The following is a 56131-nucleotide window of genomic DNA, read 5'->3' as shown; positions in this document are numbered from 1 at the left end:
CGATCCCCCGGCATTGGGGATCACCGCCGGCTTCTTGCCGGTGGTCGCGGCGATGGAGGCCGCCGCCCATTTCACCCAGGGGTGGTCGGGATCGGTGCGCGTCGCCTTGAAGGCGGCGTCACGGCCGGAGGAGACCTCGACATCGGGGAAGCCGTGGCGGACGAGATGGCGCCTGATGGCCGGGATGAAGCCGTCGGGATCGGAGCCGACCACGGTGCGGATCTGGCAGGTGGCCCTGGCCGAGGGAGGCACGGCGTTCTGCGGATTGCCGATGTCGCCGGCGCCGAAGGCCAGCACCTCGAAGGTGTTCCAGCCATAGACCTTCTCGGCGGCGGAGAAGCCCGGCTCGCCCCACCAGGCGTCGATCTGCGGGCCGCCGGGAATGCTCGCCGGCGCGATGTCGGCGAGGGCGCGCTTGACCGAATCCGGCATGTCCTTCGGCAGCAGCTCGTGGACGCGGATCTGGCCGGTCGGCCCGATGATGGTGGCAATGGCATGGGCGAGGCGGATGGCCGGGTTCGACAGCAGGCCGCCCCAGTTGCCGGAATGATGGCCGCCCTCGCGGGCGTTGATCGCGAGGTCGATGCGGTAGCCGCCGCGGGCGCCGAGGCACAGGGTCGGGCGGTCGGCGGTCATACGCGGACCGTCGGAGCCGATGAGGATGTCGGCGAGAAAGAGTTCGCGGTTGTCGCGGGCGAGGTCATGCAGGCCGGCGGAGCCGACCTCCTCGCCCATCTCGATGAGGTAGCGGACGTTGAAGCCGAGCTTGCCGCGGGTCTTCAGCACGCAGCGCAGTGCCTCGATGTTGATGGCGTGCTGGCCCTTGTTGTCGACGACGCCGCGGCCGTACCAGGTGTCGCCGGTGTCATCGAGGGTCCAGGGGTCGCGGCCGTCCTTCCACTGGCCCTCGAGGCCGGCGATGACATCGCCATGGCCATAGCCGAGCACGGTGACGAGGGCCGGGTCCTCGATGCGCTCGGCGAGGAGGAAGGGGCCCTTGGCATTGGGGTGGGTCAGGATGCGGCAGGCAAAGCCCATCGATTCGAGCGAAGGCTGCATTTCCTCGGTGAGGTAGCGCGCCAGGTCCGCGGCGCGGGCCGGGTTCTGGCTCTCGGTCGGAATGGCGATGCGGCGGGCGAAGATCGCCTTCAGGCTGCCGTCGTCGAACATCTGGTGGGCGGCGGCGATGGCGGAGGCGCGGGTCATGTCAGTCTCTTCGCAGGAGGTATCGGCGGCAGATTAGCGCGGGTGGAGGCTTTGGCCATGGCGCATGCGGACAGGGTGGCATGCGCCGGCGGAACGCAGCCTCGCCGGCCGGGCCACGGAATGTCCCCTGGACTCTCCCCGCCCGGGGGAGAGGGGGAGAGGGAAGCGGGGCGGGACCAGAACCCGGCCCGCCGCGATTCACGAGCGGCTGTCGGGCGCGGTGACGTCGCGCAGGCCGTCGCCCATCATGTTGATGGCGAGGACCAGCATGGCGAGGGCGGCGCCGGGGATGGCGATGAGCCAGAAGGAGAAGAACATGAAGTTCTTCGCCTCCGAGATCATCAGGCCCCAGGAGGGCAGCGGTGGCTGGACCCCGAGGCCGAGGAAGGAGAGCGCCGCCTCCAGCAGGATGGCGCTCGCCGCCTCCACCGTGCCGACGACGATCAGGTGCGGCATGACGTTGGGCAGCACCTCGCGCAGGATGATGCGCAGCTGGCTGGCGCCGCTGGCCCGCGCCGCCTCGACGAAGTCGAGCGACCGGACCTGCTGTGTCGCCGAGCGCATGACCACGGCGAAACGGTCCCATTTCAGCAGACCGAGCACGGCGATGACGATGAAGAGCGTGCCGCCGACCATGGCGACCACGGCGAGCGCCACCAGCACCACCGGCAGGGCGAGGCGCGTGGTGATGATGAAGGTGACAACGAGGTCGATGCGCCCGCCGAAATAGCCGGCGGCGAGGCCGAGCGCCGTGCCGATCGTGCCCGAGATCAGCATGACGGAGATGCCGATCAGCAGCGAGATCTGCGCGCCGTAGAGGGTGCGCGAGAGATAGTCGCGGCCGAGATTGTCGGTGCCGAGAGGATGCAGCCAGGAGCCGCGCTCGTACCAGACCGGCGGCACCAGGCGGTTGTTGAGGTCCTGGGCATAGGGATCGTGCGGCGAGATGAAGGGCGCCAGCAGGGCCATCAGCACGATGACCGCGAAGATGAAGGTGCCGATCATCAGGCCCTTGTGCTTGAGCACGCGCCGCTTGAACCGCGAGGGCGGGACGACGGCGACGGCGACGGAGCCGGTCTGGACGATATCGCTCATGTCAGCCCACCCTGATCCTGGGGTCGAGCCAGGCGTTGACGAGATCGGCCAGCAGCGTCAGCAGGACATAGCCGACCGACAGCAGCATGAGCACCGCCTGGATGACCGGGAAGTCCTTCTGCGAGATGGCCTGGTAGGCGAGGTAGCCGAGGCCGTCGAGGGCGAAGACCGTCTCGATGACGATGGAGCCGCCGAGCAGGAAGCCGAGCTGGACGGCGGTGAGCGCCACCACCGGCACCAGGGCGTTGCGCAGGCCGTGGCGCAGGATCACCGTCGAGGCAGGCAGGCCCTTGGCGCGGGCGGTGCGGATATAGTCGGCGCCGAGCACCTCGATCATGCCGGCGCGCACCAGGCGCATGAAGGGCGGCGTCACGTAATAGCCGAGTGCCACGGTCGGCATGATGAAATGCTCCCAGCTGTCGGCCCCGGAGACCGGCAGCCAGCCGAGGCCGATGGAGAAGACCATCACAAGGCAGAGCGCGAAGAAGAAGTTCGGGAGCGCCTGGCCGGCCACGGCGATCCACAGGCAGAGCCGGTCGATCCAGGAATTCTGCCAGACCGCCGCCATCACCCCGAGCGGGACGGACAGGGCGAGGGCGAAGCCGATCGCCAGAACGGCGAGAATGAGGGTCGTCTGGATCTTGGTGACGATGAGATCGAAGACCGGCGTGCGGAAATAGAGCGACTGGCCGAAATCGCCCTGCAGGGTGCGGCCGAGCCAGTCGAAATACTGGACGAGGAGGGGGCGGTCGAGGCCATATTGCTGGCGGACCGCGGCAATGTCCTCGGCGCGGGCGCCCTCACCGGCAATGGCGATGGCGACGTCGCCGGACAGGCGCAGCAGCACGAAGGCGAGCGCTGAGACCGCCAATGCAACGAGAGCGGCCAGTGCCAGCCGCTTGAGCGTGTAATTGAACATGCAATCAGGCGCCTTGAAGCTGCCGTGGCCGGCCGCGGCACATCATGCCCCGCGGCCGGACCATAGCATCACTTCCAGCGCATCTCCCAGAAACGCGGCAGCTCGTCCGGATAGGCGTTGAACTCCAGATCCCGCGATGCGGCGTAGAAGGTGACGAGATTGTAGAGCGGGATCGAATAGGCCTGTTCGGTGATGATCTTGTGGGCCTCGCGATAGGCGGCGATGCGCTGCTGCGGGTCGGTGACGGAATCGCCGCGCTCGAGCAGTTCGATCACCTTGGGATCGCGCGAGATGTCGTCATCGAGGCCCTTGTAATAGACCGGCGTCGAGGCCGACACGTCGTTGATCGAGAACGAGCCCCAGGTCTGGTGGGCCATGCTCGCGCGGTGCGAGCGGATCTGGTCGCGCATGGCGGCATACTGGCCGAAGCGCAGCGTGGCGCGGATGCCGATGGCCCGCAGGTAGTTGATCATGGCCTCGGACTGGTTCCGCTCGCGATAGGCATGGAACTCGATGTCGAAGCCGTTCGGGAAGCCCGCTTCCGCCAGAAGCGCCTTCGCCTTGGCCGGATCATAGTCATAGACCATGGCCTGCGAGGCATCGCAGCCGAACTGGGTCGGGAAGCAGATCGCATTGATGAGCTGCGAGCCCTCGCCGACGAGCTGGCGGGCCATCGTCTGCCGGTCGATGGCATGGGCGATGGCGCGGCGCACCCGGAGGTCGCGCAATTGCGGCGCCGGCGAGCGCTCGGTGGTGGCGAGGTTGAGGAAGACGATGCGCATGGTGCCGCCGGAGACAATCTGCAGCGTCGGCACGGCCCGCATCTGCTGGGCCTGGTCGGGGGCGATGTTCATGACGAAGTCGAGGCCGCCCGACAGCATCTCGGCGACCTGGGTCTGCCGGTCGGGGATGAAGCGGATGACGATGCGCTCGATCTGCGGCTGCGGCTTCGGCCCGTCACGGAAATAGTCGGGGTTGCGCTGCAGGGTGATGGAGCGGCCGATCTGGTGCTCGACGACGCGGTAGGGACCGGAACCGACCGGCTTCTCGTTCATGCCCTTGGGGCCGACCTGCTCGTAATAGGCGGCGGGATGGATGACGATCGGACCGGCGAGATATTCGATCGCCGCCGGGAAGGCGCGCTTGGTGATGATGCGCACCTTGTGGGCGTCGATCTTCTCGACCCGGTCGATCCAGTTGACATTGGACTGGGTGGTCGAGCGGTTGGCCGGGTTGGCCACGAAGTTCAGCGTGTAGACCACATCGTCGGCGCTGAACTCGGCACCGTTGTGGAACTTGACGCCGCGGCGCAGGTCGAGCTCCAGGGTCTTGTCGTCGATCCAGCGCCAGGCGGTGGCGAGCTGGCCCTTGTACTCATTGGTCTTCGGGTCGCGGTAAATCAGCGTGTCCCAGACCTGATGGGCGATGATGACGCCGATACGGACATTGTTGAAATAGGGGTCGACGTTCTCCGGCACCTGGTCATAGGCAAAGCGGATGGTGTTCTGCCGCTTCTGCGCCTCGGCCGGCGCTGCCAGCCCGGCAGCGAGCGCCACACCCAGAATCATCCCGAAGACACGCCGCGTGGACGAAAAAATCATCGCCCCCTCCCCTGTTACCGAAAAAGATTTCCAATGCTGGCTTGCCCGCGTCGGTCGAGTCAAGGCGACCGGACCGCAGGGGCGGCATGTCACGCCTGACGGAAGGCGATGAAGCGGGCCGCCTCGACCAGTGTTCCGGCCCGGCCACCGAAGGGAGCGAGCTGCGTCGCCGCATCGGCTACCAGGCGTTTCAGTTCGTCACGCGCCCATTGCGGCCCGCGCAGCGATACGAGCGTGCCCTTGCCGCGGGCGGCGTCCTTGCCGGTGGCCTTGCCGGCGAGGGCCGCGTCGCCCTCGTGGTCGATGAGGTCGTCGGCCACCTGGAAGGCGAGCCCGATGATCTCGCCATAGGCGGCCAGCGCCTGCCGCTCGGGCTCCGACGCCTGGCCGAGCACGGCACCGGCCAGACAGGCGAAGCGGATCAGCGCGCCGGTCTTCATCGCCTGAAGGCGGCGGATCTCGGCCTCCGGCAGGTCGAGCGGCGCACCGGCGGCGAAACGGCCTTCGGCGGCAAGATCGAGCATCTGCCCGCCCACCATGCCGCCGAGACCGGAGGCGCGGGCGAGCAGCAGGGTGAGTTCGGCGCGCACGGCCGCGTCGGGATGGGTCCGCGGCGCGGCCATGGTTTCGAAGGCGAGGGTCTGAAGACCGTCGCCGACGAGGATGGCGGTCGCTTCGTCATAGGCCTTGTGGACGGTCGGGCGGCCGCGCCGGATGTCGTCGTCATCCATGGCCGGCAGGTCGTCATGGACGAGCGAATAGCAATGGACGAGTTCGAGCGCCGCGGCAGCCGGCACGGCCTCCGCGGCGGCGATGCCGAAGAGGGCGGCGCTCTCGATGACGAGAAACGGCCGCAGCCGCTTGCCGCCGGCCAGCACGCCATGGCGCATGGCCGCCATCAGGCGTTCCGGCCGCGCCGTCTCGCCGGGCCGCACGGCCGCGCCGAGGAGGGATTCGAGTTCGGCCTCCACCTGCCGGGCCGCGGCGGCGAGACGCTGGTCGAGGATGGAGGCATCGGACATTGCGGAGAACCGGACGGTCATCGGAGCATGGCCTGCGAGCGGTGGCCGAGGTGATGGCCCGCGTCAAGGGCCGCAGCACCTTGTCGAGGCCGGGACATCGGCTACAGTGATGCCTCCTTCGCCGTCCCCCGACCGTCCATGCGCCTCGCCCGTCCCGCCCTCGCCGCGCTTTTCGCCATGCTGCTGTCCAGCGCCCCGGTCAGCCCGGCGCAGGCCGAGGGACGCCCCTCCGGCGGCGGCTTCGGCCTGGCGCTTCTGTCTCCCGGCCAGCATGCCGACGTGATGAAGCGGGTGGAATCCTATGCGCAGTTGGAGACCTTCCTCAAGGCCTGCGGCCGGCCGCCGGCGCTGGAATCCCGGTTTCGCCGCCTGGTCCGCGGCTGCATCGAGCCGGCCACCGTCAACACCCTGGCGCAGCATTTTCGCCGCGCGCTCGCCGTCCGCGCCCACTACCGCTGGGATTGCGTCTCCGCCAGCGGCCGGCAGATGATCGCCCGCTCGGAAGAGGCGATCCGGACGACGGTCGCCGACGTCACCCGCCTCTGCCAGATCGCCCGCTAGGACGCAGGCCTGCGTGGCTCCCGCGGCGGATTGCCCCCCGGCGGATGGGATGTCCCGATGCCGGCAAGCCGGACATGCGATCCGGCGCCCGGGGAGAGAGAGCCTATCCAGACGCGTGCTGACACGGGGTCTCGTGGCCCGCGGGCGCGGCTACGGCGCCCGCCGCGGCGCAGGTGCCGCCCTCCGCCGACGACATTGCCGGCTATGGCGGGCTGCATGCGGCGGCCCATCGCGGCGATGTCGCCGCCATCCGGCGGCTGGCGGCCGCCGGCCAGGATCTCAACGCCCGCGACGGACGCGGCCGCACGCCCCTGCATGTCGCCGCCTTCGCCCGCCACCACGACGCCATGCGCGCCCTGGTGCAGGCCGGCGCCGACCCCCGCGCGCTGGAACACCAGCGCTACGACGCCATCACCATCGCGGCCGTGGCCGACGACCTCGAGACGATGAAGGTGGCGATCGCCATCGGCGGCAATCCCAAGGCCGTCACCAGCCTCTATGACGGCACGGCGCTGATCGCCGCGGCCCATCTCGGCCACGACACCGTGGTGGGCGAACTGATCCGCGCCGGCGCGCCGCTCGACCATGTGAACAATCTCGGCTGGACGGCGCTGATCGAGGCGGTGATCCTCGGCCGTGGCGGGCCGCGCCATGTCGAGACGGTGCGGCTGCTGACGGCGGCCGGCGCCAGACGCGATCTCGCCGACCGGCAGGGCCAGACGCCGCTCATGCTGGCGCGCGGGCGCGGCTACGGCGCCATGGTCAGGCTGCTGGAGTGACGGCCGGCAGGTGATCCTTCCAGGTGACCAGCGCAGCCTGCCCGGCCTCCGACAGGACATAGACGCCGCGCCCGGTCTTCTCGAACCAGCCATAGACATTGCGCTGGAGGATGGCCGGGGCATCGGTAGCGAGAGGCGTGAGATCGCGTGGGCGGAGCGGGCCGGCGGCGAGCGCCTGCGCCATGGCGAGGGTGCGCTGGCGGTAGGCGGTCATGATGGGGCGGCGCGTCGAGCCGCCGAGGGCCGGATCGCCCCGGCGGCGGCGGTGCTCGGCGACGAGGCGAGACTGGCGCTTGCCGTCATGGCGCGGCTTCCACGGGACGGGCTCGACGACGACCTCGACGCCGCCCATGGGCAGCACCGAGAGAAGCCCGAAACCGCAGAGCCGGCAGAGTTTTTTCACGCGAGAATCGTGCTCGCGGCCCCGGCCCTTGGCGGAGGCCTTCACCGCCAGCCAGACCTCGTCGGCAGCGGCGGAACGGTCGACCGCCTGGAGGACGAGTTCCAGCGTGAAGGACTGTTTCAGCTCGCCAATGACGACGGCGGCGGGTTCGCCGTCCCTCAGCGCGACGAGGTCGCAGCCCATGATCTCGCCCTTCACGTCGAAGCCGAGGCCTTCGAGGAAGGTTTTGACGGGGAGGTAGAGGGTGGTTTCCAAGGGCTTGGGTCCGCTTTGGGATGATCAGCGGGTAGAGCGGATTCGGAGGCGTGTCGAGGCGGGGCTTTCAGGGCGTGGGCCGCTGCGTCATGCGCCACGCCGCCCAGTCCACTGGCTGGCTCTCCCGCAGATCCAGCGCGCCACCTTCGGCACGATCGGTGAAAACCACGAGATTGAGGCAAGCATAGCGGGCGCTCGGCACCAGCAGCCCGTCGAATTCGAGGAAATGGGCGGCTGCGGCGATCGCCTGGGTGGCGGCATAGTCGAGGCTCGCATAGCGCGCCGGGTCGACGCCGAGCGGGCTCAAAGACGCGACGTCGGCGAAGCGCAGATTGCGCGCGGTCGCGGCCGCGATCCGGTGGATCTCATGCTCGGCCCGGCTCGGCCAGACAGGCTCCATCGCCAGGCGATAGCCGATCTCGGCAAAGGCGCCATCGCGGTCCAGGCTGGTATAGAGCACCTCGAAGCCGCCGCTGAGGCTCCACCGGCCATTCGCCGCCGCGCCGCGCAGCGGATCGCGGCCCTTGCGGGTGATGCGCCAGACATCGCCGGCGAAAGGCTCGGGATCGCATGCGTCGAGCGCATCGAGCAGAGCCCTGTCGTGGACACGCGAGGCAGGCGTCATTCAGGTGTAGGTCCCGGCATCGAGGCTCTCGATGACGGCGAGAACCCTGTCGGCTGCGCCCTCGGGAATGAGATCGATGGCGCGCGCCCCATCCAGCAGCCGGTGCCGGGAATAGAGCCAGATGCGCGTCTCCTCCGGCGTGTAGAACTCCGCCAGCCGGTCGACGACATAGCGCAGGTCGGAGATCAGCAATTGCATCCGGGGATGGGGAAAGGATGTGCCGGCGGTCCAGCGCGAGACGGTCGCCGGCGACACCGCCGCGATGTTGGCGACATCGGAGCCCTTCAGGCCGCCGCGCTCCTTCAGATCATTGATCATGCGGGCCACGGCACCGGACACTGCCGTCGGTCCATCCATCGGAGCCTCCTCGGATGAAAACAGCAGTCTAGCATTCAGGTTTCATATCTTCAATTTGTGAAACACAAATGCAATCCCGATCTGGGGGTCCGGAAGCCGCCCGCGACCGACCCCCTGGTCGCGGCCCTCCCCCTTTCCTTGACTTTCCGCCCCGTTCCCTCTATCCGCAGCCCACTCTCGCTCATCCGAGACCTGCCTTCGCCGACCGGGACCCGATCCCGGAGGTTCCCGCCCGACAGCGCAGCATGCGCCCTCGGGCGCGAAACGCGTTGCGGTTCCGGGGGACCGAGACCACCTTGGGGGCATCCCCAGGGTGAACTCCGGAGTGACCATGTTCGAAGGCCTGTCGACACGACTGTCCGGCATCCTCGATCGCCTCAAGGGCCGCGGCGCGCTGAGCGAAGCCGATGTCCAGGAGGCGATGCGCGAGGTGCGCCGCGCCCTGCTCGAGGCGGATGTCGCCCTCGAGGTCGTCCGCTCCTTCACCGACAAGGTCCGCGACCGCGCTGTCGGCGCCGAGGTCATCAAGTCGGTGACGCCCGGCCAGATGGTCGTCAAGATCGTCCACGACACGCTGGTCGAGACGCTGGGCACCGAGGGCGTCGCCATCGATCTCCAGGCCGTGCCGCCGGTGCCGATCATGATGGTCGGCCTGCAGGGCTCGGGCAAGACGACCACCACCGCCAAGCTCGCCAAGCGCCTCTTCGAGAAACAGAAGAAGAAGGTGCTGATGGCCTCGCTCGACACGCGGCGCCCGGCCGCGATGGAGCAGCTCGCCATTCTCGGCAAGCAGATCGGCGTCGACACGCTGCCGATCGTCGCGGGCCAGTCGCCGGTGCAGATCGCCCGGCGCGCCATCGAGGCCGGCCGCCTCGGCGGCTACGACGTGGTGATGCTGGACACGGCCGGCCGCACCCATGTCGACGAGGCCCTCATGATCGAGGTGGCCGAGGTCGAGAAGGCCGCCGGCCCGCACGAGACGCTGCTCGTCGTCGACAGCCTCACCGGCCAGGACGCGGTCAATGTGGCGCGCTCCTTCACCGGCCGGGTCAAGGTCACCGGCGTGGTGCTGACCCGCGTCGACGGCGACGGCCGCGGCGGCGCCGCCCTGTCCATGCGCGCCGTCACCGGCAAGCCGATCAAGCTGCTCGGCACGTCCGAGAAGATGGACGGGCTGGAGGATTTCCACCCCTCGCGCATCGCCAACCGCATCCTCGGCATGGGCGACATCGTCTCGCTGGTCGAGAAGGCGGCGGAATCGATCGATGCCGAGAAGGGCATGGCGATCGCCAAGCGCATGCAGGCGGGCCAGTTCAACCTGAGCGACATGGGCGACCAGCTCGACCAGATGATGAAGCTCGGCGGCATGCAGGGCCTGATGGGCATGCTGCCCGGCGTCAAGAACATGCAGAAGCAGCTGGCCGGCGCCGTCGACGACAAGGCGCTGAAGCGCCAGCGCGCCATCATCCACGCCATGACCCCCTGGGAGCGGCGCAACCCCAAGGAGATCGACGGCAAGCGGCGCCGTCGCATCGCCCGCGGTTCCGGCACGAGCCCTGAGGATGTCAACAAGCTCCTCAAGATGCATCGCGGCATGGCCGACATGATGAAAGCCATGGGCGGGGCTCAAGGCAAGCGCGGCCCCATGGCGGGCCTCGCCAACATGTTCGGTCTCGGCGGTGGTGGCGGCATGCCGCAGCCAACGCCTGAGATGCTCGCCGAACTGCAGCAGAAGATGCCCGGCGGGCTTCCCGACAAGATGCCGTCGCTGCCGCCCGGCGGGCTGCCCCCGGGTTTCCCCGGCCTCGGCGGCCTTGGCGGGGGCAAGCTTCCCGGCCTTCCCGGCTTTCCCTTCGGCAAGAAGAAATAGCCGGCGCGTTTTTCTCACCCCATCCCGACCCTCACGAACGACCCAACGGAGTATCCCATGTCGCTCAAGATCCGCCTCGCCCGCCGCGGCACCAAGAAGCGCCCCTTCTACCAGATCGTCGTCGCCGACTCGCGCTCGCCGCGCGACGGCCGCTTCATCGAGAAGATCGGCACCTACAACCCGATGCTGTCGAAGGACCAGAAGCGCTTCGAACTCGACACCGAGGCCGCCAAGGCCTGGCTCGCCAAGGGCGCGCTGCCGACGGACCGCGTCGCCCGCTTCTTCGATTCCGAGGGCCTGATGAAGCGCACCCCGTCGAACAACCCGGAAAAGGCCGTGCCCGGCAAGAAGGCCGAGGAGCGCGCCGCCTCGAAGGCCGCCAAGGCTGCCAAATCAGCCGAAGCCGCCGCCGAGTGACATGCGACCGCCGCCGTGCAGGCGACCTGCACGGCGGCCGGTGCGTCCTCCGGAAGGCTGGCTGCGGCCGCGGCGAGCCTTCCGGAGGACGCCCTCCCCTCGTGCCAGGCGCATCATCCATGTCCACCGACCTCGTCCTCGTCGCCAAGTTCGGCGCCCCGCACGGGGTGCGCGGCGAGGTGCGCGTCAAGTCCTATACCCAGGACCCCGCGGCGATCCTCGCCTACTCCCCCCTGCAGTCGCGCGACGGCCGGCTCTACACGGTGACCAGCGTGCGCCCGGCCGGCGAGGTGCTGGTCGCCCGCATCGCCGAGCTGACGGACCGCAACGCCGCCGAGGCGGTCACCAACATGCAGCTCTTCGTGCCGCGGGACCGCATTCCCCCCGCCGATGACGAGGACGAGTTCCTCCATGCCGACCTGATCGGCCTGACAGTCGAGACGCTCGCCGGCGAGCCCGTCGGCACGGTCACCGCCGTCTATGATTTCGGCGCCGGCGACGTCATCGACGTGGCGCGCAAGGGGCAGAGGGCGGTGATGATCCCCTTCACCAAGGCCGTCGTCCCCACCGTCGACATTGCCGGCGGCCGCATCGTCGTCGACCCGCCGGAGGGCCTCTTGGAAGACACGCCGCGCGACCCGCAAGACCGCGACTGAGGCCGATGTTCCGCGCCTCGGTCCTCACCCTCTTCCCCGAGATGTTCCCCGGCCCGCTCGGCCTGTCGCTGGCCGGCCGGGCGCTGGGCGAGGTGTGGCACCTCGACACCCATGCCATCCGCGATTTCGCCACCGACCGCCACCGCACCGTGGACGACACCCCAGCGGGCGGCGGGCCGGGCATGGTGATGAAGGCGGATGTGCTCGCCCGCGCCATCGACCACGCCTCCCCGGCGGACGATCCCCGCCCCCGCCTCTACATGTCGCCGCGCGGCCGGCCGCTGACCCAGGGCTTCGTCCGCGAGCTCGCCGCCGGCCCCGGCGCGGTGATCCTCTGCGGCCGCTTCGAGGGCGTCGACGAGCGGCTGATCGCGGCGCGCGGCCTCACCGAGATCTCCATCGGCGACTATGTGCTCTCCGGCGGCGAACTCGCCGCCCTGGTCCTCCTCGACGCGGTGGTGCGGCTCCTCCCCGGCGTCATGGGCCATGCCGCAAGCGGCACCGAGGAGAGTTTCGAGACCGGCCTGCTGGAATATCCGCACTACACGCGGCCGCAGGTCTTCGAGGGCCTGACCATCCCCGAGATCCTCGTCTCCGGCGACCATGCCAGGATCGCCCGCTGGCGCCGCGCCGAGGCCGAGCGGCTGACGCGCGAGCGCCGGCCCGACCTCTGGGCGAAGCGCGGGGGCTGATCCGGCAAGACGAGCCCTTGCCGTCATGGCCGGGCTTGTCCCGGCCATCCACGACTTGACCACCGCCCTTCGAGGAATTCGTGGATGCCCGGGACAAGCCCGGGCATGACGGGTGAGCCAACGGCAGGGACCACGTCCTCGCTCAAACCCCTCCCCCCGCCCCAGAATCCGCGTGACAATCCCTGCCGTTTCGACTATCGAGCCGCCTTCCGGCGGGCCATCTGCCCATCCTCGGAACCAAGACCAACAAGATGCCGGCCAAGCCCGGCCACAAGGACCAAACCGATGAACCTGATCCAGACCCTCGAGGCCGAAGAGGCCGCCCGCGTCCTCGGCGACAAGAAGCTGCCGAATTTCGCCCCCGGCGACACCGTCATCGTCAATGTGAAGGTGCGCGAAGGCGAGCGCTCCCGCGTCCAGGCCTATGAGGGCGTCTGCATCGCCCGCTCCGGCGGCGGCCTGATGGAGAGCTTCACCGTCCGCAAGATCTCCTATGGCGAGGGCGTCGAGCGCGTCTTCCCGGTCCATTCCCCGATCATCGACTCCATCAAGCTGGTGCGCCGCGGCAAGGTCCGTCGCGCGAAGCTCTATTACCTGCGCGATCGCCGCGGCAAGTCGGCCCGCATCGCCGAGCGCGTCGAGCGCTCCGACAAGGCCTGAGGCTTCCCGCCAGGGTCGGACTTCCGGAACGGGGCCTTCGGGCCCCGTTTTGCGTTCGGAGGGGGGGGCGGAGAATCCGACCTTCGCGGGGCTCATCTGGCGATGCCTGCCTCACCCTCATATCCAAACCTATTTTTTCCTATATAGGATTCTTTTGCTTGATTGCGCATGGCGGCGGTGCTATAGTGTTTCCAGTTCAATGGAGACTTGCCGATGAGTGTCTGCATCACCCTTGACTGGCTTCGACGGGAGGCACGCGCGGCGGCTCTCGACCGAGAGTGGGGTCTGGTGCTGCAGCTCGCACGCGGCAGCCTGCTCGCGCGGAAGCGATATGTGAGTGCGGCACGTCAACTCGCCTGTCACCGGCGACTCATAGGACCGACGTCGATCCTTGCTTTCGATCCGAACCAACCACGCGTGCCGGCGGGAGCCCCGGACGGTGGCCAATGGACCGTCGGCGGGGGCGTCTCCTTGTCGCCGGACCCGGACATCGACGGCCCTGAGCGCGTCGAGATCGCTGCAGACGGACACCATTATGTACCAGGCGAACTCTACCGAAACGAGCCCCTCCAACCCGACACGCGGCGGGTTTTCGAGAAGGCGAAAACCGGCGCGCTCTTGTCCGAACGGCACCGCAACTCCGTGGCCCACATGGAGTACAACAGAGCGGTCATCACGGAGTTCAAAGCATTTCTGAACGCCCGTGGCATAGAACCTGAGCAGATGACGCCCGATCAGGCCCGGACCTTTACGCAGCAGATTCTTTCTTCGCGCGATCCGCGCATCTTCGATTTCAATCTCAGGATATGGCGTCAGGAACTGCGCTACCGGCTCCGCCTGTTTCGCGGCCCCCGTGGCGACTAGGAGGCGGGCATGAACGACGACCCTGAACAAGATGCGACCTGGCTTTCCCTCTACACTGGCGCGCGGGACATCCTGTCCCCGCTCGGCCGCGAGAACGGCTGCGGCGAAGGCGACTTCTGGGTGCTCGACGACGACTGGGGCAACCGCGAGCACCTGATCTACATCACCAACCTCGCGCTCCTGCAGCCCGCCGTCATCCTGGCGCTCCAGGCCTTGCTGAAACAGGCGCCGGGCTGGAGCATCTATGTCAGGCTCGACATGACGCAGAAGGGCCACGACTGGCCGCCCATGGGGCTGACGCTGATGCCGCATGAGATCATCGACGAGCTGAAGCGGGAGCATCTGCCGCCAGAGCTGCGGTCGATCAGCTATCCGGGCCTGCGCCCCTGGGATCCCGAGCGCGATTTCGACCGGGACGCGGACTGAGCGGCCGGCGCGGTCGCGGGACGCTTCGGGAGACCTGGGCTCACGGCGCCTGGCCGTTTGGACGGCGAGGCGCGCGCCTGGCGTCATCATACCCGGCCTCGTGCCGGGCATCCACGACTTGCTTTGAAGGGGCGGTGGTCAAGTCGTGGATACCCGCCACAAGGGCGGGCATGACGGTCGAGGAAACTCAGTCGGCACCACCCCAACGGATGACCCCTCTCCCCTTGTGGGAGAGGGTGCCCGCGTCAGCGGGCGGGTGAGGGGGGCCGACCTGCCCCTCATCCGGCGCCTGACGGCGCCACCTTCTCCCACGAGGGGAGAAGGAGCGCGGGTGCGCCGTTTCGTCATGCCCGGTTCTGTGGGGGCATCCACGACTTCTCTTATGACGGCGGCGTTGCATGCCGTTTGCAACGATTCGCAGGGCTCATAGTCGCTAGACACTCGACGATCGCCCCTAGTGCCCGACAGCGCCGGTTTTTCCGAAGTTGCTGATCACCGCGGATCGGATGTCCGCCATTAGCCTCGCCGACCGCAGCATATCACGGTCGAAAGGACCGAATGAACGAAATACTTCAGCGATGGTCTTCCATATTTCCGCGGAGGGAGCATCGTTCTTCGACATGAAATCGACGATTCTTGCACATACAGTTTCAATTTTATGGCTCCCTACGTTTGGCACCGCGCCACCAACGAGCGCGTATTTAACCGCCATCAGAGCGTGCCATTTCATTTGATTAAACATAGGATCTATTCTTTGATTTGATAGAGCCACTCGTAATCTATAGTACGAATATGCGCTTGTATAATATATTTCTTCTTTATTCATTGTGTTAAAAACAGTGTTTCTCATTTCGCCGATAAGTTGATTTGGGTATCTCGCCGAAAGATCTGGGCGATCAAAAAACATCGCGCCACAGCAACGAGCCAATTCCTTTATATTAAATATTCTTATATTTGGCACTCCATCGGAGTCGTACTGATTGGGCCTTCTCTCAAAGTACATTTTCTGCTCTTGGTCATCAGACCTCGCTGCAAAATACCTTTCAATGTTCTTAATGCAATCCATTGTCGCCATAAACTGGTGATCTTCGATTTTATTCTGACTGTTTGTCGATTTTACGATGTCATCGACAATTACTTGATCTTTTGTTTCGATTATTTTTACCATCAACGTAGTATTTTCGTCGATATCATCCCTCGAATCGAACAGAACATTGGACGTTTGGCAGCCATTTACGATCTGATAATTCGATATATATATCTCATTGCTCTGCAACCTAACATCTGGCGATACGATAGTTACGCCATTGTTCAAAATTCCAAACCTCTTTCTCGAGTCAATATTCGAAAGTGACGCTTTCATTCCAGTATTAACTTCACTATCATCGAAATCAATAAAATCCCTGACGTTTTCATCGAAAATTGATTTCCTGAGATTTCCATTCCCATCATCGAGGACTTTTCCGATAAAGTCTTTTGCTAGAAGCGTAACAGCGTAGCTCTCTTCAATGCCTGGACTCTTAGGAAACGAGGCCGAACCGATTATACGGAATGTGGCGTCATAACCGCCTTTCGTAGCGACAAATGCGTCTATTAGTCCATCGCGGTCCATCAACTCAACAACCACGTCTCTTGCCAAACCTGTTTCTGAAACTCTTGCCTCGAAAACGCTACGAGCGTTCAGGATCTCGTCAGCAACTGGTGCATGAGCGGAAGTGACGAAGAAGCAATGGAAATTCGGCTTTCCGCCCTTTATTTTACCTACATTTGATAAGGCGAGATCAAATATGTTCCTTTTCTCCTGGAGCGCCTCAGCCATTTTATGTTGAGGCTTCTCCGACAGAAAGTCCAATACAGCCGACTCAAATGTATTTATCTCACTTTTAACCCAGCTCTCTGATGTTTTCGCTTGCACAAACACAAACGTCAGATCGTTATCGTTCTTTTTTCCACCAAATATAGTGTCCATTTCTTCGGGCGTGGTAATATGCTTATCATTAATGAAGATCATAATCGCATCGATACCGGGGTCATCCCCATCGTAAATCAACGATTCTGGTTCAACTGCGTCAAAACTATATTTCCTAAAAAGCGAATAAGAGCAGAACGCTTCAAACGCTTTTGATTCCTCCAAACAAATGCCAAATGCGTCGTTGAATGCACTGAGGTGTCCTTTAACGACGCGATGCATGCCCAGCCTCCACCCAGTTACTCTCGCAATTGGTATAAGGATTCGGTCGATGCTCGCAATAGCTGCGCCTACCCCCTCCACCCCTTCCCCGGCTTCCCCCCACCCTTCTTCCTGACCGCCCCACCCGCCGGCACCTCGCGATCCGTGCCCGGCCCCATGCTGTCCAATCCCGGCTTCGCCGCCCGTGACGGCGGCAGGTTCGCCGACCGCCCATATTTCTTCGGGCCCCTGAAGCCGCCGGTGCGGTCGTCCACCGCCTCCTGCCGCGCCAGGGGATCGTCGGAAATGGCGAGTTCGGTCTCGCGCAGGCGCTTGAGCTCGTCGCGCAGGCGCGCGGCCTCCTCGAAGCGCAGGTCGGCGGCGGCCTCGCGCATGCGCTTTTCGAGATCGCCGATGACCGCCTGGAGATTGTGGCCGACGGCGGCGCCCTGTTTGGCGAGGCCGGCATCGACGGTGACGTGGTCCTTCTCGTAGACCGAGTCGAGGATCTGGGCGATCTCGCGCCGGATGGTCTGCGGCGTGATGCCATGGGCCTCGTTCCAGGCCGTCTGCTTCTCGCGGCGGCGGTTGGTCTCGGCGATGGCGCGCTCCATGGAGCCGGTCATGCGGTCGGCATAGAGCAGCACGCGGCCGTCAATGTTGCGGGCGGCGCGGCCGATGGTCTGGATGAGCGAGGTTTCCGAGCGCAGGAAGCCCTCCTTGTCGGCATCGAGGATGGCGACGAGGGCGCATTCGGGAATGTCGAGGCCCTCGCGCAAGAGGTTGATGCCGACGAGGCAGTCGAAGGCGCCGAGCCTGAGGTCGCGCAGGATCTCGATGCGCTCGATCGTGTCGATGTCGGAATGCATGTAGCGCACGCGGACGCCCTGCTCGTGCAGATATTCGGTGAGGTCCTCGGCCATGCGCTTGGTCAGCACGGTGACGAGGGAGCGGTAGCCGGCGGCGGAGGTGGCCTTGACCTCGCCGATGAGGTCGTCGACCTGGGTGCGCGCGGGCCTAATGATGCAGGGCGGGTCGATGAGGCCGGTGGGGCGGATGACCTGTTCGGCGAAGGTGCCGCCGGTCTGGTTCAGCTCCCAGGGGCCGGGGGTGGCCGAGACATGGACGGTCTGCGGCCGCATCGCCTCCCATTCCTCGAAGCGCAGCGGGCGGTTGTCCATGCAGGAGGGCAGGCGGAAGCCATATTCGGCGAGCGTCGCCTTGCGCCGGAAGTCGCCGCGGTACATGGCGCCGATCTGCGGGATGGTGACGTGGCTCTCGTCGACGAAGACCAGGGCGTCGTCGGGGACATATTCGAACAGGGTCGGCGGCGGCTCGCCGGGGCGGCGTCCCGTGAGCCAGCGCGAATAGTTCTCGATGCCGGCGCAGGAGCCGGTGGCCTCCATCATCTCGAGGTCGAAGCGGGTGCGCTGCTCCAGCCGCTGCGCCTCCAGGAGGCGGCCGGCCTTGTTGAGCTCGTCGAGGCGCCAGTTCAGCTCCTCCTTGATGCCGGCAATGGCCTGGACGAGGGTCGGGCGCGGCGTGACATAGTGGGAATTGGCATAGACCTTGACGAAGCCGAGGTCGGCATTCTTCTGGCCGGTGAGCGGGTCGAATTCGGCGATGGACTCCACCTCGTCGCCGAAGAGGTTGATGCGCCAGGCGCGGTCCTCGAGATGGGCGGGGAAGAGCTCGATCGTGTCGCCGCGCACCCGGAACGTGCCGCGGGAGAAGTCCATCTGCGTGCGCTTGTACTGGAGCGCGATGAGGTCGGCGATGAGCTGGCGCTGGTCGAGGCGCTCGCCGACCTTCACGCCGAAGGTCATGGCCGTATAGGTCTCGACCGAGCCGATGCCGTAGATGCAGGAGACGGAGGCGACGATGATGACGTCGTCGCGTTCGAGCAGGGCGCGCGTCGCCGCGTGGCGCATGCGGTCGATCTGCTCGTTGATGGAGGATTCCTTCTCGATATAGGTGTCCGAGCGGGGAACGTAGGCCTCCGGCTGGTAATAGTCGTAGTAGGAGACGAAATATTCCACCGCATTGTGGGGGAAGAAGCTCCGGAACTCGCCATAGAGCTGGGCGGCGAGCGTCTTGTTCGGCGCCAGGACGATGGCCGGGCGCTGGGTCTCGGCGATGATCTGGGCGGCGGTGAAGGTCTTGCCGGAACCGGTGACGCCGAGCAGGACCTGGTCGCGCTCGCCTGAGCGGATGCCGCCGACCAGTTCGGCAATGGCCTGGGGCTGGTCGCCGGCCGGCTCGAAGCCGGAGACGATCTCGAAGCGCTTGCCGCCCTCCCATTTCTCCGGGCGCGCCGGCTTGTGCGGCACCCAGGTGCGGCCGTCGACCTCGGGCCGGCCCTCCTGGATCAGCCGCTCCAGCGCCTTGACCGTGGCGGTGACGCCGGAGGCGCCGATCTCCGATTCGATGTCGAGGGCCTGGGCCTGGTCGACGCCGATGCCGAGGCGGTGGGCGAGCGCCTTGTCGGCGAGGGTCGCCTCCGCCTTGAAGGCCGCCTGCGGCGCCTCGGCGAAGCCGCCGGTCGGGCCGGTGCCGGAGCCGAGGCCGGCGGTGCCGCGGTTGATGGCGGGGTTGAGCAGGTCGGCCAGCGCCGGCCCGAGCGGCTGCAGCTCCGGCTTGGCGGCTTTCGACTTCGGCGCGCGGGCGGGCTTCGGCGCGGAGGCTTTGGGGCTTTTCGGCATGGCGACACTATGGGCCTGCCGGGACGCGCGGGAAAGGGCGGCATCGGCCTTGCCGCCATGCTGCTGCCAGGGGCTGGCAGCGGCGCGGCAAAAAAAGCGGGCGGAGCCGGGGGGCTCCGCCCGAGTCGTGGGAGAGGCTCGGCGCGGCTCAGGCGCGTCTGGCGGAGAGCCGTTCGACGGTGACGAAGAGGGCGAGGGCGACCACGGCCAGCGCCGCGAAGATCAGCCAGGGGCTGATGCCGAGCAGCGTGTGGAGCTGCACCCGGCCGAGGGCGCCGACGGGCAGGATCATGGCCTTCACCCCATCGAAGGTCAGGGCATAGAGGATGCCGCCGAGCAGCATGCCGCCAGCGCCGACCAGGGCATGGAGGCTGCCGCCGCCGATGGCGGCCAGCGCCGTGCCGGGGCAATAGCCGTAGAGCACCATGCCGACGCCGAAGAGCGCGGCGCCGAGGGTCAGGGCGAGCAGGTCGGTCGGCTTGATGTGGAACTTCGCATAGCCGAACTGCACCATGAGGAAGACCCCGACGCCGCCGACGATGATGGCGGTCATCATGATCTTGAGGACGGTGAAGTCCTGGAACAGGAACTGGCGGACGATGGTGTTGTAGTCGGCGACGCGGCCGCGATGCAGCAGGAAGCCGAAGGCGAAACCGAAGACGAGGGCGAGAGCGAGGGCGGCGGTGCCGGTGACGGGAAGGGTCATGGTGATGGCCTCGGATCAGCGGGCGGTGCGGAACATGGCGAAGGCGGTGGCGGTGCCGGTGGCGAACATCACGGCGAGGAAGATCCAGCCGCTGAGCGCCAGCTGCAGGCCGCCGGAAATGCCGTTGCCGCTGGTGCAGCCATTGGCGAGGCGGGCGCCGTACATGGCGATGATGCCGCCGAGGAAGGCCGCGGCGTAGCGCTTCAGCGGCGAGGGGCCGAAGCGCTCCGCCCAGACGGTGGGCACCTGTTCGAAGCGGAAGGAGCCGGCCAGCACGGCCGAGCCGAAACCGCCGGCCAGCGTGCCGACGAGGAACAGCGTGCCGTAATCGAGGCTGAAGAGGTTCCGCGCCCAGTAGCTGTTGCTGGCCACGGCCTCGGCGCCGAGGACCGGCGTGGCGACGGCACCCGAGACCTGGGACAGGGCGGTGGTGATGCCGAGCGGGTTGTTGACGACGAGGAAGACGACCCAGCTGAGCACGCCGATGCCGATGCCGACGAGATAGGGGGTCCAGTCGATGATGAGCCCCGCACGGGCGGCGGGCCGGTAGTCGAGCGTGGTCTGGAGCGACATGGCGGTCTCACGATGGCGTGGGCGGGTGCCGGGAAAAGACCCGACTTCCCATCGAGTTCTTCTTATACATATGAATGTCTGAATGTGTCAAGGAGCCGGGCACCTTGGGCAGTTGATCCAGAACATGGCGGGGCCTGCGGTTCCGGCGTTTCCTTGCGGCACTGACGCTGGGGAATGACGGCCATGGCCCTCGACGACATCATCCATTCCGAGATCGACAAGCCCGCACCGGCGGCGGCCGGGCAGCCCGCTGCGGCCCCGCCACCCGCCGCGCCTCCGGACAGGGACGACGGTGGGGCCGCGGGACCCGCAGGCGCAGCGGCCATTGCCCAGGCGGCGGGCGATGCCGGGGAAGAGGCCCTGTCCGACACGGGCGGCCCCCGACCGGGACGGGCGGCGCGCGGGCGCCACCAGATCGCCCAGATGAAGCGCGACCCGGCCACCATCCGCCGGCTCTTCGAAAGCGGCGAATATCCTTACGTGACGCGCATGGCGGCCAAGCCCTACGAGGCCCACATGCTGGAGCTGCAACGCGAGCTCCTGAAGGCGCAGCGCTGGATCGAGGAGAGCGGCGAGCGCATCGTCGTGCTGTTCGAGGGCCGCGACGCCGCCGGCAAGGGCGGCACGATCAAGCGCTACATGGAACATCTCAACCCGCGCACCGCCCGCGTCGTGGCGCTCGCCAAGCCGAGCGAGCGGGAGCGGACGCAATGGTATTTCCAGCGCTACATCGCCCATCTGCCGTCAGCCGGCGAACTCGCCCTGTTCGACCGCTCCTGGTACAACCGCGCCGGCGTCGAGCGGGTGATGGGGTTCTGCTCGCCCACCGACTATCTCGAATTCATGCGCCAGTGCCCGGATCTGGAGCGCATGCTGACGCGGGCGGGGATCCGGCTGTTCAAATACTGGTTCTCGGTGTCGCGCGAGGAGCAGCGCAGCCGTTTCGCGGCGCGCGAGACCGATCCGCTGAAACAGTGGAAGCTCTCGCCCATCGACCGCGCCTCGCTCGACAAATGGGACGCCTATACGGAGGCCAAGGAGGCGATGTTCTTCTACACCGACACCGCCGACGCTCCCTGGACCATCGTCAAGTCGGACGACAAGAAGCGGGCGCGGCTGGCCTGCATGCAGCATTTCCTGTCGTCCCTGCCCTATCCGAACAAGGATCTCGCCGTGGCGGTGCAGCCCGACCCGCTGATCGTCGGCGCGACCAGCCATGTCATCGGCCGCGACGGCGGCATTCTCGGCAAGACCGTGCATCCCGAGTTGCGCCGCGGCAGCTAGGCGTTCCGGGCCGGATGAAACGTTTCGCCCCGCCGCGCCGTATGCCGAAGGCAGCGAGGGACGATGACGACGCGACACGACCGAACCGAAAAGCCTGACACCATGACCTATCTCCCTGCCATCACCCGCCGCCTCGCGGTCGCCGGGCTCCTGGCCTCGACCGCCGCGGCCGGCGCCCAGGCGCCGCGCCGCAGGCTGCCCGACACCGAGACCACGCGGGCCGCCGGTCTGTCGGCCTGGCTGACCGATCCGACCAGCCGCTATGCCCATGCCGTGCTCGGCGATGCCATCGAGGCCGGCGGCTTCGCCGTGGAACAGGCGGGGCGGCAGTTCCATGTCACCCTGCCGGAGGAGGCGGTGTTCGAGGATCGCCGCGTCCGGCTGGCGGATATCGATGGCGACGGCCGGCCCGAGGCGATCGTCGTCAAGTCCTACCTGCGGCGCGGCGCGGCGCTGGCCGTCTACCGCATCGGTCCGGACGGCATCACGCCGCTGGCGGAAAGCGCGCCGATCGGCATCCCCAACCGCTGGCTCAATCCGGTCGGGGTCGCCGATTTCACCGGGGACGGGCGGCCGCTGATCGCCGCGGTGATCACGCCGCATATTGCCGGGTCGCTGCGCCTCTACCGGCTGGAGGGCGGCACCCTTGCCGAGGTGGCCCGGCTCGACGGCGTCACCAACCACATCATCGGGTCGCGCGACCTCGACCTGGCGCGGATCACCGATATCGACGGCGGCGGCCGCCCGGAGATCGTCCTGCCGGCCCTCGACCGCCTCAGCCTGACGGCCGTCAGCTTCGCGGGGGGACGCGGGCGGATCGTGGCGCGGGTGGCGGTGCCGCGCCCGATCGTCCGGCTCGAACCGATGAACGGCGGCGCGGCTGTGGTCCATCTCCAGGACCGCAGCACGGTGACGCTGGCGCTGCGGCGCGGCTGATCCAGAACCTTTCGAAACTGTCACGTGAGCAGGGGCGTGACCCGTGATAGACAGGCGACATGGTACCGGACTCCCTTTGACATGCGCCGCTCGATCGTCCTGCTTCTTCTCATGGCTGCCCTCGGGGGCGGCGCCTGGTGGCTGACCGGGCCGGGTTCGCACGCGGTCGCCGACCAGCCGGCCTGGCGCACGGCCCGGGTCGATCGCGGCGACGTGGTCGCGGCGGTCAATGCCACCGGCACGATCAATCCGATCTCCACCGTGGTGGTGGGATCGCAGGTCTCCGGCCAGGTGCAGGAGATCCTCGCCGACTACAATTCGCAGGTCGAGGCCGGGCAGATCCTCGCCCGGCTCGATCCGACGCAGGTCCGGGCGCGCCTCGACGGCGCCCGCGCCGACCTCGCCAATGTGCGCGCCGCGCGCGAGGTGCAGCTGGCGCAGATCGAGCAGGCGCGCTCCGAGATCATGCGCGCCGAGGCAGTCCGCCAGGACGCCACCGCCAAGCTGGCGCAGGTCGAGGCGCAGCTCGCCGAAGCCGAGCGCAACTATGTGCGCCAGCGCGAACTCGGCGCCCGCGGCGCCGTCGCCCAGGCGGTCATCGACACGGCCCGGGCGAATGTCGAGGGACAGCGCGCCGGCCGGGATTCGGCGCGCGCGCAGATCGCCTCGGCGGAAGCCTCCAAGCGCTCCATCGAGGCGGCCTTGCGGGTGGCCCAGGCGCAGACCGGAACGATCGACGCCCAGATCGTCCAGCGCCAGGCGGTGGTCCGGCAGATCGAAGTCGATCTCGCCAATACCGAGATCCGCTCGCCGGTGAGGGGCACCGTGGTGCAGCGCCAGGTGGAGCTCGGCCAGTCGGTCGCCGCCTCGCTGCAGGCCCCGACCCTGTTCCTGGTCGCGCAGGATCTCACGTCGATGGAGATCTACGCCAATGTCGACGAGGCCGATGTGGGCCGGGTGCGCTCCGGGCAGCCGGTGACCTTCTCGGTCAATGCCTATCCGGGCCGGGAATTCACCGGCGAGGTGAAGCTGGTCCGCCTCGGCTCGCAGACGGTGCAGAACGTCGTCATCTACACGGCCATCATCTCCTTCCGGAACCCGCGGATGGAGCTGCTGCCCGGCATGACCGCCACACTGCGGGTGATCTCGGACCGCCGCGAGGGCGTGGTGCGGGTGCCCAATGCGGCGCTGCGCTGGCGCCCGGCGGGAACGGCGGCCGAACGGCCGCAGGCCCAGGCGCCGGCGGCCAATCCCTTCGCTCCGCCGGGGCCGGGCATGGGCCGCGGCCCGGGCGGCGGCGGCGGCCGCCAGATCGGCGAGTTCGTCGAGACGCTGAAGACCGAACTCGCGCTCACGGCGGAGCAGAAGGAGCGGATCGACGCCATCGTCGCCGAGGCGCGGCCGCAGTTCCGCAGCCTGTCCGATCCCTCCCTGGACCGGGGCCAGCGGGTGACGCGCATGCGCGAGATCCGCGACGAGATGGCACGCCAGATCGAGGCCGTGCTGACCGCCGCGCAGCGGTCGGCCTTCGTCGACATCCGTGCCCGTTACGACGGGGCCCGCAGCGCCGATGGCGGCGTGCCCGGCCGCGTCTTCGCCCTCGGCGCCGACGGCAAGCCGCAGGCGGTGGCGCTGCGCCTCGGCATCACCGACGGCGCCATGACCGAGGTGCTGAGCGGCGAGCTCGAACCGGGACGCGCGCTCATCATCGGCACCGGCCAGGCGCCGGGAGCGGCCGCGCCGGCGCCGCGCGGCTTCCGGATGTTCTGATGGCGCTGATCGACACCAGCGATCTCGCCCGCCACTACACGCTCGGCGACCAGGTGGTGACGGCGCTGGCCGGCGTCTCCGTGAAGGTGGACGAGGGCGAGTTCGTCGCCGTCATGGGGCCGTCGGGCTCGGGCAAGTCGACCTTCATGAACCTGGTCGGCTGTCTCGACCGGCCGACCGCCGGCCGCTATGTGCTCGACGGCGAGGAGGTCTCGGCGATGTCGGCCGATGCCCTCGCCGACGTGCGCAACCGCAAGATCGGCTTCGTCTTCCAGCAGTTCAACCTGCTCGACCGGCAGGACGCGCTGGCCAATGTGGCGCTGCCCATGGTCTATGCCGGGGTGCCGCGCCGCGAGCGCAGGGCGCGGGCCGCCGAGGCCCTCGGCCATGTCGGCCTCGCGGGCCGCGTCCACCACCTGCCGACCCAGCTCTCGGGCGGCCAGCAGCAACGCGTCGCCATCGCCCGCGCCCTGGTCAACCGACCGAAGGTGCTGCTCGCCGACGAGCCCACCGGCGCCCTCGACAGCCGCACCTCGCTGGAGATCATGGCGCTGTTCCAGGACCTCAACCGGCAGGGCATGACAGTGCTCATCGTCACGCATGAGGCTGACGTGGCGACCTTCGCCGGACGGGTGGTGCGGTTCCGCGACGGCAAGGTGCTGTCGGATACGCGGCAGGCGCCGATGGATGCGGCCAAGGCGCTGGGCGAGCTGGTGGACGAGGTGGCGTGAGGGGGGCGGTGGGGTTCTCGAACCACGCAGGTGACACTTTCACCCGAACCTCTTTCCGTCATGCCCGGCCGTGTGCCGGGCATCCACGACTTCTCTTTCAACAGTCGTGTTCAAGTCGTGGATGGCCGGGACAAGCCCGGCCATGACGGAGAGGTTTGAGGCAGCCTGCAACCTGGCAGTTCCCACGTGCGTCCCACGCGCCTCCACCGCATCTGCCCGGCGGGGCGTCCCCCTCACCCTCCGTTCACCACCCTGTCCCCAGACATAAAGAAATCTTTATGTCTTTATTGCCTCCGTTCGCGACCCGTGCTAGAGCCGCCGCCGACAAGCTGGATATCCGTCCGGCCCGCCTTCCGCTGCGCACTTCCGAGGAACCCATGGCTCTCGACCAAGGCAAAGACTTCATCGTCAAGGACATCTCGCTCGCTCCGTTCGGCCGCAAGGAGATCGACCTCGCCGAAACCGAAATGCCGGGCCTGATGGCGACGCGCGCCGAGTTCGGCGCCTCGCAGCCGCTGAAGGGCGCGCGCATCGCCGGCTCGCTGCACATGACCATCCAGACCGCGGTGCTGATCGAGACCCTGAAGGCGCTCGGCGCCGACATCCGCTGGGTGTCCTGCAACATCTACTCGACCCAGGACCATGCCGCCGCCGCCATCGCCGCCGCCGGCATTCCGGTTTTCGCCTACAAGGGCGAGACGCTGACCGAGTACTGGGACTACACCGCCAAGCTGTTCGACTGGCATGGCGGCGGCACGCCGAACATGATCCTCGATGACGGCGGCGACGCCACCATGTTCGTCCATCTCGGCCTGCGCGCCGAGAACGGCGACACCGCCTTCCTCGACAAGCCGGAATCGGAAGAGGAGGAGATCTTCTTCGCGCTCCTGAAGAAGACGCTCGCCGAGAAGCCGAAGGGCTGGTTCGCCGAGGTCGCCAAGAACATCAAGGGCGTCTCGGAAGAGACCACCACGGGCGTCAACCGCCTGTATCAGCTGGCCGCTGCCGGCAAGCTGCTGTTCCCGGCGATCAACGTCAATGACAGCGTCACCAAGTCGAAGTTCGACAACCTCTACGGCTGCCGTGAATCGCTGGTCGACGCCATCCGCCGCGGCACCGACGTCATGATGTCGGGCAAGGTCGCCTTCGTCGCCGGCTTCGGCGATGTCGGCAAGGGTTCGGCCGCCTCGCTCCGCCAGGCCGGCTGCCGCGTGCTCGTGTCCGAAGTCGATCCGATCTGCGCCCTGCAGGCGGCGATGGAAGGCTATGAGGTCGTCACCATCGAGGACGCCCTGCCGCGCGCCGACATCTATGTCACCGCCACCGGCAACAAGGACATCGTCACGGTCGACCACATGCGCGGCATGAAGGACCGGGCGATCGTCTGCAACATCGGCCACTTCGACAACGAGATCCAGGTCGCCGGCCTGAAGAACTTCAAGTGGAACAACATCAAGCCGCAGGTCGACGAGATCGAGATGTCGTCCGGCAAGCGCATCATCCTCCTGTCGGAAGGCCGCCTGGTGAACCTCGGCAACGCCATGGGTCATCCGTCCTTCGTCATGTCGGCCTCGTTCACCAACCAGACGATCGCCCAGATCGAGCTGTGGACCAACCCCGGCAAGTACGAGAACAAGGTCTACACGCTGCCCAAGCACCTCGATGAGAAGGTCGCCATGCTGCATCTCGAGAAGATCGGCGTGAAGCTGACCAAGCTGCGCCCCGACCAGGCCGCCTATATCGGCGTGCCGGAGACCGGCCCGTTCAAGTCGGACCACTACCGCTATTGATCGCAGGCTCCGGCTTTGCGACAGGAAGGCCCGGCTTCGCGCCGGGCCTTTTTTTGTCCGGTGACCTGCACCGGGGAATTGCGTCCTTCGAGGCTCGGGCCATAGGCCCTCGCACCTCAGGATGAGGGTGGTGGTGCATGGCATCGCGGCTGTTCGACGCGCTACCGTTCCGCTTCGACGGCCGGCTTGCCAGTCACACCCTTCCTCATCCAGAGGTGCGAGGGAGCGAAGCGAACGAGCCTCGAAGGACGCAATTCCCTCATGCAGCGCTCCCTCACCCATAGATCCACGCCATGCCCCTGACCCTCTCCACCCTCGCCGCCGGCATCATCGCCCCGCTGGTCGGTTTTGCCGGCACGGTGGCGCTGGTCATCGCGGCGGCGCAGGCCGTCGGGGCGACGCCGGCGCAGACGATCTCCTGGCTTGCCGCCGTCTCGCTCGCCAAGGCGCTCGGCGGCCTGGCGCTGACCTGGCGCTACCGCATCCCGATCGTCCTCGCCTGGTCGACGCCCGGCGCGGCGCTGATCGGCGCCTCCTCCGGCATCGCCTTTCCCGAGGCGGTCGGCGCCTTCGTGCTGGCCGCCGGGCTCATCATCCTCACCGGCCTGGTCAAGCCGCTGGGCGACTGGGTGGCGCGGCTGCCCGCCGCCATCGCCGCGGCCATGCTCGCCGGCATCCTCGTCAGGTTCGTCATGGACGTGGCGCTGGTCGCGCCCGGCGCCCCCTGGCTCGTCCTGCCGCTGGTGGCGATCTTCCTGGTCATGCGCCTCGCCCATCCGGCCAGCGCCATGCTGGTGGTGGTCGTGGCCGGCGTGGCCCTGACCTATGCGCTGGGGCTCGCCGGGCCGCTGCCGACCGATCTCGGCCTCGCCCATCTGGAATGGACCCACCCGGTCTTCGCGCCGGCCGTTCTCATCGGTCTCGGCGTGCCGCTCTATCTCGTCACCATGGCGGGGCAGAACCTGCCCGGCATCGCCGTGCTCCGCGCCAACGGCTATAACCCCAAGGTCGGGCCGATCATCGCCACGACCGGCTTCGTCTCGCTGATCTCGGCGCCCTTCGGCGCCCATCCCTCGAACCTCGCCGCCATCACGGCGGCCATCGCCGCCGGGCCCGATTCCCACCCCGATCCGGCCAAGCGCTGGCCGGCCGGGATCATCTACGGCATCGCCTTCATCCTCTTCGCCGCCTTTGCCGGCCCCTTCGTCGCGCTCTTCGCCGCCATGCCCAAGGCGCTGATCGCGACCATTGCCGGCCTGGCGCTCAGCGGCGCGCTGATGGGCTCGCTGGCGGTGGCCATGGGCGATGCGCAGACCCGCTTTCCGGCGCTGCTCACCTTCGCGGTGGCGGCCTCGGGCGTCACCGTGGCCGGCATCGGCGCTGCCTTCTGGGGCCTGGCCATCGGCCTCGCGGCCTTCGCCATCGAGCGGGGCTGGCAGGCCGTGGCGAAAGGCTGAGGGCGTCACGAGGCGGTGAACATCCCCTGCCCGCGCCTTGAACAGGGGGCGTCCGGCGCTTACCTTGACGGCAACGTTCCGATTCCTCCGGACCTGCCAGGAGACAAGCCATGGGCGCCGTTGCCGCCACCACCGACGCATCCTTCGACGCCGACGTCATCAAGTCGGACACGCCGGTCGTCGTCGATTTCTGGGCGCCCTGGTGCGGCCCCTGCCGCATGATCGCCCCCGCCCTCGACGCCATCTCGGCGGAAATGGGCGACAAGGTGAAGATCGTGAAGGTCAATGTCGACGAGAACCCGAAGATCGCGTCGAACTACGGCATCATGTCGATCCCGACGCTGATGATCTTCAAGGGCGGCCAGATGGTCGACCGCAAGACCGGCGCGGCGCCGCAGGCGGCGCTGAAGCAGTGGATTTCCGGCCACGCCTGACCGGCATAAGCCGTCCCCGTCTCGTGAAAGCCGCCGGTGTCCGGCGGCTTTTTCGTGGGAAGGCCCGGGTTTGTCCGACTGCCGCCACCGGACCGGCCGTGACAGCCTGACGGGGTGACCGGCGAGAGCGACACCGAGACCCCCACCCTTCCCCCGCCGCCGCTTCGGCGGCGGCTCGCCGCGGGCGGCGCCCGCATGCTCGACTGGCTGCTGCCGCCGCTCTGCATCGCCTGCCGCAATCCCGTCGGCAGTCATCACGCGCTCTGCCCCGCCTGCTGGAAGGGCGTCGCCTTCATCACCGCGCCGGTCTGCGAGCGGCTCGGCACGCCGCTCGCCTTCGATCTCGGCCCCGGCGCGCTGTCGCCCGCCGCCATCGCCCAGCCGCCGGCCTTCGACCGGGCGCGGGCGGCCTTCCGCTTCGACGATGTCGGCCGGGCCCTGGTCCATGCGCTGAAATATGGCGACCGGCTGGAAGTGGCGGTGGCGCTGTCCGGCTGGATGGTGCGGGCCGGACGGGATCTGCTGGCCGATGCCGATGCGCTGGTGCCGGTGCCGCTGCACTGGACGCGGCTGGTGTCCCGGCGCTTCAACCAGGCGGCGGAGCTGACCCGCCAGATGGCGGCGCAGACCGGCCTCGCCAACGAGGCGCTGCTGCTCAGGCGCGTGCGCCGCACCCGCCATCAGGTGGGGCTGACGCGGGCGCAGCGGCTGGACAATGTCACCGGCGCCTTCCGCGTCGCCGAGGACCGCAAGGGCTGGATCCGGGGCAAGCGGCTGGTGCTGGTCGACGATGTGCTGACGACCGGCGCCACCATCGAGGCCTGCTGCCGGGTGCTGCGGCGGGCCGGGGCGGCGCGCATCGACGTGCTCACCGCGGCGAGGGTTGTGGAGGGGCCCTTCGCGGTCCATATCTGAAGGCCTGCCCACCACCGCCACGGAAGCCGCGATGCCGGAAATCGTCGTCTACACCAAGGATTACTGCCCCTATTGCCATGCCGCGAAGGAATTGCTGCGCAAGAAGGGCGCCGCCTTCACCGAGGTGGACATCCAGAAGCATCCGGACCGGCGCGCCGAGATGATCCAGAAGGCCGGCGGCCGGACCACGGTGCCGCAGATCTTCATCGGCGGCCGGCATGTGGGCGGCTGCGACGACATCCATGCGCTGGACGGCGCCGGCAAGCTCGACCCGATGATCGCCGCCTGAGCCATGGCCGACGCGATGGACGGATCCTTCACCGCGGCCTGCGTGCAGATGCGCGCGGACGTCGCCGTCAAGCCGAGCATCGATCAGGCCATCGCCCTGATCCGCGAGGCCGCGCGGGCCGGGGCGGATTATGTCCAGACGCCGGAAATGACCAATATCCTGCAGCCGGACCGGCCGAAATTCTTCGAGGCCATCCGCTCCGAGGCCGAGGATCCGTCGATCCCGCTGTTCCAGGCCGAGGCCATGGCGCTCGGCATCTGGCTGCATGTGGGCTCGCTCGCCATCCGCATCGGCGAGAAACAGGCGGCGAACCGGTCCTATCTCATCTCGCCGGACGGCGAGGTGGTCGCCGCCTATGACAAGATCCACATGTTCGACGTCACCCTGCCCAATGGCCAGACCTACCGGGAATCGGCGGCCTATGCGCCCGGCGACGTGGCGGTGACCGCGGACCTGCCCTGGATGCGCCTCGGCGTCACCATCTGCTACGACCTGCGCTTTCCCAACCTCTACCGGAAGCTCGCCGAACAGGGGGCCGGCGTCATGGCCATCCCCTCCTCCTTCACCGTGCCGACGGGGGAGGCGCACTGGCACGTGCTGATGCGCTCGCGCGCCATCGAGAACGGCGCCTTCGTGATTGCGGCGGCGCAGGGCGGCCAGCATGCCTGCGGACGGGCGACCTATGGCCACAGCCTCATCGTCGACCCCTGGGGCCGCATCCTCGCCGAGGCCGACCATGACGAGCCCGGAATCATCCTCGCCACCATCGATCCGGCCCAGGTCGGCGAGACCCGCGGCCGCATTCCCTCGCTGACCAACGGCCGGGTGTTCCGCATGGCGGAGGCGCCATGATCCGCTATGCGCTCCATTGCGAGAAGGGCCATGACTTCGAGAGCTGGTTCCCCTCCTCCGACAGCTACGAGGCGCAGCGCGAACAGGGCTTCGTCGCTTGCCCGGTCTGCGGCGCGACCCGCGTCGACAAGGCGCTGATGGCGCCGCAGGTGGCGCGCAAGGACCGCCGCGCCGCGGCGGAACCGGCACCGCCTGCCGCCGCGCCGCCCGCGCCTGTCGCCATGGTCTCGCCGGCCGAACAGGAGCTGCGCGCCAAGATCCGCGAGTTGCGCGAGCATCTGGTGAAGAACGCCGATCCGGTGGGCGAGCGCTTCGCCGAGGAGGCGCGCAAGATCCATTACGGCGAGGCCGAACACCGCTCGATCTATGGCCAGGCGAGCCCCGAGGAGGCGCGCGAGCTCGCCGAGGAGGGCATCGAGTTTCACGCCCTGCCGGTGCTGCCGGACGACCGCAACTGATGCGGCACCGGGCGGGCTTTGCCGCGGCGGCGCGGCCTGCTAGGCGGTAGGCTCAAGGAGCTTTTCCATGCATCGTCCCCTGCTCGTCGCCGCCACCCTCGCCTGCTTCGCCGCCCCCGGCCTCGCCGCCCCCGCCAGCGTCCGCATCGCCAACGAGAGCGTCGCGACGCTCTGCGCCGAGGAGGACAATGTCGACCTGCGTCTGCACAGCCCGGCGGTGCGGCGATTCCGGGTGGAAGCGACCCATCCGGCGGTGATCGGCACCATCGTGCAGGACATCACGGCGCCGGACTTCACCGACTGCACCATCACCGACAAGGCCGATTTCCGCTTCACGCCGCGCACCGTGGTCATGCACGAGGACGACAGGCTGAAGGTCGTCGGCATCACCTTCGACAAGTTCTGGCGGCCCGAACAGGTGCCGGTGACGGTCGGCAGCCGCACCGAGAACGGTTTCCACCTGTTCCAGCTCTTCCTCAAGCACGGGACCGCGGCTCCCTACGAGTTCCTGGTCATGTATCCGGTCGACGGCTACTGGCGGCTGAAGCCGCGGCCGCCGGCGCATCTGCCGGACATCGTCTACGGCACCTCGGCGCTGATCGGACCGATCGAGGTGATGCAGCGGCCGGTGGTGAACCTCTCGGCCATCCGCTTCGACCCCGCGACCATGACCTTCCAGCTGAGCTTCCGGGCCGGAGGCAGCGCCACGGTCAAGGTGGCGGAGATCGACCAGGTGCGGGTCGCGCTCGACGTGACGCTGGAGCGGCCCGTCAGCGGCGGCCCCTTCGCCGGCCTGCGCTCCATGTATGTGACCGAGACCAATGCCGACGGCGCCCGCGTCGAATGGCGCGCGGCCGGCGCCAACCGCTGGCAGGAGGCCCCGGTCATGGATTTCCGCGGCGGCGAGGGCATCGAGATGAAGCTGACGCGGGCGGTGCCGAGCCGGCACAACACCTCGGCGCCGGACTACCGGTTCATTGGTTTTGCCGACTGAGAGCGCATCCGCAAGACGGCCCAGCCATACCGGGGGACACGCCCATGCACGCCATCGTCATCGAGGGGTTCGGCGATCCCGCCGCCACCATCCGGCTGAAGGACTTGCCGGAGCCGCCATCGCCCGGTCCCGGCGAGGTGACGGTGGAGATGCTGGTCCTCAACATCAATCCCTCGGATCTCCTGCAGATCCAGGGGCTCTACGGCACGTCGCGGCCGCCCCTGCCCTTCATTCCCGGCGGCGAGGCGGTGGGGCGCATCGCGGCGGTCGGCGCGGGCGTCAGCGGCCTCGCCCTCGGCGACATCGTCTCACCGATGATCCTCAACTGCTGGGTCGAGCGGGTGAACATGAAGGCCGGGCTGGTGATGACCCTGCCCGCCGATATCGACCTGAAGCAGGCCGCCATGCTGAAGGGAAACCCCGCCACCGCCGAGGCGCTGCTCTCCGACCAGGTGGCGCTGCAGCCGGGCGACTGGCTGATGCAGAACGCGGCGAATTCCGCCGTCGGCACCTTCCTCGTCAAGCTCGCGGCGCAGCGCGGGATCAAGACGCTGAACGTGGTGCGCCGCGCCGATGCGGTGGCGGGCGTCACGGCAGCCGGCGGGACGGCAGTTTTCGCCGATGCGCTGGATGACGCGAGAGCCTTCCGCAAACGGGTGCAGGAGGCGACCGGCGGCGCGCCGGTGAAGCTTGCCATCGACGCCATCGGCGGGGCTGCGACCGGGGTCATGGCGGCGGCCCTCGCCGATGGCGGCACGGTGGTCAATTACGGGCTGCTCTCCGGCGAGCCATGCCGGATCGACGCCCAGCACCTGATCTTCCGCAAGATCACCCTGAAGGGTTTCTGGCTGATCCACTGGTTCCAGGATGCCGGCCGGGCGCGCATCGCCGAGACCTATGGCCGGATCGCCCGCGGCATGGCCGAGGGCACGCTGACGACGCCGGTGGCAGAGGTGGTGCCGATGGCGGAAGCGGCACGGGCCATGACGCTCGCCGGTGCGGGCGGACGGGCGGGCAAGGTGCTGATGGTGACGCCGGCGGGGGTGGCGGCAGGGGTGTGAGAGCGGGGCGCTGTTGCCTCATCGCCCCGTTCGGGAGCGCCGCTGTTCAGAGGCCCCACCCTAACCCTCCCCGCTGCGCGGGGAGGGGGACTTCCACGGCGGCCCCTCTGTTCATCGGTCGGGCCAGGCGCGACCGGTAGAAGGGAAGCGGGAGGTGAGGGTCCGCTCCCCGCGCAGCGGGGAGGGGAAGGGTGGGGCTCGGTTTCGAGGTCCGCTCGTTCGACCACTTGCTCCAGACGGGCTCCTGGCACCGCGAAAGTGCGTCCTTCGGTGATGCAAGGCGCGGGTCCGGAGGGAGGCGCCGCGCGAGAAGCCCCTCACGCGTAGAGGCGCCTGATGGCCTCGGCATATTTCGCCTCGATCGCCTTGCGGCGCACCTTCATGGTGGCGGTGACCTCGCCGTCGTCATGGTCGAGTTCCTTGTCGAGGATCTCGAAGCGGCGGATGTTGGCGACCTGGGCGAGGCCCTCATTGGCCTTGTCGACGGCCTGCTGGACGAGAGCGACGACCTCGGGAGCCTGCGACAGGTTCTTGTAGTTGGTGAAGGCGATGCCCTTCATCTCGGCCCATTTGCCGACCGTCTCCATGTCGATCTGGATCAGCGCCGCGACATATTTCTGCCGGTCGCCGAAGACGATGCATTCCTTGATGAAGGGACTGAGCTTCACCGCATGCTCGATCTCGGTGGGCGACAGGTTCTTGCCGCCGGCGGTGATCATGATGTCCTTCTTGCGGTCGATGACCTTGAAGTGCCCGCCCTGCATCTCGGCGACGTCGCCGGTGCGCAGCCAGCCGTCGACGATGGTCTGGCGGGTGGCCTCCTCGTTCTTGTAATAGCCCTCGAAGATGGTGGCGCCGCGGGCCATGATCTCGCCGTCCTCGGCGAGCTGGATCTGGGTGCCCTTCATCGGCTTGCCGACGGTGCCGACCACGACATCGTCAAGGGTCTGGCCGAGAACGCCGCCGGAGGTCTCGGTCATGCCGTAGATCTCGACCAGCGGCACGCCGATGGTGCGGAAGAAACGGATGACCTCGGGCGAGATCGGCGCGGCACCGGTGAAGGCGATGCGGCAGCGGGTCAGGCCGATGGCGTTCTTCAGGGCGCGGAAGACCGTGACATAGGCGAGCGCATATTTGGCCCGCTCCGCGAGCGTCCATTGCGACCGCGGCTTGTCGGCGAAGGGCGCGCAGAGATCGAAGGCGGTCTTGTAGAGCCATTTCTGGAGGGGACGCGCCTCGTACATCTTCACGCGGATGCCCGAATGCATCTTCTCCCAGATGCGCGGCACGCCGAGGAAGCTGGTGGGGGCGACCTCGCGCAGATCCTCCTGGACGGTGCGCAGCGACTCGCCGAAATCGACGCGGCTGCCGGCATAGAGCGGGCCGAAGACCGTGGTCGCCTGTTCCGCCACGTGGCAGAGCGGCAGATAGGACAGTGCCGTCCAGCCCGTGCCGATGCCGTAGCGGTCGAGCAGGCCGTTGGCGCCGGCGCGGATATTGGCGAAGGAGAGCATGGCGCCCTTCGGCTTGCCGGTTGATCCGGATGTATAGATCAACAGAGCAATGTCCGAGAGCCGGTGATCGCGCATCAGGTCGTCGATGATGGCGGGGTTCTTCTCGTATTCGGCCCGGCCCAGCGCCTCGACGGCGTCGAAGGTCATGACCAGGCCCGGCTCGTAGCCGGCGAGGCCGCGGTCCTCGAGGGCGATGATCTTCTTCACCTTGGGCAGGTCGGCGCGGGCCTCGACCACCTTGTCGATCTGCTCCTGATCCTCGCAGACGACGATGGTGCAGTCGGCATGGTCGAGCACATAGGCGACCTCGTTGGCCGGACTGGTCGGATAGACACCGACCGTGACGGCGCCGAGGACGCCGGCGCCCATCTGCGACAGCACCCATTCGATGCGGTTCTCGGAGATGATGCCGACATGGCCCCTGGGCTCGAGGCCGACGGCGCGGAACCCGAGGGCGAGGTGGCAGGAGCGCAGCCAGTACTCGGCATAGGTCGTCGGACGCCAGATGCCGAACCGCTTCTGCCGCAGGGCGATCTCGGTGCCGCGTTCGGCGGCATGTTTCTTCAACATCTGCACGACCGAGAGCGGCGGCAGGGCAGCGGCGGGATCGGCGGCCGCGGGACTCGCCGCCTCGCGGGCCATGTCCAGCGGAAGGACGGTTGCGGTCATGACAGCCACCTCTTGCGCCTCTTGTAGTGCTTGATGTCGCGATAGCTCTTGTGGGCGAGACCGAGATAGAATTCCTGCACGTCGCGGTCGGCGACCAGTTTCTCGGTCGGCCCGTCGATGACGATGCGCCCGGTCTCCATGATGTAGCCGTAATGGGCGATGGAGAGGGCGACGGAGGCGTTCTGCTCAACGAGCAGCATGGAGACGCCCTCCTCGGCATTGATGCGGGCGATGATGCCGAAGATCTCCTCGACCAGCAGCGGCGCCAGGCCGAGCGAGGGCTCGTCGAGGAGGATGACGCGGGGCTTGGCGACGAGGGCGCGGCCGATGGCCAGCATCTGCTGCTCGCCGCCGGACAGATAGCCGGCAATGGACTTGCGCCGTTCGGCCAGGCGCGGAAAGTAACGGTAGACGATGTCGAAGTCCGGGGTGATGCCGGAGCGCCCTGTCAGGGCATAGGTGGCGGCGGTGAGATTTTCCTCCACCGTCAGGTCGCCGAAGATGCGCCGGCCCTCCATGACATGGAACAGGCCGCGGCGGACGAGCTTGTGCGGCGCGCTCTGCTCGACGGTCTCGCCGTCGAAGCTGATGCGCCCCTCGGTGACGAGCCCGTTCTCCATGGGCAGGAGCGCCGAGACGGCCTTGAGGACGGTCGACTTGCCCGCGCCGTTGGAGCCGAGGAGGGCGACGATCTTGCCCTTCGGCACGGCAAGCGACAGGCCGCGCAGGGCCTGGATGGCCTTCGCGTAGACCACCTCGATGTTGTTCACCTCGAGAATGAGGTCGCCGGTCGTCGCCATGGGGCCCTCGGGCACTGGAGATGGGATGGCGGGGCGGCCGCGCGCAGCGGCCGCCCCGGCCGGGATCAGGCGCCGGCGGTGATGGTGATCCAGTCGGAGGCCGGCTTCAGCATCTTGTCGGCGGCGCTGTACTGGTAGACGCGGCCATGCGGGAAGGAGTTGTTCACCATCGAGACCGGCACGCCGAAGATGCCGCCGGTGTCGTAGTTCTTCAGCGCGCGGGCGTGCTTCATCATGTTGACGGCGGTCAGTTCCTCGTTGGCGGCGAGGGTGCGGCGCAGCACCTCGATGGCCAGCATGGCGTTGGTCCAGCCCTGGTAATAGGCATGGGTGCGGGTCTTGCCGACATTGGCGGCGCGGATCGCCTCGACCTGGACACCCCGGGCGGTGGCGTCGAAATTGTAGCAGGAGACGCCCATGTAGCCGTCGGCGGCCGCGCCGGCGCGGTTCATCAGCACGGTGTCGGTGGAGTAGAACGTGCCCATGAACCGCGAGGTCATGCCGGCCTGGCGGGCCTGGGCCATGAATTCCGGGATCGGCTGCAGCACATAGCCGTGGAAGATGACGTAGTCGGGGTTGCGGCGGCGGATCTTCAGCACGTCGCCGGAGACGTCGACCGAACCCGGCTGGGTGACGATCTTCTCGACCACATTGAGCTCGAGGCGCTTGGCCTCGGCCTCGGCCGCGGCGATCGGGTCACGGCCGAACTCGGTGTCGGAATGGACCAGGACCACCGAGGCGCCCTTCTTCTGGGCGGCGATGTAGCGCAGCAGCACGCGCATCTGGTCCGAATAGTTCGGGCCCGGAATCCACTGGTTCGGGAAGGCCTGCGCATTGTCGATCTCGGAGGCGAAGGAGGCGCCGCCCATGACGGTGGTGCCGCGGCGGTTCAGCTCCGGATTGATCGCCTTCTGGAAGCCGGTGGAATCGCCGAAGAAGACCGGCGTCTGATGCTGCGAGGTGATGCGGGTGAAGATGGCGACGGCATTGTCGACTCGGTAGCCCGAATCCTCGTTGACATAGCGGATCCGGCGGCCGGCGACGCCGCCGGCGCGGTTGACGAACTCGAAATGGTCGCGGCCGCCCTCGAAGCCCTCGACACCGGCGAAGGCGAAGACGCCGGACATCGGATTGGCGGCGCCGATGACGATTTCGGGGGCCTGGGCAAAGGCGCGGCCGCTCGCGGTCGAGACGAGGGCGGCACCGAGGCCGAGCTGGTGGAATGCACGGCGGGTCAGACGGGTCATGGTTGTCTCCTCGGGGTTTGAATTCCGCCTTGGCGGCGGTTCTTGTGTTTTGGGCTCACGTCCTGAACGGCCAGAGGGCGAAGTAGCGGCGCGTCCTGCGCCACATCTCCGCGAGCCCCATGGGTTCGAAGATGAGGAAGCCGATGATCAGCAGTCCGAAGATGATGTTGCGGACCGGGGCGAGATAGATGGATGCGTCGGGGAACCAGGGGACGAGAGCGGTGGCCGAAAGCTTCAGGAATTCCGGGATGAGCGTCATGAAGACGGCCCCGAAAATACCGCCGACAATGGTGCCGGCCCCGCCGACGATGACGGCGGCGAGGAAGAAGATGGAGGCGAGCGCCGGGAAGCTCTCCGGCGTCACGACGCGGAACAGATAGGCCCAGAGGCCGCCCGCGACGCCCGCATAGAAGGACGAGATGGCGAAGCTCATCAGCTTGTACTTGAACAGCGAGATGCCGATGATCTCCGCCGAGATGTCGCGGTCGCGGATGGCGATGAAGGCGCGGCCGACGCGGGTGCGGAACAGGTTCTTCGCCGCCAGAACCATGACCACGGTGATCGGCATGACCAGCCAGTAGAGGCGGTCAGGGGTGGCCAGCTCGATGCCGGCAATGGTGGCGGTGGGCACGTTGAGACCGCGCAGGCCGCCGGTCACCGGCGTCCAGTTGAGGAAGATGAAGCCGAGGATGACGGCGGCGGCCAGCGTGGCGATGGCGAGATAGAGCCCCTTGATGCGCAGCGAGGGCAGGCCGACGAGATAGCCGATGCCGGCGGCCACCGCTCCGGCGAGGACGAGATTCAGGAGGACCGGCGTGCCGAAGCGGCCGTCGAAAAAGGCCACCGTATAGGCGCCGACCGCCATGAAGGCGGCATGGCCGAGGCTGACCTGGCCGGTATAGCCGGTGAGGATGTTGAGGCCGGTGGTGGAGATGACGTTGATCATCACCAGGACGGCGAGGAACATCCAGTAACTGGAGCCGTTCAGCGGAAACAGGACGAGGGCGGCGAGCAGCAGGCCGAACCAGACCTTCTGGGTGTCGGTCTTGAACAGGCCTTCGTCAGCCGCGTAGCTCTGTTTGGCGGTACCGACGCGCATCAGAATGCCCTCAGCTTGCGCATGCCGTTGCCGGAAAACCGGTTCCCACTGTTCCGCGGCATGCCAAGAGTTCCTTGGAGCCGCATGCCGTTGCCGGAAAACCGGTTCCCACTGTTCCGCGGCATGCCAAGAGTTCCTTGGAGCCGCATGCCGTTGCCGGAAAACCGGTTCCCACTGTTCCGCGGCATGCTCAGAGCCTCTCGATCTCGTGGGTGCCGAACAGGCCGTAGGGCCTGACCACCAGCACGACGAGCAGGATGGTGAAGGTGGCGAGAAGCTTGAACTCGCCACCCATGAAGCGGCCGACCATGGCCTCCAGCCAGCCGATGAAGAGGCCGGCAATGAGGGCGCCGAGGATGGAATCGAGGCCGCCGACGATGACCACGACGAAGACCGACAGGCCGAACAGGCCCATGGCCGAGGAAATGCCGCCGACCGAGCCGACGAGGATGCCGGCCAGCGCCGCGACGACGGCCGCCAGCATCCAGGAGAAGGAGAAGACGCCGGGCACGTCGATGCCGACGGAGGAGGCGGCGGCGCGGTCCGTCGCCGTGGCGCGCAGCGCGATGCCGCCGCGCCAGAAGGCGAAGACGGTGATCAGCACCGCCATGGCCGCGGCGGCGATGACGAAGGAATAGGCCGTCTTCGAGGGAATGAAGGCATCGCCGAGGAGCACCGGCTGGGAGGGCAGGAACTCGGGGAGGCGGCGCGGCTCGGCCGACCAGACGAGCTCGACGACGCCGATCAGCACCGAGGTCAGGCCGATCGTCACCATGAAGACCGAGACCGGATTGTCCTTGAGCAGGGGGCGGATCATCGTCCGCTCGATCAGCCCGCCGATCAGGGCGGCCACCACCAGCGTCAGAGGCACCGAGGCCCAGATCGGCAGGGCAAGGCCCGCCGAGAAGCCGTAGAACACGAAGGCGCCGATCATCAGCATCTCGCCGATGGCCAGATTGATGACCTTGGTGGCCTTGTAGATGATGACGAAGGCGACCCCCGTCAGCGCCATGAGCGAACCGGTGCCGATGCCGGCAAGGCTCGTCTCGACAATGTCGATGAATTCCACGGCCATCACGCCACCTCGCCCATTGCGGCGCCGTCGAGAGCGGCCTTGCGCGGATCGCCGGAGCCGCCGAGATAGGCCTTGATCACGTCGGGGTCGTTGCGCACCTCGGTCGGCGAGCCGGCGGCGATGCGGCGGCCGAAATTCAGCACGCAGACATGGTCGGAAATGTCCATGACCATGCCCATGTCATGCTCGACGAGCAGCACGGTGACGCCCCATTCGTCGCGCACGTCGAGAATGGCGCGGGCCATGTCCTCGGTCTCCTCGCGGTTCATGCCGGCGACGGGCTCGTCGAGCATCAGGATGCGCGGGCGCATGGCCAGGGCGCGGGCGAGTTCGACCTTCTTCTGCAGGCCGTAGGGCAGGATCGCCACCGGCACATTGCGGATATGGTCGAGTTCGAGGAAGTCGATGACGTCGCGCTCGATCTCGGCCCGCAGTTCCATCTCCTCGCGCCGGGTCCTGCCCCAGTAGAGGAAGGCGCCGAAAACGCCGGAGGTCAGATGGGCGTGGCGGCCCAGCTTGATGTTGTCGAGCACGGTCATGCCGCGGAACAGGGCGATGTTCTGGAAGGTCCGGGCGAGGCCGAGCTTGGCGCGGTCGCGCGCCGGGACCTGGGTGATGTCGACGCCGTCCAGCTTCACCGTTCCGGTCTTCGGCCGGTAGAAGCCGGAAATGGCGTTGAAGGCCGAGGTCTTGCCGGCCCCGTTCGGGCCGATCAGCGCCGTGATCGAACCGGGTTCGACATGCAGGTCGATACCGTCGAGCGCCTTCACCCCGCCGAACTGCAGCGACAGGTTCTCGACGTCGAGACGGGCGGCTGGCGGCCGCACGGGCGCGGCCGAATCTGATGGCGACACCGCCAAGTCCTCCCCTGGGCGTGCCGCGCGGCTTCAGCCGTCTTCGACACGATGCGTTCCTGCGCGGGCCTGCGGGGCCCGGTCCTTGCTCGCAACCTACTCATGAGTACGGCGAGGTCAATGAGATCTGCGGCAATTTTGCCGGGATTCAGCCCTTCGGAGGATGGCGAGACGTCGCACCGGGGCTTTGCAGCGGTTTCATCCCCCGCCGACCGGCATCGTGGCGGGGGGGGCCGCGGCGCGGCGGCGCGCGATTGCCGGCCGGCAAGGTCTTGCCAGCGGCCCTCGGCTCGTCCCATGATCCCGCTTCATACCGGGCCGCCAGATGTCCGGATCGTCGAGAGAAACGCACCAAGGGAAGGAGGCGCACCATGTCGGAGCGCAAGACAGATTTCGCCGTCACGCGGCGCATCGCGGTGGCCGGCATCGGCGCCGCCGGCTTTGGCGCCGTCATGGCCCCCTGGGTCTCCAAGGCCCAGACTTTGAAGAGCGAGTACAAGCTCTCCGTCGTCGGCAACCGCCCCATCGCCCTCTCCGAAGGCGCCTTCCAGTGGGCCGAGATGGTGACGCAGCGCACCAATGGCCGCATCAACGTCAAGGTCTATCCGGGTTCGCAGCTGGTCGGCGGCGACCAGACGCGTGAGCTCGTGGCCATGCGCCAGGGCATCATCGACTTCACCGTGTCCTCGACCATCAACATCTCGCCGCAGGTGCGCGAGATGAACCTGTTTTCCCTGCCCTTCCTGATGCCGAACCACCGGGCCTTCGACGCCATCGTCAATGGCGAGGTCGGGCAGGCCCTGTTCAAGGTGATGGAGAGCCGCGACGTGGTGCCGATGGCCTGGGGCGAGAACGGCTTCCGCGAATTGTCCAATTCGAAGCGGCCGATCCAGAAGCCGGAGGATCTGCGCGGCCTGAAGATCCGCTTCGCCGCCGGTGCGATCTTCGCCGACATCTATAACGGCCTCGGCGCCAATCCGGTGCAGATGTCCTTCGCCGACCTGCAGCCGGCGCTGTCCACCGGCGCGGTCGACGGCCAGGAGAATCCGATCAACCTGTTCCTCGGCCTGAAGATGGACGCGCTGGCCCAGAAACACATGACGATCTGGAACTACTGCGTCGATGCCGGCCTGTTCCATGTCGCCAAGCCGGTCTGGGACACGTTCTCGGCCGCCGACAAGGAGATCGTCCGCGAGAGCGCCCGCGATGCCGCCAAGGTGCAGATCGGCGCGACGCGCAAGGGCCTCGGCATTCTCGACCCCAACGACAAGTCGTCGCTGGAAGAGCTCACCAAGCGCGGCGTCGCCACCGTCACGCTGACGGCCGAGGAAAAGCGCGCCTTCGCCCGGGTGACGCGCCCCGTCTTCGACAAATGGGCAGCGCAGGTCGGCGCCGACCTGGTCAAGAAGGCGGAGGCGGCCGCCAACGCGGCGAGCTGATCCCCGCTCCCGTCTCCTGCGGCGCAGCCGGCCCCCCGGCTGCGCCCGTCCGTGCGAAAGCCTCCCGCCTTGCCCGTCGACCGCGACCCCACGGCCCCCCCGCCGGCTCCGAAGACCCGCGTGCCCCTGCGGCTCGAGGAGATGCTGATCGCCGCCGCCATGGCGGCCATGGCGCTGATCACCTTCGGCAATGTGGTGGTGCGCTATCTCACCAATGTCTCCTTCGCCTTCACCGAGGAATATTCGGTGGTGCTGATGGTGGTGGTGACCATGGTCGGCTCGTCGCTGGCCATCGCCACCGGACGCCATATCCGCATCGGGGTGCTGATCGACGCGATGACGCCGACGCGCCGGCGGTGGTGCGAGATCGCCGTCCTCGTCCTCGTCATCGTCTGTTTCGGCCTGCTCCTCGTCCATGGCGGCCGCCTCGCCTGGGACGAATACCGCTTCGAGGTGCTCTCGCCGGGCCTCGGCAACCCGCAATGGATCTATTCCGGCATGCTGCCGCTGCTGGCGATCGCCGTGATCGCGCGGGCCGCCGGCCGCATCATCCGCCTCGCCCGCGGCGAGGACGCATGACCGCCACCATCCTCTTCGCCGCCTTCGTGGTGATGCTGCTCGCCGCCGTCCCCGTCGGCGTCTCCCTCGGCCTCGCCGGGGCCCTGGCGATCTGGCTCGCCGGGCAGAGCATCATGGCCATGCCGACCAACGTCTATGCCGGCATCGCCAAATATCCGCTCATCGCCATCCCGATGTTCGTGCTGGTCGGCGCCGTCTTCGACCGGACCGGCGTCGCCTTGCGCCTGGTGCGATTCGCCACCGCCCTGGTCGGGGCCGGTCGCGGGGCGCTCGCCACCGTCTCGGTGCTGGTCGCCATGGTCATCGGCGGCATCTCGGGTTCCGGCCCGGCCACCTCCGCGGCGGTCGGCCAGGTGGTGACCGATTCCATGGTCAAGGACGGCTATCCCCGCGCCTTCATCGCCTCGACCGTCGGCGCCGCGGCGGCCACCGACATCCTCATCCCGCCCTCCATCGCCTTCATCATCTATGCGGTGATGGTGCCGGGCGTGTCGGTCCCGGCCATTTTCGCGGCGGGCATGATCCCCGGCATTCTCGCCGGCCTCGCCATCATCGTGCCGATCCTCATCATCTCCTGGCTGAAGGATTTCGGCGGCAAGACGCGCGGCACGGGCGATGCGCTCACCGTCTGGGGCACGTTCAAGGAGGCGATCTGGGGGCTGATGGCGCCGGTCATCATCCTCGGCGGCATGCGCATCGGCGCCTTCACGCCGACGGAAGCGGCGGTCATCGCCGTCGCCTACGGCCTGTTCATCGGCTTCGTCATCTACCGGACCCTGACGCTGCGCGACGTCTACGAGATGCTGGTGGAGGCAGGCGAGCTCTCCGCCGTCATCCTCATCGTCGTGGCGCTGGCCTCGGTCTTCGCCTGGTCGATCTCGACGCTGGGGATCGTCCAGCCGATCGCCGACGCCATTGTCGGGCTCGGCCTCGGCGGCGCCGGCACGCTGGCCCTGCTGGTGATCCTCCTGGTGGTCATCGGCATGTTCCTCGACGGGATCTCGATCTACCTGATCCTTCTGCCGATCCTCATTCCCATCGCCCAGTCCTTTTCCTGGGACCTTGTCTGGTTCGGCGTCGTCCTCACCATGATGATCGCCATCGGCCAGTTCACGCCGCCCGTGGCGGTCAATCTCATGGTCTCCTGCAAGATCGCCAAGGTCCCCATGGAGGCGACGATCCCCTGGGTCGTCTGGATGGTGGGGGCGATGACGCTGGCCATGGCCATGGTGGCGGCGGTGCCGGAGCTGGCGCTCTGGCTGCCACGGGTGCTGGGGCTGTAGGCCTGCCGCCCGGCCCGGCCTGACGGGCGGTTCATCCTTGATGCACCGCGGAAAATCCACCATTGTCCGCCGGTCGACTGCAGCCGGACGGGCGCAGGTTCACCAGAGGCCGTCGAGGCCCGCTGAGAGGCGATTACGCGATGAGTTCAAAGGTCTATTCCTCCGCGAGGGAGGCCCTGGCAGGCCAGATCAAGGACGGCATGACGATCATGTCGGGCGGCTTCGGTCTCTGCGGCATTCCGGACGTGCTGATCGAGGCGGTGCGCGATTCGGGCGCCAAAAACCTCACGGTCATCTCCAACAATGCCGGCGTCGACGGCGCCGGACTCGGTATCCTGCTGGAGACCAAGCAGATCGCCAAGATGATCTCGTCCTATGTCGGCGAGAACAAGCTCTTCGCCCAGCAGTTCCTCTCCGGCGAACTGCAGCTCGAGTTCAACCCCCAGGGCACGCTCGCCGAGCGCATCCGCGCCGGCGGCGCCGGCATCCCCGCCTTCTTCACCAAGACCGGCGTCGGCACGGTGATCGCCGAGGGCAAGGAAGTGCGCATGTTCGACGGCGAGAACTACGTCATGGAGCGCGGCCTCTTCGCCGACATCTCGCTGGTCCATGCCTGGAAGGCCGACAAGGAGGGCAATCTCGTCTTCCGCAAGACCGCCCGCAACTTCAACCCGATGATGGCCACCGCCTCGCGCATGACCATCGTCCAGTGCGAGCATCTGGTGGAGGCCGGCGAAATCGACGGCGACGCCATCCATACGGCCGGCATCTATGTGAAGCGCATCGTCCATGTGCCGAACGCCGCCAAGCGCATCGAGCAGCGCACCACCCGCCCCAAGGCAGCCTGAGAGGAACCCTGACCATGGCCTGGACCCGTGACCAGATGGCCGCCCGCGCCGCCAAGGAACTGCGCGACGGCTTCTACGTGAACCTCGGCATCGGCATTCCGACGCTCGTCTCCAACCACATTCCCGCCGGCATGAACGTGCAGCTGCAGTCGGAGAACGGCATGCTCGGCATGGGCCCCTTCCCCTATGAGGGCGAGGAGGACCCCGATCTCATCAATGCCGGCAAGCAGACCATCACCGAGCTGCCGACGACGAGCTATTTCTCCTCCTCCGACTCCTTCGCGATGATCCGCGGCGGCCATATCAACCTGTCGATCCTCGGCGCCATGCAGGTGGCGGAGAACGGCGACCTCGCCAACTGGATGATCCCGGGCAAGATGGTGAAGGGCATGGGCGGCGCCATGGACCTCGTCGCCGGCGTGCAGAAGGTCGTCGTCGTCATGGAGCACAGCGCCAAGGACGGCCCGAAGCTGCTGAAGCGGTGCAACCTGCCGCTGACGGGGGCCGGCGTCGTCGATCTCGTCATCACCGATCTCGGCGTCTTCGCCATCGACAAGAAGGGCGGTGGCGGCATGACGCTGATCGAGCTCGCCGAGGGCGTCACCCTGGCGGAGATCGCGGCCAATACCGAGGCGAGCTACACTGTCGCGCCGGGCCTTGCGGCCGCCGCCTGACCACCGGCGGGCCCGGCGCCCGCCCGAACCGCGCCGGGAGGCCATACGGGCCTCCCATTGTCATTGACGCAGCGCGTCATGCATGATGTCCCGCCGGTTTGTGGCCATCGAAATGCCATGTCGCATCTCCATGGTCCCGGTCTCTTCAGGATTGCGACATGATCGGTCCGCCCAATCGGGGGCGGTCCGGGCCGGGATCGGGACCGCTGCGCTTGAGCCTTGCTTCACCCCTTCGCCGCATCGGGATCGTGGTCGGCGCGGTCGCGCTGGTGCTGGCCGGCGCGCTGGCGCTGGTGCCGCTGCTGCTGCCTATCGAGACGGTGCGCCGCACGGTGGTGACCGAACTCAGCGACCGCCTCGGCATGCCGGTATCCATCCGCGGCGACATCGCCGTCTCTGTCGTTCCGCAATTCTCCATCCGCCTGTCCGACGTCCATTTCGGCGTGGGCGATGTCGCCACGGGCGAACCGCCGGCGCGCGCCGATGCAGTGGTCGGCGCCCTGCGCTTGTTGCCACTGATCTTCGGCAACGTCGCGATTTCCGACTATACCCTGATCCGGCCAAGCCTGTCCGTCCAGGTCGCCGCCAACGGCGCGTCCAACTGGGACAAGGCCTTCGAGCGCCTGCGCGAGAAAAGCCGCCTCAGACGCGGCGGACTGACGGATTTCCGTATCGCCGACGGTTCGGCGACGGTGAACGACCAGAAGAACGGCCGGACATTCGCGGTGACCGGCATCGAATTCGCCGTCTCCTGGCCCGGCGCCGACCGGCAGGCCAATATCTCGGGCAAGCTGACCGTCAATGGCGAGCAGGTGGAGGTCAATGCCATCGTGGCGCGGCCGCAGGCGCTGTTCATCGCCGAGCCGACCGGCCTCAAGATGCGCTTCGCCTCGGGGCCGGTGCGCGGCGGTTTCGACGGATCGCTGACCAATGGCGATACCGTCACCGCCGCCGGCGCCCTGACGCTGGAAGGGCCCTCGATGCGCAGCTTCCTGCGCTGGATCGGGCAGACCCCGGGCATCGGCCCCTCGCTCGGCGCCTTCGCCCTGAAGGGCCAGGTGGAGGTCCTGCCGAACTCCCTCGCCTTCACCAAGGTCAATGCGGAACTCGACGGCAATGTCGCCGACGGAGCGCTGACGGTGAGCCTCGAGGGCGAGCGGCCGCAGGTCCGCGGCACGCTGGATGCCGGACGATTCGTCGCGACGACCTATTTCCGCGACCTCAACCTGACGCCCGATGCCGGACGGGGCTGGAGCCGGCGCCCGATCGACCTCTCGGCCATCGCCAGCATCGACCTCGACCTCAGGGTTTCGGCCCGCGAGCTGATCGTCGGCCGGGCGCAGTTCGGCCGGTCCGCCGCCGCGCTGAACGCCCGCAACGGCCGCGTCAATGTCACGCTCGGCGAGGCCCTGGCCTATGGCGGCGTCCTCAGCGGTGCCCTCACGGTGTCGCCAAGCGGCGACGATGTCGACGTCCGGGCCTCGCTCACCGTGCAGCGGGGCCAGCTCGCCCTCGGCCTCGGCGAGTGGTTCGGCTTCCGCCGTCTCGACGGCACGGCCAATATCCAGCTCGGCCTCGAGGCGCGCGGCGGCAGCATGGCCGAACTCGCCCGCACCACCAGCGGCCAGATCACGCTCAACGCCATCGAGGGCGCAGTCCACGGCTTCAATGCGGAGGCGATCCTGCGGCGCCTCGAGCGGCGGCCCCTGTCGGTGGTCGGCGTCGATGCGCGATCGGGGCGCACGCCCTACGATCGCGTCGCCGCCACGGTCCGCATCGTCGGCGGCGTGGCGACCACCACCGACATGACCCTCGAGGGGCAGATGGTGCGCGTCAGCGTCGAGGGCTCGGCGCAACTGCCGACACGGGAACTCGACATGCGCGGTATCGCCACGCTGAAGCGCAACGCCACGGCGACGCCGCGCCCGGGGGAAGGCGATTTCGAGCTCCCCTTCGTCGTCCAGGGCTCCTGGGACGACCCCTTCATCCTGCCCGATCCGCAGATCCTGATCCGCCGGTCCGGCGCCGCCGCGCCGCTGCGCGACATCACCCGCGATCGCGATGCGCTGCGTGCGGTGCTTGACGCCATCAACCGGCAGGCCGGTTTCGACAGCGAGCCGGCACCGTTGCCGCCGATCTCGTCCTATACGCCCTATCCGCCGATCCCGCCGCGGAACTGACGCTTCGCCTCTCCTCCAGGGGATGGCGATCTGCGAGGGTTTCGGTATCACGGTGCCTGTCCCGATTCGCCTGCCAGAGTCGCCATGCCCTTCCCAGCTGCCCTCGCCCCGACACCGTCCAGCCGCTGCCGTGCCGCGCCTTCCGCGGGGCGCTGGATCGGCTTGGCCCTGGCGGCCATGGTCGCGACGGCCCTGGCTTTCCCGACACACGCCCAGACCGCGCCGCCGGCCGCGGCGACACCGCCGGCCGTGGCGCAGCCGGCTCCCGTCCAGACGCCTGCGGCCGCCGCAGCGCAGACGGCTCCCGTCCAGACGCCTACGACCGCCGCAGCGCAGACGGCGCTCGATCAGGCGCGGGTGACCCTCGACCAATCCGAGGCCTCGCTGGAACGTCCGCTCGCCGAGGCCGAACTGGCGGCCCTGCGCAGCCGACTCGAACCGGTCCGGCAAACCCTGGCTGATGCCATCGCGCAGATCGAGCCGCGCCTCACCGAGGCCCGCGACCGCCTGAACCAGCTCGGCCCCAAGCCTGCCGAAGGCGCGCCCGCCGAATCGGCCGAGGCGCGCCAGCAGCGCGACGAGCAGACGCGGGCGGTCGGCGAGCTCGATGCGCGGGTGAAGGCGCTCAGGGTGCAGCAGGTGCGGGTCGACCAGATCGGCGAGCGCATCACCGACCGCCGGCGCCAGCTCTTCACCGCGCAGCTCTTCGAGCGCTCCATCCCCATCATCGACCCACGCTTCTGGCTGCAATTGTCCGAGGCCCTGCCGCGGCTCGGCATGTCGGCGCGGTTCATGGCCGAGGACTGGTGGTATCACCTGACGCAGGTTGCGGGCGTCAGCCGGATCGCCGCGGCGCTCGGTCTCGGCCTGATCGTCGCGCTGATCCTCTTTTCGCTCTATCGCCAGGCCCGGCGCTACGGGCTCTATGCCAGCCCGGCCGACGTGCCGGCCTCACCGCTGGCGCGCATCAAGGCGGCGATCCGGACCGCCCTGGAGCGCTCGCTCGTGCTGCCGATCCTTGCCGCCAGCCCGCTGCTCATCGTCCAGAACTTCGACCTCGTCCTGCCGCGCGCCCAGCCGATTCCCTGGGCGCTGTTCTTCGCCGTGCTGATCATTTCCGTCACGCGCGGCGTCATGCAGGCCGTCATGGCGCCCGGCGCCCCCGCCTACCGGCTGGTGGATCTGCCTGATGCCTTCGCCGAGGCGGTGTTCTCGTCGGTCAGGGCCGCCGCCTGGATCCTCGCCATCGGCATCGTGGTGCTGGCCTTCGCCCGGGTGATGATCGCGCCGGTCGCCGTCACGGTCTTCGTCACCGGCCTGACCGCCTTCGGCATCGCCGTGGTGGGCTACCTGTTCCTCCGCGGCACCACCCAGCGTCACGTCGAGAGCGAGGATGGCGGCGTTCCGGAATCGACCCAGCCGGTCATGGCGCCGCCCTGGGCCTGGACGCGGCCGGCGCTCTGGGTCGCGCTCTCGCTCATCACGGTGGCCCTTGTCGCCGGCTATACGGCGCTCGCCGCCTTCATCGCCAGCCGCATCGCCGGGGCCGTCGTCATCGCCGCCATCACGGTGATGGTCCTGGCCTTTCTCGACGCCATCATCGCCGAATGGTTCGGCCCCTCGACGGTGCGCGGACGCGCGCTCTCCGCCGCCATCGGCATCCGCCCGGACCGGCTCGACCTCATCGGCACGCTGTTCGGCGGTGCCCTGCAGGTCATGGTGCTGCTCGCCTCCGCCCTCGCGGTTTTCGGTCCCTGGGGCTTCAGCGGCGCGGCCGCCTCGCTGGACGATGCCTTCTTCGGGATCCGCTTCGCCGAGCTCTATGCCCTCACCGTCACGCTTCTCGGCGCGGGCGTGATCCTGACCATCGGCATCATCGTGGCGCGGGCGGTGCTGAGCTGGCTGCGCGACAAGGTCCTGCCGCGGACGGGCATGGACTCGGGCCTGCAGAACTCCGTCGGCACGATCGTCGGCTATGCCGCCTTCGCGCTGGTGGGGAGCCTGGTCCTGCGCCAGATGGGCCTCGACCTGTCCAACATCACCATCATCGCCGGCGCCCTGTCGGTGGGTATCGGCTTCGGCCTGCAGTCCATCGTGCAGAATTTCGTCTCCGGCCTGATCCTGCTCGCCGAGCGGCCGATCCGGGTGGGCGATTCCATCGTCGTGAAGGGCGAGGAAGGCCATGTCAGGAAGATCTCGGTCCGCTCGACGGAGATCGAGACCTTCGACCGCGCCACCGTCATCCTGCCCAATGCCGAGCTCATCACCGGCGTCGTCAAGAACTGGACGCTGTCGAACACGCTGAGCCGGATCACCGTCCCCGTCCGCGTCGCCTATGATTCCGACCCGGACCTGGTGCGCGACCAGATGATCGCCGCGGCCTGCGAGAACCGCTTCATCGTGCAGGACCCGCCGCCGCGGGTCTTCCTCATGCGCTTCGGCGATAACGGGCTGGAATTCGAGCTGCGCGGCGTCGTCACCAATGTCGAATATGCGCTGACGACGCGTTCGGACCTGCAGCTGGCCATCCTCAGCCGCTTCCGCCGCAACGGCATCATCATCGCGCCGCCGGTGCAGAACGTGCAGGCGACGGCGGCGCCGCCGGCGGAGGCCGAGAAGGCTGCTGCCGCTGCGGAAGCGCTGGCGCCTGCTCAGGCCCCCGGGCCAGGCAAACCGGCGCCGAAGCCGCCGCGCTGAGGCGGATGCCGGGGGGCCGCCCGGGATCCCGCTGCGGCATGGTCAGGGCCCGGTCGCGGCGATGGTGGCCGGCAGCGGCTTGTCAGCATTTGCGGCCCACCGGCGCAGCGCTGCCAGCCCGGGCGGGGTCACGGCCAGGGCACGGCTTTCAGCCGTGGGGCGGACCCAGTGGCGCGCCACGGCATGGTCGAGAATGGCGCGACCCAGCCCGCCGCCGAGATGCGGCCGGCGTTCGCTCCAGTCCAGGCAGGCGCGGCAGAGCGGCCGGCGGGTCGTCTCCAGGGCGGCGACATCGATGCCCTCGGCCCGGAAGAAGCTGCGGCCGGCCGCCGTCAGGCTGACCTGACCCGCCGCCGCTGCGAGGCGCCCGTCGGCGAGGAAAGCCTCGTAGAGGCGCACCGCCCATTCGCCCGCCATGTGGTCCCAGCAGGTGCGGGCCCGGCGCAGGGCCGGATCGCGCGGGCCGGGACGGGTCCTCAGGCGACCGGTGCGGGCGGCGAGCCCCATCAGCCCCTCGAGGACATGGGCGACGTCGGGCCCCGAGAGGCGGAAATAGCGATGGCGGCCCTGGGCCTCGACGAGGACGAGGCCGGCCTGGCCGAGGCGCGCCAGATGGCCGCTGGCGGTGGGGGCGCTGACGCCGGCCTCGCGGGCGAGTTCGCCGGCGGTGAGGGCGCGGCCGGCCATCAGCGCGCCGAGCATGTTGGCGCGGGCGGGATCGCCGATCAGGGCGGCGACGGCGGCGATGGACGGACCTTCCTTCATGCGACGCTTCCCCGTGGCGGCGGGATGTCCCGCAGCCGAGGACAGGCTACACCGGTCAAGGCGCGATTGCTTCGTCCTCCGCCGAAGCATCGGGCCTCCGCACCGGTGGATCGTGGCGTCCGTCGGCTTTCGCAGTCAGGATGCCCCGCATGGCCATGCTCGCCCTCGCCACCGCCGTCTTCGTCGTCGCCGGCCTCGTCAAGGGCGTCATCGGGCTCGGCCTGCCGACCATCGCGGTCGGCCTGCTCAGCCTGTTCATGGCGCCGGCGCTCGCCGCCGCGTGGATGCTGGTGCCCTCGCTGCTCACCAATGTCTGGCAGGTGGCGGCAGGGCCGAACCTGTGGCCGCTGACGCGGCGGCTCGCCACCCTGCTGGCCGGGCTCGCCGTGGGGACATGGCTCGGGACCGGCATCATCACAGGCGCCTCGGCCGGTCATGCCTCGGTGGCGCTGGGCCTCGTGCTGATGCTCTATGCCGGGCTCGGCCTGTCGCCGCTGCGCCCGCGGGTGCCTTCCCGCGCCGAGCCCTTCCTGTCGCCGGTCGTCGGGCTGATGACCGGGGTGGTCTCGGCGGGGACGGGCATCTTCGTCATGCCCTCGGTGCCCTATCTGCAGGCGCTGGGGCTGGAGAAGGACGACCTGGTCCAGGCCCTCGGCATCACCTTCCTCGTCGCCACCGTGGCGCTCGGCGTCGGCCTGTTCAGCGAGGGCGTGCTGGCGGGCGGCACGGCGCTGACCTCGCTCGCCATGCTCGCTCCGGCTCTGCTCGGCATGGCGCTCGGACAGGCGATCCGCGCGCGCATCAGCCCCGCGGCCTTCCGGAAGTGGTTCATGATCGGGCTGATGCTGCTCGGCGCGCATCTGGCGGTGAAGCCGCTGCTGTGAGGAGCGGCGTCGGCAGGATGAAGGCCGAAGGCCCCACCCGCACCCTCCCCGCGCGGCCATCGGAACCTCACCGCGTCATGCCCGGCCTCGTGCCGGGCATCCACGAATTCCTCGAAGGGCGATGTTCAAGTCGTGGATGCCCGGGACAAGCCCGGGCATGACGGATGGGGCGGCGTGAGAACCCATGCGTTGCACGACGGACGCACTGAAGTCATGCGACGAACCCCTACCCCGTCAACCATTCCCGGAGCTTGGTCACGCGCGGCTTCATGCGGCCGCCGTCCACCGCGATCCGCAGGGCGCGGCTCTCGCCGACCATGACCACCAGCGACCGGCCGCGCGTCACGGCGGTGTAGATGAGGTTGCGGGCGAGCATGGCGTAGTGCTGCGTCGTCACCGGGATGACCACCGCCGGATATTCCGAACCCTGGCTCTTGTGGATGGTGGTGGCATAGGCCGGCATCAGGTTCTCAAGGTCGCCGAAGGAATAGGAGACCTGCCTTCCGTCAAAGAGGGCGACGAGCTCGCCCTCCTCGGGGTCGATGCGCAGCACCTGGCCGAGATCGCCGTTGAAGACGTCGCGGTCATAGTCGTTGGCGGTCTGCATGACCCGGTCGCCGGCGGCATAGGTCCAGCCGTAGCGCTCGATGGAGCGGCCGGCGGGCGGGTTCAACACCTTCTGCAGCTCGATATTGAGGTTGCGAGCGCCGAGCACGCCCTTGTTCATCGGCGCCAGCACCTGCACGTCGCGCATGGGGTCGAGGCCGAAGCGGCGCGGGATGCGCTCCTTCACCATCTCGATGATCTTGGCGAGGCCGCTCTCGGGCGTCGTCGCCTCGACCCAGTAGAAGTCACTCTCGGCGCCGGCCGGCACGGCTTCCGGCATCTCGCCGCGGTTGATGCGGTGGGCGGTGGCGATGATGCGGCTGGCCTCCGCCTGGCGGAAGACCTCCGTCAGCCGCGCCACCGGCACGAGGCCCGAGGCGATGATGTCGGCGAGCGCCTGGCCGGGGCCCACCGGCGGCAGCTGGTCGACATCGCCGACGAGCAGCAGGCCGGCATCGGCGGGCAGCGCCTCGACCAGCGCCAGCATCAGTGGAACGTCGACCATGGAGGTCTCGTCCACCACGAGGAGGTCGCAGGCGATGAGGTTCTCGCGGCCGCGCGAGAAGGCGCCGAATTCCGGGTCGATCTCGAGCAGGCGGTGGATGGTCTTGGCCTCGATGCCGGTCTGCTCGGTCATGCGCTTGGCGGCGCGCCCCGTCGGGGCGGCCAGCGTCACCGAGATGTCCTGCCGGGTCAGCAGCTTGAGGATGGTGTCGAGCAGCGTCGTCTTGCCGACGCCGGGGCCGCCGGTGATGACCGAGACCTTGGCGGAGAGGATGGTCGCCAGGGCCTCGCGCTGGGAGGGGGCGAGGGCCTTGCCTGTGCGCGCCTCGACGCGCGGCACTTCCGTCGCGAGGTCGATCTGGCCCCAGGGCGGCGAGCCCCTGGCGAGGTCGCGCAGCCGCTCGGCGATGATGCTCTCGGCGCGGTGCAGGTCCTTCAGGAAGAGGTGCGGTTCGCCGCCGATCGTGTCGGCGACGAGGTTGCGGGCGGCGATTTCGGCGGCCGCGGCCTCCTCGATCCGCGCGGTGTCGCCGTCGAGCAGGCGGGCGGCGAGCGCCACCGCCTCGTCGCGCGGCAGGCCGGTATGGCCGTCGTCGCGGGCCTCCTGCAGGGCATAGGTGATGCCGGCGCGGAGGCGCTCCGGCGCGTCGCGGGCCAGGCCCAGCGACATCGCCACCTGGTCGGCGGTGAGGAAGCCGATGCCCCGGACATCGCGGGCGAGCCGGTAGGGGTCCTGGCGGATGAGGCCGATGGCCTCGGTGCCGAGCGCCCGGAAGACGCGGGCGGCCTGTCCGAGGCCGAGGCCGTGTTCCTGCAGGAAGACGCCGAGGTCGCGGACGATGCGGTCCTCGGTCCAGCTCTCGGTGATGCGGCGGATGCGGGCCTCGGTGAGGCCGACGACCTCCTTGAGGCGGTGCGGCTCGTGGTCCAGCACCGCGAAGGTGCGCTTGCCGAAGGCCTGGACGATCTTGTGGGCGGTGGCGATGCCGATGCCCTTGATGGCGCCGGAGGCGAGATAGCGCTCGATGCCGTCCTTGGAGGCGGGCGGTGCCGTGACAAGGCGTGTCGCCTTGAACTGCAGGCCGTGGGTGCGGTCGTTCACCCAGGAGCCCTCGGCCGTCATCATCTCGCCGGCCGCCACTGCCGCGGTGGTGCCGACGATGGCGACCGGCTGCGGCTTGCCGCGGACGCGCACCTTCAGCACCGCGAATCCCGTCGCGGGGGAGTGGAAGGTGACGCGCTCGATGGTGCCCGTCAGGGTCTCCAGCGGGCTGTCGGAGGGCGAAGGCAGGGCGCTCGCGCGCATGGAGGCGAATCGCTCTATGGAAGGTTGAACGGGAGCAGGCGGAGGCTAGACCGCCGGGTTGCCCGCGTCCACGCCGTGCGGGCGCGGCAGGGTTTCCGTTTGAAACCGGAGGGCCGGCCGGGAACGACAGTCGCCATTGTCAGAATAGTTCTTCAAAGCTATATAGCTTCCGACGCATAGGTGGCGGATGCCATGGACAGTCACGTTCGCCGATGAGTTTGAACCGGAGTTCGATGAACTGTCGCCGGCCGTGCAGGACGCCATCCTTGCGCGTCTGGTCCTTCTGGAACGGGAGGGACCGTCTTTGGGCAGGCCACACGCCGATACGCTGGTCGGCTCGCGGCACGTCAACATGAAGGAACTGCGCTGCAACGCCGACGACGGCGTGTGGCGCGTCGCCTTCGCCTTCGATCCTGACCGGCAAGCGATCCTGCTTGTCGGCGGGGACAAGTCGGGAGTGAGCGAGAAGCGCTTCTACAAGCAGTTGATCGCCCGCGCCGATGAAAGATTCGACCGCCACTTGGCGAGAAAGGAGTGAAGGCCATGGCACGCACTCTGCGGGACAAGATGGCCGCGCTGGACGCGGACCGCCGCGCGCGGGTCGAAGCAGAAGCCGAGGGGCTGCATGCCGAATATCTGACGCTTCAGGAGCTGCGGAAGGCCAAGGCCATGACACAGGTCCATTTGGCCGATGTGCTCGGCGTCCAGCAAGCGACCGTGGCCAAGTATGAGCGCCAGAGCGACTTGCTCATTTCGACGCTCGCCAACTACGTGGAAGCCATGGGTGGCAAGCTGAAGCTCACGGTCGAGTTCCCCGACCACAGACCCGTGGCGCTCGACGGCCTTGGCGAGACGGAAGAGGCGCGCCGCCGGAAGCCGCGCCAAGCAGCGCCAGCCGCTGGTCCGGCGCGCGCGTGACCATGCGGCTTGTGGCGATGCCCACCACCTCGCCCCTTGCATTCCCGCCGCGAGCCCCCATCTCCTGATCACCGGCCGACGCGGCCTGCCTCTCCGGCGATGCGCGCAACCTTGTCCCTCGGGAGCCTGTTGCAGCCCGCCACGTTCGAGACGGCACGGCGGTTCCCGCCGGACATCATGCGCTGCCGACCGGCAGGGCGGTGTTCCGGCGAGCATCTCGGCCTGACGCGAGATCACCTCATCCAGCCGACCGCGGATGTAACGGCGGCAAGAGGGTGGTCCCGCGTCGACAAATTCTGTATGACGCGAACCCTGGCATCGAGCGGAAGATCCGCTTCGCCGGGGTTTTCTGCGCCGGGACCGCCGGCGCAACGACGGAGAAGCCGAGCTTATGGCGAAGGAAGACGTCCTCAATTTCGAAGGCAAGGTGACGGAGGTCATGCCCGACGCCCGGTTCCGCGTTGAACTGGACAACGGGCACATGGTCGTCGTCTACACGGCCGGGAAGATGAAGAAGAACCGCATCAAGACGCTGGTCGGCGATCGCGTGACGGTGGAGATGACGCCCTACGATCTCGACAAGGGCCGCCTCGTCTTCCGTCACAAGGGCGATGCCCCGCCGCCCGGCCCGCGTCCCGGCGGCGCCCGCCCCGGCGGCCC

General features: G+C 68.1%; 53 protein-coding genes (1 of these 53 cut by a window edge). 33 read left to right on the top strand and 20 right to left on the bottom strand.

What is annotated here, in order from left to right; translation table 11 throughout:
* The 5 genes from Q0C57_RS16330 to Q0C57_RS16310 form a co-directional block, all read right to left on the bottom strand.
* Window positions 1–1206: the 5' portion of a M20 family metallopeptidase gene (locus Q0C57_RS16330; RefSeq protein WP_296577676.1), read on the bottom strand. 189 nt of this gene lie to the left of the window's left edge; only the first 1206 of its 1395 coding nucleotides appear in the window; the start codon lies at window positions 1204–1206; its stop codon lies beyond the left edge, outside the window.
* Between the two features lie 198 nt (window positions 1207–1404).
* Complete coding sequence (locus Q0C57_RS16325; protein WP_296577674.1) at window positions 1405–2301, bottom strand: ABC transporter permease; 897 nt, start codon at window positions 2299–2301, stop codon at window positions 1405–1407.
* A 1-nt stretch (window position 2302) separates the two neighbouring features.
* On the bottom strand, window positions 2303–3220 hold the full coding sequence (locus Q0C57_RS16320; protein ID WP_296577672.1) for an ABC transporter permease: 918 nt from the start codon (window positions 3218–3220) through the stop codon (window positions 2303–2305).
* A gap of 68 nt (window positions 3221–3288) precedes the next feature.
* Window positions 3289–4821: an ABC transporter substrate-binding protein gene (locus tag Q0C57_RS16315; protein ID WP_296577669.1), complete on the bottom strand. Its 1533-nt coding sequence runs from the start codon at window positions 4819–4821 to the stop codon at window positions 3289–3291.
* Between the two features lie 89 nt (window positions 4822–4910).
* Window positions 4911–5843 (bottom strand): polyprenyl synthetase family protein, encoded by a 933-nt coding sequence (locus Q0C57_RS16310; protein ID WP_296577667.1) that lies wholly within the window; start codon window positions 5841–5843, stop codon window positions 4911–4913.
* Window positions 5844–5981: 138 nt separating this feature from the next.
* Between Q0C57_RS16310 and Q0C57_RS16305 the strand changes: the two genes are divergently transcribed.
* Entirely contained in the window at window positions 5982–6404 is a 423-nt protein-coding gene (locus Q0C57_RS16305) for a hypothetical protein (RefSeq protein ID WP_296577665.1), read from the top strand.
* 173 nt (window positions 6405–6577) lie between these two features.
* Window positions 6578–7183: an ankyrin repeat domain-containing protein gene (locus Q0C57_RS16300; protein ID WP_296577663.1), complete on the top strand. Its 606-nt coding sequence runs from the start codon at window positions 6578–6580 to the stop codon at window positions 7181–7183.
* On the opposite strand, the gene Q0C57_RS16295 is transcribed toward Q0C57_RS16300, so the two are convergent.
* The 3 genes from Q0C57_RS16295 to Q0C57_RS16285 form a co-directional block, all read right to left on the bottom strand.
* Window positions 7167–7841: a DUF2161 domain-containing phosphodiesterase gene (locus Q0C57_RS16295; protein WP_296577662.1), complete on the bottom strand. Its 675-nt coding sequence runs from the start codon at window positions 7839–7841 to the stop codon at window positions 7167–7169. The genes Q0C57_RS16300 and Q0C57_RS16295 overlap by 17 nt on opposite strands.
* 67 nt (window positions 7842–7908) lie before the next feature.
* Entirely contained in the window at window positions 7909–8466 is a 558-nt protein-coding gene (locus tag Q0C57_RS16290) for an RES family NAD+ phosphorylase (RefSeq protein ID WP_296577660.1), read from the bottom strand.
* Entirely contained in the window at window positions 8467–8823 is a 357-nt protein-coding gene (locus tag Q0C57_RS16285; RefSeq protein WP_296577658.1) for a hypothetical protein, read from the bottom strand.
* Window positions 8824–9154: 331 nt separating this feature from the next.
* Here Q0C57_RS16285 and ffh point away from each other — a divergent pair, with 331 nt between their 5' ends.
* The 7 genes from ffh (at window position 9155) to Q0C57_RS16250 (ending at window position 14408) form a co-directional block, all read left to right on the top strand.
* Complete coding sequence (gene ffh, locus Q0C57_RS16280) at window positions 9155–10693, top strand: signal recognition particle protein (RefSeq protein WP_296577656.1); 1539 nt, start codon at window positions 9155–9157, stop codon at window positions 10691–10693.
* Window positions 10694–10750: 57 nt separating this feature from the next.
* Window positions 10751–11110, top strand: a complete 360-nt coding sequence (gene rpsP / locus Q0C57_RS16275; protein WP_296577654.1) for a 30S ribosomal protein S16 — start codon at window positions 10751–10753, stop codon at window positions 11108–11110.
* A gap of 119 nt (window positions 11111–11229) precedes the next feature.
* Window positions 11230–11766, top strand: coding sequence for a ribosome maturation factor RimM (rimM, locus tag Q0C57_RS16270; protein ID WP_296577652.1), 537 nt, complete (start codon window positions 11230–11232; stop codon window positions 11764–11766).
* 5 nt (window positions 11767–11771) lie between these two features.
* Window positions 11772–12458 (top strand): tRNA (guanosine(37)-N1)-methyltransferase TrmD, encoded by a 687-nt coding sequence (gene trmD / locus Q0C57_RS16265; RefSeq protein WP_296577650.1) that lies wholly within the window; start codon window positions 11772–11774, stop codon window positions 12456–12458.
* A 285-nt stretch (window positions 12459–12743) separates the two neighbouring features.
* Window positions 12744–13118, top strand: a complete 375-nt coding sequence (gene rplS, locus Q0C57_RS16260; RefSeq protein WP_296577648.1) for a 50S ribosomal protein L19 — start codon at window positions 12744–12746, stop codon at window positions 13116–13118.
* A 213-nt stretch (window positions 13119–13331) separates the two neighbouring features.
* The gene (locus Q0C57_RS16255; protein ID WP_296577646.1) at window positions 13332–13982 is read left to right on the top strand and encodes a hypothetical protein; all 651 of its coding nucleotides are present in this window, start codon (window positions 13332–13334) and stop codon (window positions 13980–13982) included.
* A gap of 9 nt (window positions 13983–13991) precedes the next feature.
* Window positions 13992–14408: a hypothetical protein gene (locus tag Q0C57_RS16250; RefSeq protein ID WP_296577644.1), complete on the top strand. Its 417-nt coding sequence runs from the start codon at window positions 13992–13994 to the stop codon at window positions 14406–14408.
* A gap of 454 nt (window positions 14409–14862) precedes the next feature.
* Here Q0C57_RS16250 and Q0C57_RS16245 read toward each other — a convergent pair whose 3' ends face one another.
* From Q0C57_RS16245 to Q0C57_RS16230, 4 genes are all read right to left on the bottom strand, one after another.
* Entirely contained in the window at window positions 14863–16599 is a 1737-nt protein-coding gene (locus Q0C57_RS16245) for an AIPR family protein (RefSeq protein WP_296577642.1), read from the bottom strand.
* Between the two features lie 68 nt (window positions 16600–16667).
* Window positions 16668–19280 (bottom strand): excinuclease ABC subunit UvrB, encoded by a 2613-nt coding sequence (uvrB, locus tag Q0C57_RS16240; RefSeq protein ID WP_296577641.1) that lies wholly within the window; start codon window positions 19278–19280, stop codon window positions 16668–16670.
* Between the two features lie 148 nt (window positions 19281–19428).
* Window positions 19429–19986 (bottom strand): YeeE/YedE thiosulfate transporter family protein, encoded by a 558-nt coding sequence (locus Q0C57_RS16235; RefSeq protein WP_296577639.1) that lies wholly within the window; start codon window positions 19984–19986, stop codon window positions 19429–19431.
* A 15-nt stretch (window positions 19987–20001) separates the two neighbouring features.
* Window positions 20002–20559, bottom strand: coding sequence for a YeeE/YedE thiosulfate transporter family protein (locus Q0C57_RS16230; RefSeq protein WP_296577637.1), 558 nt, complete (start codon window positions 20557–20559; stop codon window positions 20002–20004).
* A 183-nt stretch (window positions 20560–20742) separates the two neighbouring features.
* Between Q0C57_RS16230 and ppk2 the strand changes: the two genes are divergently transcribed.
* The 13 genes from ppk2 to Q0C57_RS16165 all read left to right on the top strand — a co-directional run bounded on the left by ppk2 (window position 20743) and on the right by Q0C57_RS16165 (window position 33530).
* On the top strand, window positions 20743–21843 hold the full coding sequence (ppk2, locus tag Q0C57_RS16225; RefSeq protein ID WP_296577635.1) for a polyphosphate kinase 2: 1101 nt from the start codon (window positions 20743–20745) through the stop codon (window positions 21841–21843).
* A gap of 102 nt (window positions 21844–21945) precedes the next feature.
* The gene (locus Q0C57_RS16220) at window positions 21946–22779 is read left to right on the top strand and encodes a VCBS repeat-containing protein (RefSeq protein ID WP_296577633.1); all 834 of its coding nucleotides are present in this window, start codon (window positions 21946–21948) and stop codon (window positions 22777–22779) included.
* Between the two features lie 81 nt (window positions 22780–22860).
* The gene (locus Q0C57_RS16215) at window positions 22861–24549 is read left to right on the top strand and encodes an efflux RND transporter periplasmic adaptor subunit (protein WP_296577631.1); all 1689 of its coding nucleotides are present in this window, start codon (window positions 22861–22863) and stop codon (window positions 24547–24549) included.
* Complete coding sequence (locus Q0C57_RS16210) at window positions 24549–25280, top strand: ABC transporter ATP-binding protein (RefSeq protein ID WP_296577629.1); 732 nt, start codon at window positions 24549–24551, stop codon at window positions 25278–25280. Before Q0C57_RS16215 ends, Q0C57_RS16210 begins: the two co-directional genes overlap by 1 nt.
* Window positions 25281–25657: 377 nt before the next feature.
* The gene (gene ahcY / locus Q0C57_RS16205) at window positions 25658–27070 is read left to right on the top strand and encodes an adenosylhomocysteinase (protein WP_296577627.1); all 1413 of its coding nucleotides are present in this window, start codon (window positions 25658–25660) and stop codon (window positions 27068–27070) included.
* 293 nt (window positions 27071–27363) lie between these two features.
* On the top strand, window positions 27364–28527 hold the full coding sequence (locus Q0C57_RS16200) for a benzoate/H(+) symporter BenE family transporter (RefSeq protein ID WP_296577624.1): 1164 nt from the start codon (window positions 27364–27366) through the stop codon (window positions 28525–28527).
* Window positions 28528–28637: 110 nt separating this feature from the next.
* On the top strand, window positions 28638–28961 hold the full coding sequence (trxA, locus tag Q0C57_RS16195) for a thioredoxin (RefSeq protein ID WP_296577622.1): 324 nt from the start codon (window positions 28638–28640) through the stop codon (window positions 28959–28961).
* A gap of 114 nt (window positions 28962–29075) precedes the next feature.
* A complete protein-coding gene (locus Q0C57_RS16190; protein ID WP_296577621.1) occupies window positions 29076–29876 on the top strand; it encodes a ComF family protein in 801 nt (266 codons plus the stop codon).
* Between the two features lie 31 nt (window positions 29877–29907).
* Window positions 29908–30165 carry a glutaredoxin 3 gene (gene grxC, locus Q0C57_RS16185; protein WP_296577618.1) on the top strand — a complete coding sequence of 86 codons (258 nt, stop codon included), beginning with the start codon at window positions 29908–29910 and terminating at the stop codon, window positions 30163–30165.
* A 3-nt stretch (window positions 30166–30168) separates the two neighbouring features.
* Window positions 30169–31017: a carbon-nitrogen hydrolase family protein gene (locus tag Q0C57_RS16180; protein ID WP_296577616.1), complete on the top strand. Its 849-nt coding sequence runs from the start codon at window positions 30169–30171 to the stop codon at window positions 31015–31017.
* Window positions 31014–31475, top strand: a complete 462-nt coding sequence (locus Q0C57_RS16175) for a DUF1178 family protein (protein ID WP_296577614.1) — start codon at window positions 31014–31016, stop codon at window positions 31473–31475. Before Q0C57_RS16180 ends, Q0C57_RS16175 begins: the two co-directional genes overlap by 4 nt.
* Window positions 31476–31542: 67 nt before the next feature.
* A complete protein-coding gene (locus Q0C57_RS16170; RefSeq protein WP_296577613.1) occupies window positions 31543–32469 on the top strand; it encodes a hypothetical protein in 927 nt (308 codons plus the stop codon).
* 44 nt (window positions 32470–32513) lie between these two features.
* Window positions 32514–33530 (top strand): zinc-dependent alcohol dehydrogenase family protein, encoded by a 1017-nt coding sequence (locus tag Q0C57_RS16165; RefSeq protein ID WP_296577611.1) that lies wholly within the window; start codon window positions 32514–32516, stop codon window positions 33528–33530.
* A gap of 317 nt (window positions 33531–33847) precedes the next feature.
* Here Q0C57_RS16165 and Q0C57_RS16160 read toward each other — a convergent pair whose 3' ends face one another.
* From Q0C57_RS16160 to Q0C57_RS16135, 6 genes are all read right to left on the bottom strand, one after another.
* Entirely contained in the window at window positions 33848–35713 is a 1866-nt protein-coding gene (locus tag Q0C57_RS16160) for an AMP-binding protein (RefSeq protein WP_296577609.1), read from the bottom strand.
* Window positions 35710–36513: an ABC transporter ATP-binding protein gene (locus Q0C57_RS16155; protein ID WP_296577607.1), complete on the bottom strand. Its 804-nt coding sequence runs from the start codon at window positions 36511–36513 to the stop codon at window positions 35710–35712. The genes Q0C57_RS16160 and Q0C57_RS16155 overlap by 4 nt, the downstream gene beginning before the upstream one ends.
* A gap of 65 nt (window positions 36514–36578) precedes the next feature.
* Window positions 36579–37760: an ABC transporter substrate-binding protein gene (locus tag Q0C57_RS16150; RefSeq protein ID WP_296577605.1), complete on the bottom strand. Its 1182-nt coding sequence runs from the start codon at window positions 37758–37760 to the stop codon at window positions 36579–36581.
* 55 nt (window positions 37761–37815) lie between these two features.
* Window positions 37816–38859 (bottom strand): branched-chain amino acid ABC transporter permease, encoded by a 1044-nt coding sequence (locus Q0C57_RS16145; RefSeq protein ID WP_296577603.1) that lies wholly within the window; start codon window positions 38857–38859, stop codon window positions 37816–37818.
* A gap of 190 nt (window positions 38860–39049) precedes the next feature.
* Window positions 39050–39934, bottom strand: a complete 885-nt coding sequence (locus Q0C57_RS16140; protein WP_296577601.1) for a branched-chain amino acid ABC transporter permease — start codon at window positions 39932–39934, stop codon at window positions 39050–39052.
* A complete protein-coding gene (locus Q0C57_RS16135; RefSeq protein ID WP_296577599.1) occupies window positions 39934–40788 on the bottom strand; it encodes an ABC transporter ATP-binding protein in 855 nt (284 codons plus the stop codon). Before Q0C57_RS16135 ends, Q0C57_RS16140 begins: the two co-directional genes overlap by 1 nt.
* Window positions 40789–41159: 371 nt before the next feature.
* On the opposite strand from Q0C57_RS16135, the gene Q0C57_RS16130 reads away from it, so the two are divergent.
* The 7 genes from Q0C57_RS16130 (at window position 41160) to Q0C57_RS16100 (ending at window position 50488) form a co-directional block, all read left to right on the top strand.
* Window positions 41160–42227, top strand: a complete 1068-nt coding sequence (locus Q0C57_RS16130; RefSeq protein WP_296577597.1) for a DctP family TRAP transporter solute-binding subunit — start codon at window positions 41160–41162, stop codon at window positions 42225–42227.
* Window positions 42228–42347: 120 nt separating this feature from the next.
* Window positions 42348–42806 carry a TRAP transporter small permease gene (locus Q0C57_RS16125; RefSeq protein WP_296577595.1) on the top strand — a complete coding sequence of 153 codons (459 nt, stop codon included), beginning with the start codon at window positions 42348–42350 and terminating at the stop codon, window positions 42804–42806.
* A complete protein-coding gene (locus Q0C57_RS16120; protein WP_296577594.1) occupies window positions 42803–44089 on the top strand; it encodes a TRAP transporter large permease in 1287 nt (428 codons plus the stop codon). Before Q0C57_RS16125 ends, Q0C57_RS16120 begins: the two co-directional genes overlap by 4 nt.
* Window positions 44090–44229: 140 nt before the next feature.
* Window positions 44230–44937 (top strand): CoA transferase subunit A, encoded by a 708-nt coding sequence (locus Q0C57_RS16115; RefSeq protein ID WP_296577592.1) that lies wholly within the window; start codon window positions 44230–44232, stop codon window positions 44935–44937.
* Window positions 44938–44951: 14 nt separating this feature from the next.
* Window positions 44952–45611 (top strand): 3-oxoacid CoA-transferase subunit B, encoded by a 660-nt coding sequence (locus Q0C57_RS16110; protein WP_296577590.1) that lies wholly within the window; start codon window positions 44952–44954, stop codon window positions 45609–45611.
* Between the two features lie 212 nt (window positions 45612–45823).
* On the top strand, window positions 45824–47791 hold the full coding sequence (locus Q0C57_RS16105; RefSeq protein ID WP_296577589.1) for an AsmA family protein: 1968 nt from the start codon (window positions 45824–45826) through the stop codon (window positions 47789–47791).
* A gap of 84 nt (window positions 47792–47875) precedes the next feature.
* On the top strand, window positions 47876–50488 hold the full coding sequence (locus tag Q0C57_RS16100; protein WP_296577587.1) for a DUF3772 domain-containing protein: 2613 nt from the start codon (window positions 47876–47878) through the stop codon (window positions 50486–50488).
* Window positions 50489–50530: 42 nt separating this feature from the next.
* Here the strand turns inward: Q0C57_RS16100 and Q0C57_RS16095 are convergent, their stop codons facing one another.
* Window positions 50531–51253 (bottom strand): helix-turn-helix transcriptional regulator, encoded by a 723-nt coding sequence (locus Q0C57_RS16095; RefSeq protein ID WP_296577585.1) that lies wholly within the window; start codon window positions 51251–51253, stop codon window positions 50531–50533.
* A gap of 149 nt (window positions 51254–51402) precedes the next feature.
* Between Q0C57_RS16095 and Q0C57_RS16090 the strand changes: the two genes are divergently transcribed.
* A complete protein-coding gene (locus tag Q0C57_RS16090) occupies window positions 51403–52137 on the top strand; it encodes a sulfite exporter TauE/SafE family protein (RefSeq protein ID WP_296577583.1) in 735 nt (244 codons plus the stop codon).
* A 226-nt stretch (window positions 52138–52363) separates the two neighbouring features.
* Here the strand turns inward: Q0C57_RS16090 and Q0C57_RS16085 are convergent, their stop codons facing one another.
* The gene (locus Q0C57_RS16085; protein WP_296577581.1) at window positions 52364–54553 is read right to left on the bottom strand and encodes an ATP-dependent RecD-like DNA helicase; all 2190 of its coding nucleotides are present in this window, start codon (window positions 54551–54553) and stop codon (window positions 52364–52366) included.
* A gap of 187 nt (window positions 54554–54740) precedes the next feature.
* Here Q0C57_RS16085 and Q0C57_RS16080 point away from each other — a divergent pair, with 187 nt between their 5' ends.
* From Q0C57_RS16080 to infA, 3 genes are all read left to right on the top strand, one after another.
* Entirely contained in the window at window positions 54741–55091 is a 351-nt protein-coding gene (locus tag Q0C57_RS16080; RefSeq protein WP_296577578.1) for a type II toxin-antitoxin system RelE/ParE family toxin, read from the top strand.
* A gap of 5 nt (window positions 55092–55096) precedes the next feature.
* Complete coding sequence (locus Q0C57_RS16075; RefSeq protein ID WP_296577577.1) at window positions 55097–55471, top strand: helix-turn-helix transcriptional regulator; 375 nt, start codon at window positions 55097–55099, stop codon at window positions 55469–55471.
* Window positions 55472–55862: 391 nt separating this feature from the next.
* The coding region (gene infA / locus Q0C57_RS16070) for a translation initiation factor IF-1 (RefSeq protein ID WP_296577575.1) at window positions 55863–56131 on the top strand (269 nt) is incomplete at its 3' end.

This window comes from Phreatobacter sp. (assembly GCF_022843985.1).
In the GTDB taxonomy this organism is placed as follows: domain Bacteria; phylum Pseudomonadota; class Alphaproteobacteria; order Rhizobiales; family Phreatobacteraceae; genus Phreatobacter.
This window is presented reverse-complemented; position numbering and strand designations above follow the sequence as displayed.

Bases quoted from the DNA above. Each gene is read 5' to 3' on its own strand.
- Q0C57_RS16165 (WP_296577611.1), top strand. From the start codon at position 32,514: ATGCACGCCATCGTCATCGAGGGGTTCGGCGATCCCGCCGCCACCATC.
- Q0C57_RS16215 (WP_296577631.1), top strand. From the start codon at position 22,861: ATGCGCCGCTCGATCGTCCTGCTTCTTCTCATGGCTGCCCTCGGGGGC.
- Q0C57_RS16110 (WP_296577590.1), top strand. From the start codon at position 44,952: ATGGCCTGGACCCGTGACCAGATGGCCGCCCGCGCCGCCAAGGAACTG.
- Q0C57_RS16310 (WP_296577667.1), bottom strand. From the start codon at position 5,843: ATGTCCGATGCCTCCATCCTCGACCAGCGTCTCGCCGCCGCGGCCCGG.
- Q0C57_RS16230 (WP_296577637.1), bottom strand. From the start codon at position 20,559: ATGTCGCTCCAGACCACGCTCGACTACCGGCCCGCCGCCCGTGCGGGG.
- Q0C57_RS16095 (WP_296577585.1), bottom strand. From the start codon at position 51,253: ATGAAGGAAGGTCCGTCCATCGCCGCCGTCGCCGCCCTGATCGGCGAT.
- rplS (WP_296577648.1), top strand. From the start codon at position 12,744: ATGAACCTGATCCAGACCCTCGAGGCCGAAGAGGCCGCCCGCGTCCTC.
- Q0C57_RS16140 (WP_296577601.1), bottom strand. From the start codon at position 39,934: ATGGCCGTGGAATTCATCGACATTGTCGAGACGAGCCTTGCCGGCATC.
- Q0C57_RS16285 (WP_296577658.1), bottom strand. From the start codon at position 8,823: ATGGATGGACCGACGGCAGTGTCCGGTGCCGTGGCCCGCATGATCAAT.
- grxC (WP_296577618.1), top strand. From the start codon at position 29,908: ATGCCGGAAATCGTCGTCTACACCAAGGATTACTGCCCCTATTGCCAT.
- Q0C57_RS16170 (WP_296577613.1), top strand. From the start codon at position 31,543: ATGCATCGTCCCCTGCTCGTCGCCGCCACCCTCGCCTGCTTCGCCGCC.
- Q0C57_RS16210 (WP_296577629.1), top strand. From the start codon at position 24,549: ATGGCGCTGATCGACACCAGCGATCTCGCCCGCCACTACACGCTCGGC.
- Q0C57_RS16305 (WP_296577665.1), top strand. From the start codon at position 5,982: ATGCGCCTCGCCCGTCCCGCCCTCGCCGCGCTTTTCGCCATGCTGCTG.
- rimM (WP_296577652.1), top strand. From the start codon at position 11,230: ATGTCCACCGACCTCGTCCTCGTCGCCAAGTTCGGCGCCCCGCACGGG.
- Q0C57_RS16200 (WP_296577624.1), top strand. From the start codon at position 27,364: ATGCCCCTGACCCTCTCCACCCTCGCCGCCGGCATCATCGCCCCGCTG.
- Q0C57_RS16075 (WP_296577577.1), top strand. From the start codon at position 55,097: ATGGCACGCACTCTGCGGGACAAGATGGCCGCGCTGGACGCGGACCGC.
- Q0C57_RS16180 (WP_296577616.1), top strand. From the start codon at position 30,169: ATGGCCGACGCGATGGACGGATCCTTCACCGCGGCCTGCGTGCAGATG.
- Q0C57_RS16090 (WP_296577583.1), top strand. From the start codon at position 51,403: ATGGCCATGCTCGCCCTCGCCACCGCCGTCTTCGTCGTCGCCGGCCTC.
- ahcY (WP_296577627.1), top strand. From the start codon at position 25,658: ATGGCTCTCGACCAAGGCAAAGACTTCATCGTCAAGGACATCTCGCTC.
- uvrB (WP_296577641.1), bottom strand. From the start codon at position 19,280: ATGCCGAAAAGCCCCAAAGCCTCCGCGCCGAAGCCCGCCCGCGCGCCG.
- Q0C57_RS16320 (WP_296577672.1), bottom strand. From the start codon at position 3,220: ATGTTCAATTACACGCTCAAGCGGCTGGCACTGGCCGCTCTCGTTGCA.
- rpsP (WP_296577654.1), top strand. From the start codon at position 10,751: ATGTCGCTCAAGATCCGCCTCGCCCGCCGCGGCACCAAGAAGCGCCCC.
- Q0C57_RS16325 (WP_296577674.1), bottom strand. From the start codon at position 2,301: ATGAGCGATATCGTCCAGACCGGCTCCGTCGCCGTCGCCGTCGTCCCG.
- Q0C57_RS16220 (WP_296577633.1), top strand. From the start codon at position 21,946: ATGACCTATCTCCCTGCCATCACCCGCCGCCTCGCGGTCGCCGGGCTC.
- Q0C57_RS16160 (WP_296577609.1), bottom strand. From the start codon at position 35,713: ATGACCGCAACCGTCCTTCCGCTGGACATGGCCCGCGAGGCGGCGAGT.
- Q0C57_RS16150 (WP_296577605.1), bottom strand. From the start codon at position 37,760: ATGACCCGTCTGACCCGCCGTGCATTCCACCAGCTCGGCCTCGGTGCC.
- Q0C57_RS16115 (WP_296577592.1), top strand. From the start codon at position 44,230: ATGAGTTCAAAGGTCTATTCCTCCGCGAGGGAGGCCCTGGCAGGCCAG.
- Q0C57_RS16130 (WP_296577597.1), top strand. From the start codon at position 41,160: ATGTCGGAGCGCAAGACAGATTTCGCCGTCACGCGGCGCATCGCGGTG.
- Q0C57_RS16250 (WP_296577644.1), top strand. From the start codon at position 13,992: ATGAACGACGACCCTGAACAAGATGCGACCTGGCTTTCCCTCTACACT.
- ffh (WP_296577656.1), top strand. From the start codon at position 9,155: ATGTTCGAAGGCCTGTCGACACGACTGTCCGGCATCCTCGATCGCCTC.
- trmD (WP_296577650.1), top strand. From the start codon at position 11,772: ATGTTCCGCGCCTCGGTCCTCACCCTCTTCCCCGAGATGTTCCCCGGC.
- Q0C57_RS16315 (WP_296577669.1), bottom strand. From the start codon at position 4,821: ATGATTTTTTCGTCCACGCGGCGTGTCTTCGGGATGATTCTGGGTGTG.
- ppk2 (WP_296577635.1), top strand. From the start codon at position 20,743: ATGGCCCTCGACGACATCATCCATTCCGAGATCGACAAGCCCGCACCG.
- Q0C57_RS16245 (WP_296577642.1), bottom strand. From the start codon at position 16,599: ATGCATCGCGTCGTTAAAGGACACCTCAGTGCATTCAACGACGCATTT.
- Q0C57_RS16235 (WP_296577639.1), bottom strand. From the start codon at position 19,986: ATGACCCTTCCCGTCACCGGCACCGCCGCCCTCGCTCTCGCCCTCGTC.
- Q0C57_RS16175 (WP_296577614.1), top strand. From the start codon at position 31,014: ATGATCCGCTATGCGCTCCATTGCGAGAAGGGCCATGACTTCGAGAGC.
- trxA (WP_296577622.1), top strand. From the start codon at position 28,638: ATGGGCGCCGTTGCCGCCACCACCGACGCATCCTTCGACGCCGACGTC.
- Q0C57_RS16080 (WP_296577578.1), top strand. From the start codon at position 54,741: ATGCCATGGACAGTCACGTTCGCCGATGAGTTTGAACCGGAGTTCGAT.
- Q0C57_RS16100 (WP_296577587.1), top strand. From the start codon at position 47,876: ATGCCCTTCCCAGCTGCCCTCGCCCCGACACCGTCCAGCCGCTGCCGT.
- Q0C57_RS16155 (WP_296577607.1), bottom strand. From the start codon at position 36,513: ATGGCGACGACCGGCGACCTCATTCTCGAGGTGAACAACATCGAGGTG.
- Q0C57_RS16145 (WP_296577603.1), bottom strand. From the start codon at position 38,859: ATGCGCGTCGGTACCGCCAAACAGAGCTACGCGGCTGACGAAGGCCTG.
- Q0C57_RS16085 (WP_296577581.1), bottom strand. From the start codon at position 54,553: ATGCGCGCGAGCGCCCTGCCTTCGCCCTCCGACAGCCCGCTGGAGACC.
- Q0C57_RS16255 (WP_296577646.1), top strand. From the start codon at position 13,332: ATGAGTGTCTGCATCACCCTTGACTGGCTTCGACGGGAGGCACGCGCG.
- Q0C57_RS16120 (WP_296577594.1), top strand. From the start codon at position 42,803: ATGACCGCCACCATCCTCTTCGCCGCCTTCGTGGTGATGCTGCTCGCC.
- Q0C57_RS16290 (WP_296577660.1), bottom strand. From the start codon at position 8,466: ATGACGCCTGCCTCGCGTGTCCACGACAGGGCTCTGCTCGATGCGCTC.